General features: G+C 64.7%; 37 protein-coding genes. 18 read left to right on the plus strand and 19 right to left on the minus strand.

The window, feature by feature from the left end; genetic code table 11:
* Positions 1–127: 127 nt before the first annotated feature.
* From ACVOLV_RS11330 to ACVOLV_RS11345, 4 genes are all read right to left on the minus strand, one after another.
* Positions 128–2,248: a putative bifunctional diguanylate cyclase/phosphodiesterase gene (locus ACVOLV_RS11330; RefSeq protein WP_481554497.1), complete on the minus strand. Its 2,121-nt coding sequence runs from the start codon at positions 2,246–2,248 to the stop codon at positions 128–130.
* Between the two features lie 171 nt (positions 2,249–2,419).
* A complete protein-coding gene (gene fliR / locus ACVOLV_RS11335) occupies positions 2,420–3,211 on the minus strand; it encodes a flagellar biosynthetic protein FliR (RefSeq protein WP_481554498.1) in 792 nt (263 codons plus the stop codon).
* A 4-nt stretch (positions 3,212–3,215) separates the two neighbouring features.
* Positions 3,216–3,485, minus strand: a complete 270-nt coding sequence (locus ACVOLV_RS11340; protein ID WP_303749808.1) for a flagellar biosynthetic protein FliQ — start codon at positions 3,483–3,485, stop codon at positions 3,216–3,218.
* A gap of 90 nt (positions 3,486–3,575) precedes the next feature.
* Positions 3,576–4,286 carry a TetR/AcrR family transcriptional regulator gene (locus ACVOLV_RS11345; RefSeq protein WP_481554499.1) on the minus strand — a complete coding sequence of 237 codons (711 nt, stop codon included), beginning with the start codon at positions 4,284–4,286 and terminating at the stop codon, positions 3,576–3,578.
* Between the two features lie 109 nt (positions 4,287–4,395).
* On the opposite strand from ACVOLV_RS11345, the gene ACVOLV_RS11350 reads away from it, so the two are divergent.
* The 6 genes from ACVOLV_RS11350 to ACVOLV_RS11375 all read left to right on the plus strand — a co-directional run bounded on the left by ACVOLV_RS11350 (position 4,396) and on the right by ACVOLV_RS11375 (position 12,646).
* Entirely contained in the window at positions 4,396–5,397 is a 1,002-nt protein-coding gene (locus ACVOLV_RS11350) for an HlyD family secretion protein (protein WP_481554500.1), read from the plus strand.
* A complete protein-coding gene (locus ACVOLV_RS11355) occupies positions 5,397–7,157 on the plus strand; it encodes an ATP-binding cassette domain-containing protein (protein WP_481554501.1) in 1,761 nt (586 codons plus the stop codon). Before ACVOLV_RS11350 ends, ACVOLV_RS11355 begins: the two co-directional genes overlap by 1 nt.
* Positions 7,157–8,278, plus strand: a complete 1,122-nt coding sequence (locus ACVOLV_RS11360; protein ID WP_481554502.1) for an ABC transporter permease — start codon at positions 7,157–7,159, stop codon at positions 8,276–8,278. Before ACVOLV_RS11355 ends, ACVOLV_RS11360 begins: the two co-directional genes overlap by 1 nt.
* Positions 8,279–8,280: 2 nt before the next feature.
* Positions 8,281–9,396: an ABC transporter permease gene (locus ACVOLV_RS11365; protein ID WP_481554503.1), complete on the plus strand. Its 1,116-nt coding sequence runs from the start codon at positions 8,281–8,283 to the stop codon at positions 9,394–9,396.
* Between the two features lie 10 nt (positions 9,397–9,406).
* Positions 9,407–10,903 carry an efflux transporter outer membrane subunit gene (locus tag ACVOLV_RS11370; protein WP_481554504.1) on the plus strand — a complete coding sequence of 499 codons (1,497 nt, stop codon included), beginning with the start codon at positions 9,407–9,409 and terminating at the stop codon, positions 10,901–10,903.
* A gap of 123 nt (positions 10,904–11,026) precedes the next feature.
* Positions 11,027–12,646: a family 43 glycosylhydrolase gene (locus ACVOLV_RS11375; protein ID WP_481554505.1), complete on the plus strand. Its 1,620-nt coding sequence runs from the start codon at positions 11,027–11,029 to the stop codon at positions 12,644–12,646.
* 155 nt (positions 12,647–12,801) lie between these two features.
* On the opposite strand, the gene ACVOLV_RS11380 is transcribed toward ACVOLV_RS11375, so the two are convergent.
* Entirely contained in the window at positions 12,802–14,070 is a 1,269-nt protein-coding gene (locus ACVOLV_RS11380; protein WP_481554506.1) for an amino acid permease, read from the minus strand.
* 219 nt (positions 14,071–14,289) lie between these two features.
* On the opposite strand from ACVOLV_RS11380, the gene ACVOLV_RS11385 reads away from it, so the two are divergent.
* On the plus strand, positions 14,290–16,107 hold the full coding sequence (locus tag ACVOLV_RS11385) for a DUF885 domain-containing protein (RefSeq protein WP_481554507.1): 1,818 nt from the start codon (positions 14,290–14,292) through the stop codon (positions 16,105–16,107).
* Positions 16,108–16,494: 387 nt separating this feature from the next.
* Positions 16,495–17,652, plus strand: coding sequence for a metallophosphoesterase (locus ACVOLV_RS11390; protein WP_481554508.1), 1,158 nt, complete (start codon positions 16,495–16,497; stop codon positions 17,650–17,652).
* A gap of 155 nt (positions 17,653–17,807) precedes the next feature.
* Here ACVOLV_RS11390 and ACVOLV_RS11395 read toward each other — a convergent pair whose 3' ends face one another.
* From ACVOLV_RS11395 to ACVOLV_RS11420, 6 genes are all read right to left on the minus strand, one after another.
* Positions 17,808–18,317, minus strand: a complete 510-nt coding sequence (locus ACVOLV_RS11395; RefSeq protein WP_481554509.1) for an MgtC/SapB family protein — start codon at positions 18,315–18,317, stop codon at positions 17,808–17,810.
* 190 nt (positions 18,318–18,507) lie between these two features.
* Positions 18,508–19,206, minus strand: a complete 699-nt coding sequence (mtnC, locus tag ACVOLV_RS11400; protein ID WP_481554510.1) for an acireductone synthase — start codon at positions 19,204–19,206, stop codon at positions 18,508–18,510.
* Positions 19,207–19,352: 146 nt separating this feature from the next.
* A complete protein-coding gene (locus ACVOLV_RS11405) occupies positions 19,353–19,907 on the minus strand; it encodes a 1,2-dihydroxy-3-keto-5-methylthiopentene dioxygenase (RefSeq protein ID WP_481554511.1) in 555 nt (184 codons plus the stop codon).
* A 28-nt stretch (positions 19,908–19,935) separates the two neighbouring features.
* Positions 19,936–20,583 carry a methylthioribulose 1-phosphate dehydratase gene (locus ACVOLV_RS11410; RefSeq protein WP_481554512.1) on the minus strand — a complete coding sequence of 216 codons (648 nt, stop codon included), beginning with the start codon at positions 20,581–20,583 and terminating at the stop codon, positions 19,936–19,938.
* A gap of 268 nt (positions 20,584–20,851) precedes the next feature.
* Positions 20,852–22,297, minus strand: a complete 1,446-nt coding sequence (locus ACVOLV_RS11415) for an amino acid permease (protein WP_481554513.1) — start codon at positions 22,295–22,297, stop codon at positions 20,852–20,854.
* Between the two features lie 78 nt (positions 22,298–22,375).
* Positions 22,376–23,851 (minus strand): amino acid permease, encoded by a 1,476-nt coding sequence (locus ACVOLV_RS11420; RefSeq protein WP_481554514.1) that lies wholly within the window; start codon positions 23,849–23,851, stop codon positions 22,376–22,378.
* A 189-nt stretch (positions 23,852–24,040) separates the two neighbouring features.
* Between ACVOLV_RS11420 and ACVOLV_RS11425 the strand changes: the two genes are divergently transcribed.
* On the plus strand, positions 24,041–24,586 hold the full coding sequence (locus ACVOLV_RS11425; RefSeq protein WP_481554515.1) for an NUDIX hydrolase: 546 nt from the start codon (positions 24,041–24,043) through the stop codon (positions 24,584–24,586).
* Positions 24,587–25,000: 414 nt separating this feature from the next.
* Here ACVOLV_RS11425 and serA read toward each other — a convergent pair whose 3' ends face one another.
* On the minus strand, positions 25,001–26,242 hold the full coding sequence (gene serA, locus ACVOLV_RS11430; protein ID WP_481554516.1) for a phosphoglycerate dehydrogenase: 1,242 nt from the start codon (positions 26,240–26,242) through the stop codon (positions 25,001–25,003).
* Between the two features lie 203 nt (positions 26,243–26,445).
* On the opposite strand from serA, the gene ACVOLV_RS11435 reads away from it, so the two are divergent.
* Positions 26,446–27,834, plus strand: a complete 1,389-nt coding sequence (locus ACVOLV_RS11435; RefSeq protein WP_481554517.1) for an FAD-binding oxidoreductase — start codon at positions 26,446–26,448, stop codon at positions 27,832–27,834.
* A gap of 37 nt (positions 27,835–27,871) precedes the next feature.
* Here the strand turns inward: ACVOLV_RS11435 and ACVOLV_RS11440 are convergent, their stop codons facing one another.
* Both ACVOLV_RS11440 and ACVOLV_RS11445 read right to left on the minus strand, forming a co-directional pair.
* Positions 27,872–28,942, minus strand: coding sequence for an ATP-binding protein (locus ACVOLV_RS11440; protein ID WP_481554518.1), 1,071 nt, complete (start codon positions 28,940–28,942; stop codon positions 27,872–27,874).
* A complete protein-coding gene (locus ACVOLV_RS11445) occupies positions 28,942–29,688 on the minus strand; it encodes a response regulator (protein ID WP_481554519.1) in 747 nt (248 codons plus the stop codon). Before ACVOLV_RS11445 ends, ACVOLV_RS11440 begins: the two co-directional genes overlap by 1 nt.
* A gap of 176 nt (positions 29,689–29,864) precedes the next feature.
* Here ACVOLV_RS11445 and ACVOLV_RS11450 point away from each other — a divergent pair, with 176 nt between their 5' ends.
* The 5 genes from ACVOLV_RS11450 (at position 29,865) to ACVOLV_RS11470 (ending at position 37,536) form a co-directional block, all read left to right on the plus strand.
* Positions 29,865–30,962: an efflux RND transporter periplasmic adaptor subunit gene (locus ACVOLV_RS11450; RefSeq protein WP_481554520.1), complete on the plus strand. Its 1,098-nt coding sequence runs from the start codon at positions 29,865–29,867 to the stop codon at positions 30,960–30,962.
* A gap of 9 nt (positions 30,963–30,971) precedes the next feature.
* On the plus strand, positions 30,972–34,112 hold the full coding sequence (locus ACVOLV_RS11455; protein WP_481554521.1) for a multidrug efflux RND transporter permease subunit: 3,141 nt from the start codon (positions 30,972–30,974) through the stop codon (positions 34,110–34,112).
* Positions 34,113–34,193: 81 nt separating this feature from the next.
* The gene (locus tag ACVOLV_RS11460) at positions 34,194–34,493 is read left to right on the plus strand and encodes a DUF2388 domain-containing protein (protein WP_481554522.1); all 300 of its coding nucleotides are present in this window, start codon (positions 34,194–34,196) and stop codon (positions 34,491–34,493) included.
* Positions 34,490–36,376, plus strand: coding sequence for a DUF7844 domain-containing protein (locus ACVOLV_RS11465; protein WP_481554523.1), 1,887 nt, complete (start codon positions 34,490–34,492; stop codon positions 36,374–36,376). The genes ACVOLV_RS11460 and ACVOLV_RS11465 overlap by 4 nt, the downstream gene beginning before the upstream one ends.
* Positions 36,373–37,536: a two-component system sensor histidine kinase NtrB gene (locus ACVOLV_RS11470; protein ID WP_481554524.1), complete on the plus strand. Its 1,164-nt coding sequence runs from the start codon at positions 36,373–36,375 to the stop codon at positions 37,534–37,536. Before ACVOLV_RS11465 ends, ACVOLV_RS11470 begins: the two co-directional genes overlap by 4 nt.
* A gap of 129 nt (positions 37,537–37,665) precedes the next feature.
* Here the strand turns inward: ACVOLV_RS11470 and yeiP are convergent, their stop codons facing one another.
* The 5 genes from yeiP to ACVOLV_RS11495 form a co-directional block, all read right to left on the minus strand.
* Complete coding sequence (gene yeiP / locus ACVOLV_RS11475; protein WP_481554525.1) at positions 37,666–38,232, minus strand: elongation factor P-like protein YeiP; 567 nt, start codon at positions 38,230–38,232, stop codon at positions 37,666–37,668.
* A 118-nt stretch (positions 38,233–38,350) separates the two neighbouring features.
* Positions 38,351–39,121 carry an SDR family NAD(P)-dependent oxidoreductase gene (locus ACVOLV_RS11480; protein ID WP_481511248.1) on the minus strand — a complete coding sequence of 257 codons (771 nt, stop codon included), beginning with the start codon at positions 39,119–39,121 and terminating at the stop codon, positions 38,351–38,353.
* 97 nt (positions 39,122–39,218) lie between these two features.
* A complete protein-coding gene (locus ACVOLV_RS11485) occupies positions 39,219–41,771 on the minus strand; it encodes a sensor domain-containing protein (protein ID WP_481554526.1) in 2,553 nt (850 codons plus the stop codon).
* Positions 41,768–42,661, minus strand: coding sequence for a hydroxymethylglutaryl-CoA lyase (locus ACVOLV_RS11490; RefSeq protein ID WP_481554527.1), 894 nt, complete (start codon positions 42,659–42,661; stop codon positions 41,768–41,770). Before ACVOLV_RS11490 ends, ACVOLV_RS11485 begins: the two co-directional genes overlap by 4 nt.
* A gap of 48 nt (positions 42,662–42,709) precedes the next feature.
* Entirely contained in the window at positions 42,710–43,498 is a 789-nt protein-coding gene (locus tag ACVOLV_RS11495) for an enoyl-CoA hydratase-related protein (protein WP_481554528.1), read from the minus strand.
* A 124-nt stretch (positions 43,499–43,622) separates the two neighbouring features.
* Between ACVOLV_RS11495 and ACVOLV_RS11500 the strand changes: the two genes are divergently transcribed.
* From ACVOLV_RS11500 to ACVOLV_RS11510, 3 genes are read left to right on the plus strand one after another with little or no spacing between them, the layout of a single operon-like run.
* The gene (locus tag ACVOLV_RS11500; protein ID WP_282270780.1) at positions 43,623–43,871 is read left to right on the plus strand and encodes a FeoA family protein; all 249 of its coding nucleotides are present in this window, start codon (positions 43,623–43,625) and stop codon (positions 43,869–43,871) included.
* Positions 43,868–45,724, plus strand: coding sequence for a ferrous iron transport protein B (gene feoB / locus ACVOLV_RS11505; protein ID WP_481554529.1), 1,857 nt, complete (start codon positions 43,868–43,870; stop codon positions 45,722–45,724). Before ACVOLV_RS11500 ends, feoB begins: the two co-directional genes overlap by 4 nt.
* Positions 45,724–45,978 (plus strand): DUF6587 family protein, encoded by a 255-nt coding sequence (locus ACVOLV_RS11510; protein WP_303749837.1) that lies wholly within the window; start codon positions 45,724–45,726, stop codon positions 45,976–45,978. Before feoB ends, ACVOLV_RS11510 begins: the two co-directional genes overlap by 1 nt.
* Positions 45,979–46,121 lie beyond the last annotated feature (143 nt).

Genomic DNA, 46,121 nt, shown 5'->3' on the forward strand with positions numbered 1-46,121 from the left:
CCCCCCCCCCCCCCCCCCCCCCCCCCCCCCCCCCCCCCCCCCCCCCCCCCCCCCCCCCCCCCCCCCCCCCCCCCCCCCCCCCCCCCCCCCCCCCCCCCCCCCCCCCCCCACTACAGGTGGGGCTTGCCTATTCCTGGTTGGTGTGGAACGAGGCCAGTCGGGCTTCCATTGCCGCGTGCTGGCTGTCGCCGCCGTGCAGGCGCATGAAGTTCTCGGCGCTGACCGGGCGTCCCAGCAGGTAGCCCTGTAGATGGTCGCAGCCCAGCCGCTCGACATAGGAGCGCTGTCCCTGGGTTTCGATGCCCTCGGCAACCACCTGCAGGTTCAGTGCGTGGCCCAGTGCGACGATGGCCGAGACAATCACCACATCCTCGTCGCTTTCCTCCAGTGCCAGCACGAAGGCGCGGTCGATCTTGATCTCGGTGGCCGGCAGGCGCTTGAGGTGAAGCAGGCTGGAAACGCCGGTACCGAAGTCATCGATCGAGATGCCCACGCCCAGCCCGGCAACGCTGCGCAGGACCGAGATGGCATTGTCGGCATCACGCATCACCGCGGTTTCGCTGACCTCCAGGATCAGCCGTGATGGCTCCAGCTCGCTGTGGTCCAATGCGGCGCGGACATCTTCCAGTAGCTTGGGCGAGCCCAGCTGGCGGCCGGACAGATTGACCGACACCCGCCATTCCCCGTTGCCGGCATCCTGCCAGCTACGCATCTGCCGGCAGGCTTCGTCCAGCACCCAGTTGCCGATGGTGTCCATCAATCCGCTCTGCTCGGTCAGGCGGATAATGCGATCTGCCGGGATGTAGCCGTGTTCGGGGTGGCGCCAGCGGATCAAGGCCTCGGCGCCGCTGATGCGGCCGCTGTCGGCATGTACCCGGGGTTGGTAGTGCAGGGACAGCTGCGCGGTGCCCAGCGCCTTGCGCAGGTCTTCCAGCAAGCGCCGATCCTGCTCGACGTTGTCGTTCATCCAGTCGGCGAACACGGCGTGGCTGTTGCGTGCGGACTGCCGGGAATAGGCCATGGCGGTTTCGGCCATGGCGATCAGCTGTGCGGCGCTGTTGCCGTGCTGTGGATGTTGGGCGATGCCGAGGCTGGCGGTGATGCGCAGGTCGCGCCCGGCAACGCGCACCGAATTGACCGCCAGAATGATGCGCTCGGCCTGGACATCAATGTCCTCGGGGCGCTTCAGCAAGCCTGCGATGACGAACTGGTCACCGCCCAGGCGCCCGACCAGATCCTCGGCCGGCAGCAGTTGCCGCAGGCGCTCGCCGATGTCGACCAATGCTGCATCACCGGTTTGTGAGCCAAAGGTGCCATTGATGTGGCGAAAGCCGTCCAGGTCGATGGAGATCACCGCCAGCGCTTGCCCGCCCTGCAGCATCTGCTCGATGCGCTCGTGCGAGAGCTGGCGGTTGGGCAGGCGGGTCAGGGAGTCGTGCAGGCTGGCATGGAACAGCTCCTTGCGCGCATCGTCCAGCGAGGCCGACAGCATCGAGTTGCGCAGGTGCAGCAGGCGCGCCTGCATCCGTTGTTCGAACAGGGAGATGGTCAGCACCACCGCCATCACGCCGACGGTCAGCAATACCACACAGGCGGCCAGCCACTCGGTCGGCACGCCACCGCTGGTGGCAGCTGCGCACACCGAATTGGCCGGGAAGCGCGCAGCGGCCATGCCGGTGTAATGCATGCCGACAATGGCCAGGCCCATAACGGCGGCGGCAATCAGGCGTAGTGGCATGGACTGTTCGACCGCGCGCAGGCGGAAGGCGATATACAGCGCGCTCCACGACGCGCCTACGGCAATGATGATCGACAGCGCGAACCAGATGCGGTCGTAGTCGATGCCGGGCGTCATCTTCAGCGCCGACATACCGACGTAATGCATCCAGGCGATGCCCAGGCCCATCAGCAGCGCACCCAGCGCCAGGCGCAGGTGCGGCAGGGTTGGTCGCGAGACCAGCCACAGCGCAAAGATCGAGGCGGCCACCGCCACCAGCAGCGACTCCAGGGTCAACCACAGGTCGTAGCCGAGCGGGATTGGCAGGCGGAAGGCCAGCATGCCGACGAAGTGCATCGACCAGATGCCGGCTCCCATCGCCACACCGCCGGCCAACAACCAGCGGGCAGCAACACGTCGTGGTTGCGAGGCAGACACCCGCGAGGCCATGTCCAATGCCGTGAACGAGGCAAGGATCGCCACCAGGATGGACAACACGACAAACAACGGGTTGTAGCTGCCAACGAGCATCAAACCCTCTCCCTAATTGTCGTACCGCGGTTGCGGCAGCCGACGCTGCCGTGTTCGGTGCCGCATTCCCCTGCGGCGCCCGACTGTACCCGGACTATCCACGGGTATAGGGAAAGCAGCAAGAGGGGGTTCAGGCAATAACAAGGCCAGAACGTTGAGCTGAGTAGGGCGTCACATTGTCACCTGCCGCGCCGTATCAAAGGCGGTGTTGAACAGGCGTTGGACTGGTGCGCCCATTTCCCCTGCCAGCAAGGTCAGCAGGGACAGCCCCAGCAGCAGTGCTACCGGCAGGCCGAGCTGCATCGGATTGAGTGCTGGCGCTGCACGGGCAAGCACGCCGAAGGCCAGGTTGATTGCCAGCATCGCCACCACCAGCGGCAGGGCCAGTGACAGCGCACCGCGAAAGATCTGCAGCGCCAGGGTCGGGGCCAGGGCGGCGACCGCATGTGGGTCGGGCAGGGCGGTGCCGATCGGCAAGGCTTTGTAGCTGTCCACCAGTAGCGAGATCAGTGCCAGATGGCCGTTGCTGGTGAAGAACAGCAAGCCGAACATAAGATAGAACCATTGCCCGATCACACCGGAGCTGCCGCCGCGCATCGGGTCGGCCATCTGCGCGAAGGCCAGGCCGGTGCTTTGCGCGATCATTTCACCAGCCATTGCGCCGGCTTCGAAGATCAGCCGCAGCAGAAAGCCGATGCTGACCCCGACTGCGACCTCGCGCAGGACACTGAGTACGGTGGCCGAGTCGAAACCATTGAAGATCGGCACCGGCGGTAAAACCGGCGACAAGGCGACGGACAAGGCAACCGCCAGCATGGCTCGCACCCGCGCCGGCACCGCGCGGGTGCCGAGCATGGGCATGGCCATCAGCATTGCGCCGATGCGCAGCATGATCCACAGGGTGTTGCCGATGATGGCAAACGCCTGTTGGCCGTCGATGACCGTCTGCGTGACCGAATCCATGCCGCTAGCCGATCAGGTGTGGAATGCGTTGGAACAGCAGGATGGTGAACTCGACCAGATGGCCGAGCAGCAGGCTGCCCAGCGCAAACAATGCAGCGGTCAGCGCGGCTGCCTTGGCGACGAAGGCGATGGTGGGTTCATTGAGCTGGGTCGCAGCCTGGACGACGCCGACCACCACGCCGACAACCAGTACGACAAGCAGCAGTGGACCGGCAATCCACAGCGTGGCGACAAGGCCGCCGCGCAGTTCGGTGAGGGCAAGTTCGGGACTCATGGCCAGGGCAGATGCAAGAGCGGTGCCAGAGTCCAGGCGCCGGTTTTTTGGCCCTGCCGGTGTAGAGCCGAGCCGTGCTCGGCTGGGGCGTTACCGGGAAGGCCTCTGCCGAGCATGGCTCGGCACTGCATTCGCCGCCGCCGCGGCGGCACGGTACTCCTTCCCCACTGCCTCCAATCCGGCGATTGCGAAGCTGTGCAGGTGTGCGACCAGCGGTCGCGACGGGCCCCGCATCACCGGCTGCAAAGGTCCAGGCAGGTCATGGCCGATCACGATCAGCATCATGCAGGGAGCTGCAACGCTCAGCAGGCAGCGCAGCAGGGCGGGATCATCGGTCGGAATGCCGGAGATCTCGCTGAGGATCTGCGCAATGGCCACGATCTTCGGCGGGACTGCTTCATCCAGCAGCACCTGCAGGTGCGAAGAGGGTGCCATCAGCTCGCGTGCCAGTACCCGCGGCGCCCAGGCCTCGGGTTGCTGTGCGCGTTCGACCAGCCCCGTCAGCAACGCGTGCAGGCGTTGCTGGGCGTTGCGGCCGCTGGCAGCGATTCGCTGCAGATCCTCCAGATCGAGGATCTGTCGGTGCGCTTCCAGCAGCACGGCCTGATACAGACCGTTACGGCTGCCGAAGTGATAGTTGATGGAAGCCAGATCGGCGCCGGCGCGTTGGGCTATGGCCTTGCCGGTGGTCTCAGCGAAGCCCTGCTGCGAGAAAAGCTGGCCGGCAGCCTGCAGCAGGCGGGCACGGGTCGCTTCGCCGTCGGTACGGGGGCTGCGTGACGATGTTTTCTGTGTGCTCATTGCGTGGCAAGTTTAGCGTGGTCAACGGATTCGTCATGCCCACTTTAAATTAAATTTAATTTGAACTAGGCTGCGAACTGTACCCCTGCCCATCTGCGGATGCGTCCCGATGAAAAAGCCCGTCCTCGTTGTTGTGGCCGCCGCGGTGGTGCTCGCAGCCTTGCTTGCATGGTGGTGGGGCGGGCGCGACAAGCAGGCCGATGGTGTTCTGCACTTGCAGGGCAATGTGGACATCCGCCAGGTATCGTTGGCCTTCGACGGTAGCGGCAGGGTGCAGGACGTGCGGGTTGAGGAGGGTGACAAGGTCAAGGCCGGCGATGTGCTGGCCACGCTCGACACCCGCACCCTGCAGCTGCAGGCCGATCAAGCCAAGGCCCAGATCCAGACCCAGCAACAGACGGTGGCGCGGCTGCACAACGGCGCACGGCCGCAGGAAGTCGTGCAGGCCAGGAGTCAGTTGGTTGCAGCGCAGGCCGATGCAGCGCGCGCAGCGCAGGACCTGCAGCGGCTGCAGGGCGTGGCCAGCGCCACTGATGGGCGCGGTGTAAGTGCACAGGAAATGGACCGTGCACGCAGTGTGGCGAAAGTGGCGGCTGCGACGGTTGAATTGCAGCAACAGGCGCTGGCGTTGGTGCAACAGGGGCCGCGCAAGGAAGACATCGCCGCCGCCGAAGCACAGCTGCAGGCAGCCGATGCGCAGCTCGCGTTGCTGCAGCACCAGATAGCGCAAGGTCAGCTCATCGCACCGGTGGCAGCGGTGGTGCGCTCGCGGCTGGTGGAAGTGGGTGACATGGCCGGTCCGCAACGCGCAGCGTTCGCGCTGGCGTTGACTCAGCCGAAGTGGGTTCGGGTATTTGCCAGCGAGACCGAGCTTGGTCGCATCCGCAGCGGTCAGCCCGCGCAGGTGAGCAGTGACAGCCATCCCGACAAACCGGTGGCGGGCAAGGTCGGCTTCATCTCGTCGGTGGCCGAGTTCACCCCGAAGTCCGTACAGACCGAAGAACTGCGCACCAGCCTGGTCTATGAGGTACGGGTGGTGGTCGAGGATCCGCAGGATCAGCTGCGCCTGGGCCAGCCGGTAAGCGTGCGGCTGCAGGAGGCCGCACGCTGATGGACGCGGCCGCCGCCACGGTTGTCGCGGTCGACCTGCGCAAGTGTTTTCCGGCCGCCGCTGGCGGACAGCTGGAGGCGCTTGCCGGGGTTACCCTGAGCGTGCGCAAGGGCGAGCTGACTGCACTGGTTGGACCGGATGGTGCGGGCAAGACCACCTTTCTGCGCATGGTTGCCGGTTTGCTGCCGGCCGATGGCGGTGAGCTGCAGGTGCTGGGCTATGACGTGGCAAGACGCCCGCAGCAGGTGCAGGACCGTATCAGCTACATGCCGCAGCGCTTCGGCCTGTATGAAGACTTGAGTGTGCAGGAGAACCTGGATCTGTACGCAGACCTGCATGGCGTGCCGCTGACCGAGCGCCATGCGCGCTTTGAACGTCTGTTGCAGATGACCGATCTGGCAGCGTTCAAACAGCGACCGGCCGGAAAACTGTCTGGTGGCATGAAGCAGAAGCTGGGCCTGGCCTGCACTCTTGTGCGTTCACCGGAGCTGTTGCTGCTGGACGAACCCAGCGTCGGTGTGGACCCGCTGTCGCGGCGTGAATTGTGGAAGATCATCCAGCAGCTGGTGCAGGAGGAACAGCTCAGCGTGCTGGTCAGCACCGCCTATATGGACGAGGCCGAACGCTGCGAGCAGATATTCGTGCTGCACCAAGGGCGTTTGCTGGCGCAGGGCAATCCAGCCGCGCTGACCGGCAAGGCGCAGGGCCTGACCTGGACGGTCGCACCAGCGTCGCTGCTGCCGCCGCGCGACCTGCAGGCGCAGCTGATCGACGATACGCGCCACGTGCTGGATGCGGTGCCGCGTGCCGGCTCGGTTCGCTTCATCCTGCAACCGGGCGCAACACCGTCAGATATCGCCGGGTTGCTGCAAGGCCAGCCGCCCAGCCAGCGGCCAGCAGAGCTGGAAGACGCCTTCATGATGCTGCTGCGGGCGCAGGAATCGCCAGCGTCGTTGCCGGTGGCGGACCTCGCACCGATAGCAAACGCGCAGGATGATGCGCCGGTCATCGTGGTGCGCGATCTGGTGCGTCGCTTCGGTGACTTCACCGCGGTGGCGAGCACCAGTTTCGATGTGCATCGTGGCGAGATATTCGGGCTGCTCGGCCCCAATGGCGCGGGCAAGACGACTACCTTCCGCATGCTCTGTGGACTGCTTCCCGCCAGCAGCGGGCATCTGGAAGTAGCCGGTCTGAATCTGCGCAGCGCCCGTGCCCAGGCCCGCGCACGCATTGGCTATGTCTCACAGAAATTCGCCCTCTACGCCAACCTCACAGTACGCGAGAACCTGGAGTTCTTCGGTGGCGCCTATGGCTTGGGCGGCGCGCAGCTACGCCAGCGCATTGCCGAGGCCATCAGCCGTTTCGACCTGCAGGGCGACGCCCGCAGCGGCGAGTTGCCGGCCGGCTTCAAACAGCGTCTGGCGATGGCGGTAGGCTTGCTGCATGCGCCGGAGATCCTGTTTCTGGATGAGCCGACCAGTGGCATCGATCCGCTGGCGCGGCGTGCGTTCTGGCGCACCATCACCGGGCTGGCGCAGCAGGGCGTGACCATCATCGTCACCACTCACTTCATGGAGGAGGCCGAGTACTGCGACCGCATCGCCATCCAGGACGCAGGCGAACTGCTTGCATTGGGAACACCGCAGCAGGTGCGTGAGCAGGCCGGCGCTGATGGTGTCGATATGAATGCTGCCTTCATCGGCATTGTCGAACAGGCCCGCGCCCAGCGCAGCGCCGCTGCCGGCGGCAGGGCGGCGTGATGTCCGGCTTCCTGTCCCGTTTGTGGGCGCTGCTGCGCAAGGAGACCCGGCAAATGCTGCGCGAGCGCAGCAGCCTTGCAGTGGGCCTGTTGTTGCCGGCGGCTTTGATCCTGCTGTTCGGCTACGGGCTGTCGTTCGATGTCAGCAACGCGCCGGTTGCGGTGGTGCTGGACGAGCGCTCGCCGACCACGCAATCGCTGGTCGCAGGGCTGCAGGGCTCGCCGTATCTGGCGCCTGTGCAGGTCCGTGACATGAGCGCTGCAGTGGACTTGATGCGGCAAGGCAAGGTCGGCGGCATCGTGCATGTGCCGGTGGACTTCAGCCGACGCATGGCCGATGGCAATGCGCAGGTGCAGCTGATCCTCAACGGCGTGGATGCCAATACGGCGCGGACCCTGGAAGGCTATGTGGGCGGCGCCTTGGCGACGCAGCTGCAAACCACATTCGATCGGCAAGGCAGCAGCCGTGCGGGCGGCGGCGTCAATGTGATCCAGCGTATGTGGTTCAACGAGGCAAGCACCAGTACCTGGTACCTGGTGCCGGGCTTGATCGTATTGGTGATGACCTTGATCGGCGCCTTCCTGACCTCGCTGCTGGTCGCCCGCGAATGGGAGCGCGGCACCTTGGAAGCACTGTTCGTTACGCCGGTGCGGCCGACCGAGCTGGTGCTGGCCAAGCTGCTGCCCTATCTCGGTATCGGCGCGATCAACCTGGCGATCTGCCTGCTGACTGCGCGCTTTTTGTTCGAGGTGCCGATGCGCGGCTCGCTGTTTGCAATCGTGGTCAGTTCACTGCTGTACCTGACCGTGTCGCTGCTGCTTGGCTTGTTCATATCGGCGGTGACCCGCAATCAGTTCCAGGCCAGTCAGGTTGCACTGCTGACCAGTTTCATGCCGGCGATGATGCTGTCCGGTTTTGTATTCGATCTGCGCAACATGCCAATGGCGGTGCAGGTCATCAGCCAGTTGCTGCCTGCCACCCACTTCATGGGGCTGATCAAGTCGCTGTTCCTGACTGGCGACAACTGGCTGTTGTTCCTGCAGAAATCAGCCATTCTGCTGCTGTATGCGATCCTGCTGTTTGCCGGCACCCGCTACAAACTGCGCAAGCGGCTGGTGTAAGCATGGACGCCATTGCCATCTATATCCGTCGCATTGCCTTCCTGTGCAGGAAGGAGTTGATCACCCTGCTGAAGGAGCCTTCCAGCCGCGCCATGCTGTTCATGCCGGCACTGATGCAGGCGCTGTTGTTTGGCTACGGCGCGACCTTCGATCTGCGCCATGTGCCGTACGTGGTGCTCGACCTCAGTGGCGGACAGGCGTCAAGCGAGCTGCTTTCGCGGGTGGATGGTGCGGGCATGTTCGAGCGCGTCGCCACGCTGGACTCGTCGATGCAGATTGCAGGCGTGATTGACGCCAATGAAGCGCTGCTGGTGATCAGCATCGCGGATGATTTTGAACAACGGCTCGCGTCAGGGCAGAGCGCGCCGCTGCAGTTGATCATGGACGGCCGCAATTCGACCACCGCAGGTGCCGCTGCCGGTTACATCGGTTCCATCGTCGCCGACTTCAACCAGGCGCGCGCTGCCGGTGGGCAGGCGGTGCAGCTGGTCACCCGCAGCTGGTACAACCCCAATCTGGAATCGCGCTGGCAATTGATGCCAGCGCTGATCGCCGCCCTGAGCATGTTGCAGACCTTGCTGATCGCGGCGCTGTCGGTGGCGCGCGAACGCGAGCAGGGCACCTTCGATCAGCTGCTGGTCACCCCGCTGACGCCGATGCAGATCCTGATCGGCAAGGCCTTGCCGTCGATCCTGGTGGGCCTGGTGCAGTCCACCATCATCCTGCTGATCATCCGCTTCTGGTTCCAGATTCCGATGGCCGGGTCGGTGGGCGTGCTGTATCTGGCGCTGGCGGTATTCACCGTGGCGTCGGTTGGTATTGGTCTATCGATCTCCGCGGTGGCCGCCAACATGCAGCAGGCCATGCTCTACACCTTCCTGTTGATCATGCCGTTGATGCTGCTATCGGGCTTGATGACGCCTGTGGCCAACATGCCCAAGGTGCTGCAGTTGGCAACCTATGCCAATCCACTGCGTTTTGGCATCGACCTGGTCCGCCGGGTCTATCTGGAAGGCGCCGGCCTGCAGGAAGTGGGCTTCAACTTCATCCCCATGCTGGCGGTAGCGGCGATTACCTTGCCGTTGGCGGCGTGGCTGTTCCGTAACCGGCTCACCTAGGACGCGATCCATGTTCCCGCACTTACGCTCACTGTTGAACGCGTCACTGCTGCTGTCGCCGCTTGCTGCTGGCCTGATGCTTGGCGGCTGCGCGGTCGGGCCGGACTTCGTGCGTCCGGACGCAGCGGCGCCCACGGACTGGACGCAATGGCGGGGTGGTGACGCGTCACTAAATGCCGAAGCCAATACGCAGGCGCTGCAGCCGGAGTGGTGGAGGCAGCTGTCCGATCCGACCCTGGATGAACTACAACGGCGCGCCTTGCAGGCGAGCCCGGACCTGCGCACGGCAGCCTTGCACTTTGCCCAGGCGCGCGCGCAGCGGCGCACCGTTGCCGCGCAGCGCGGCGTGGATGTGGCTGCCTCGGCCGGCGTCAATCGCCAGCGGCAAAGCGAGAACGGTGCGGGTACGCGCATGCTCGATATCCTCAGCAATGATAGCGACGCGCTGAAACAACTGCTGGCAGAGCCGTTCAACCTGTACCAGGCCGGCTTTGATGCGTCCTGGGAGCTGGATCTATGGGGCAGGGTGCGGCGCTCGATCGAGGCGGCCGATGCCGGGGTGGCGCAGCAGGCGGCCTTGTTGGATCTGGCCAGGCTCAGCGTCAGCAGCGAAGTGGCACGCAGTTATGTGCAGTTGCGTGCCGCACAGCGCCAGATCGAACTGGCTGGCGAGGACATCGCTGCATTGGAAGAGCGCTTGTCGCTGCTGCAGGCGCGGGTGGACGGTGGCCTGCAGGATCATCTGGATCTGGACCGTCAGCGGGCCGATCTGGCTGCGGTACGTGCGCGCTTGCCCGGTCTGCTGGCCGAGCAAGCCAGCAGCAGCAACCAACTTGCGCTATTGCTCGGCGAGCGCCCCGGCGCATTGCACAGCCAGCTTGCAGCGCCGGTGGTTGCCGCCAGCGACGCGCTACCGGATCTATCGCTGGGCCTGCCATCGGAAGTGGCGCAGCGACGCCCGGATATCCGCGCCGCGCAGGCACGCCTGCAACAGGCAACGGCGAGCATTGGTGTTGCCCAGGCCGATCTGTATCCAAGCATCCGGCTCGGTGCCAAATTCGGTTACGAGTCGTATCTGTCCGGCGAGTTCTCGGACTGGGGCAGCCGCACCTGGTCGATCGGCCCGGTGCTGAACCTGCCACTGTTCGATCACGGTCGGCGCAAGAGTGTGCTGCAGCTGCGTGAGCTGGAACAACAGGAAGCTGCGGTGGCCTACCAGAAGACCGTGCTGCAGGCCTGGCAGGAGATCGACAATGCCTTGAACGGTTACGCCGCCGCCCAGCAGCAGCGCACGCAGCTGCGTGTGCGCGAGCAGGCCACGGCCGATGCCTACAAGATCGCCCAGGCCCGGCACGATGCAGGCTTGATCGACTTCCTGGCGGTGCTTGATGCACGCAGAGGCTATCTGCAGACGCGGCGTGACCTGGTTGATAGCGAGGCGCTGCTGCGCAGCCAGTTCATTGCCGTCAACAAAGCCTTGGGCAATGCGCCACCAGTGCACGAGTGACCGATAGCGAGACCTGGGCGGCCGCGGGCGCGATGGGTGAACGCTGCCCATCTGCGGCTACACTCGATCAGTTCCGGCCGCTACGGTGTGCCGACGGCCTTCCGCTGACCCAGAGTGAGTTGCATGCCAGATACCTCCCGCAGGGACCTGTTCAAAGCCATCGCTGCCGGTGCCATGGTAGCGCCGCTGTCACTGCTGGCGGAGACCGCCGCCGCAGGTAGCTGTGTGGGTACAGCGCCGCGTTGGGGGCAGGGGCCGGAAGGCCAGCGCATCGCTGATCTCGGGGATGGCACCTACCTCAATCCAATTGTCGCCGGTGATCATCCGGACCCGACCATCCTCAAGGATGGCGACGATTACTACATGACCTTCTCGTCGTTCTATTCCTACCCGGGGCTGGTCATCTGGCACTCCACCGATCTGGTCAACTGGGCGCCGGTCGGGCCGGCGCTGCACAGGACACTCGGTGATATATGGGCAGTGGACCTGTGCAAGCATGGCGACCGCTACTTCATCTATCTGCCGGCCAATCCGACCGGCGCGGGCTGGTCGATCTTCGTCATATGGGCCGACGACATCGCCGGTCCCTGGAGCGAGCCGATTGACCTGAAGATCGATGGCTGCATCGATCCGGGCCATATCGTCGGTGAGGATGGCAAGCGCTATCTGTTCGTCAACGGCATACGCCGGGTGCGTCTACGCGATGACGGCTTGGCAACCGATGGCGCCCTGGAAGCGGCTTACAGTCCGTGGCGCTATCCGGATGACTGGGTCACCGAGAACTTCGCGCCTGAAGGCCCCAAACTGCTGCGCCATGGCGAATGGTTTTACCTGATCACCGCCGTGGGCGGCACTGCCGGACCGGTGACCGGGCACATGGTGATCGCTGCGCGTTCGCGTTCCATCCATGGCCCGTGGGAGCATTGTCCGCAGAACCCACTGGTGCGCACCCAATCAGAGGCGGAGCCTTGGTGGTCGCGTGGCCATGCAACGCTGGTGGAAGGCCCTGCCGGCGATTGGTGGATGGTCTATCACGCCTACGAGAACGGCTTCCGAACGCTGGGTCGACAGACATTGCTTGAGCCTATCGAGTGGACCGATGACGGCTGGTTCCGGGCGCTGGGTGGGGATCTGTCGCGGCCGCTGCGCAAGCCGGCAGGTGGCAAGGCCAGCGCGGCGGGATTTGCGCTGTCGGACGACTTCTCGGGGGATCGTTTTGGCAGCCAATGGGCGTTCCATAATCCGGGGCCGGACGAGCGCCGACGCGCGCACTATGACAAAGGCGCGCTGCGACTGAAAGCCAGCGGTGCTTCGCCCATCGACAGCTCACCACTGACCTGCGTGGTGCCTGATCGGTCCTATGAGCTTGAAGTCACCTTGTCCCCCGGCGTGGGTGCGGAAGCCGGCCTGCTGCTGTTCTACAACAACAAGGCGTTTGTCGGCGTCGGCTTTGATGGCGACACCATCAAGAACTTCCAGTACGCCGAAGAGCTGGTGTGGGCACGTGCGCCACGCGCCGCTGGCCCGGTGCGGGTGCGACTGAACAACACCAACAACGTGGTGACCTTCCATTACTCGCATGACGGTGGCCGCAGCTGGCAGCTGCACCCGACCCGCATGGAGGTATCCGGCCTGCACCACAATGTGTTCGGTGGCTTCTTGAGCCTGAAGATCGGTATCTATGCTGCTGGAAGCGGCGAAGTGGCGATCAGTGATTTCCGTTATCGGGCGCTTGATGGGTGAACGAGCTACTCAGCAATGCGGTCTATTTGGGCATCGGATTCTTGTGGGAGCGGCGTTAGCCGCGATACAAAGACATCACCAGATCAAGAGGTTTGGGTACTGCAAGCCTTGCGGCTTACACCGCTCCCACAGGCAGGAGGACCGCAAGCCCTTCCCTAGTGACGACGCAACCAGAAGTAGATCGGCAGGCCAGCCACGATCAATGCCACGCCCCACAACAGGGCCTCGCTGCCGATGCCGGCAATCGCATACAGGCTGAAGATCAGTGCGCCAGCAGCAGCGATGCGCGAGGCAAGGCCACTGCCACGCCACAGCCATGCGGCAGCGCCGGCGAGGTAGGGCAGCAGGGTGGCGGCGGTGGACAGCAGCACCGAGAACTTGAACAGGTCCACCAGCGAGCGGTTGTAATTGCAAATCACCAGCACGGTGGCCAGCAGGCAGCTGACGATGACGCCGAACACCGGCGCGCCGCGCTTGTTCTCATAGGCGAAGGCGCGCGGCAACACGCCGTCGCGGGCAGCCGCCATCGGCAGCTGTGCTGCCAGCAGCGTCCAGCCGTTCAGTGCGCCCACGCAGGAGATGGCCATTACCACAGCCAGCAGCATGCCAGCGGTCGGGCCCCACAATGCGGCGGCGGCATCGGCCATCGGCGCGCTGGAGCTGGCCAGCACATCGGCCGGCAGCAGGCCCAGCACCGTGGTGCAGGCCAGAACCGTGGCGATACCGGCAATGGCGGTGCCTGCGACGGTGGCACGGGCGACCGTGCGTGGGGCGTCATCAACCGACTCGGCCGGGACCGTGGCGGCCTCCAGGCCGATCATCGCCCACAGGGTCAACGCCACGGTGGCGGCGGCAACGCTGCCCAGCGATTCGCCGGAAGGGTTGAACGGAACGTAGTGGCTGGTATCCACCAACCACAGCGCGACCAGGCCGAACATCAGCAGCGGTACTACTTTCAGTACGGTGGTTGCCAGCTGCAGGCGTCCAGCTTCGCGCACACCGATCAGGTTAACGCCTGCGCACAGCCACAGCGCGACCAGCCCGCAGGCCGCAGCGCGCACCGGGGTAGCGGTCAGGGCTGGGAAGATGGCGCCGATGCTGCCGGCGAAGGCCACCGCGATCGCGGCAATCGCACACCACATTGAGATCCAGTAGCTCCAGGCAACCAGAAAGCCGGGCAGTTCGCCAAAGGCGTTGCGGGCGAACACGTAAGGGCCGCCGGTCTGCGGCCAGCGCTTGGCCAGCTGGGCAAAGGTGATCGCCAGCAGCAACGCACCGCACAAGGTGATGCCCCAACCAATCAAGGTGGCCGCCCCATAGGGGGCGAGGGTGGCTGGCAACAGGAAGGTGCCCGAGCCGATCATGCTGCCCACAACCAGGGCGGTGGCGGACCAGAAGCCCAGCGGGCGACGCGAAGTAGTCATAAATACAGCAACGGCAAAGGCTCGCGCCGGGTACGGAAGGCCCGGGAGAGCGTGAATACGAGGTGGCAGACGCCGGTGGCGGCCGCAGCAGGGGACGGATTATGACGGTTTGCAGGCCGGACCGCGATCTGAAACCTGCCGGTAATGACCTTTGGCCCTTCCAGCAGGGCACAGTAGCGCTGACGCTGGCGGCCTTGTTCCCTGTGCTGGAAACCCCAGATGACCATCCGACCGCTGGCGCTCGCCGTCTCGTTTTCCCTGGCCACCGTGTTGGCTGCCTGTTCGCCGTCGTCCCAGCCGGCCGCTGGCGACAGCAGCGCGCAGGCACCGCAGGCCGACAAGGCCGCGCAGCTGAACCAGCTGTATGCCGACTATTGGGAAGGCGTGCTCAAGCTGAACCCGCTGCAGGCCACTTTCCAGGGCGACAACCGTTACAACGACCAACTGCCGGACTTCGGCTCGGCCGAGTTCCGCAAGCAGAGCCATGACTTCACCCAGGAATGGCTGGGCAAGGCCGAGAAGATCGGCGACGCCGGCCTGGCCGGACAGGACCTGCTCAGCTACCGCATCTTCGTTGAAGAGCAGAAGCAGTCGCTGGAAGGGGAGAAGTTCCCGACCTGGATGATGCCGGTCAACCAGATGGGCTCCACCGTCAGCTATGCAGTGATGCTGGGCTCGGGCCAGGTCGCGCAGCCGTTCAAGACGGTCAAGGATTACGACAATTGGCTGGCGCGTGCAGCGCGCATACCGGTATTGCTGGAAACCGAAAACGCCAATATGCGCGAAGGCATGAAGGCTGGTGTGGTTCAGCCGCGCGTGCTGATGGAAAAGGTCGTGCCGCAGTTCGACGAGATCATCACTGCCAAGGCCGAGGACAGCCAGTTCTGGGGGCCGATCAAGCAGCTGCCAGCCGATTTCTCGCAGGCCGACAAGGATCGCCTGACCGCAGCCTTCCGCGCCGTGATCAACGACAAGCTGATGCCGGCGATCAAGCAGCAGCGTGATTTCATCGCCAACGACTACCTGCCGGCTACCCGCGATACGGTTGGTCTGGACGCGTTGCCTGATGGCAAGGCGTGGTACGCCTTCAACGCAAAGCAGAGCACCACCACGGCGCAGACTCCGGAGCAGATCCATGAGATCGGCCTGAAGGAAGTAGCGCGCATCCACGCCGAGATCCAGACGGTGATGGCCGAAGTTGGCTTCAAGGGCTCGCTGCAGGAATTCTTCACCTTCATGCAGAAGGACAAGCAGTTCGAGTTCAAGTCCGAGCCGGAACTGCTGGAGCATTACCGTGGGCTTGAGGCCAAGATCAATGCCAACGTACCCAAGCTGTTCTCGCTGACCCCGAAGGCCGGTTTCGAGATCCGTCCGATCGAGGCGTTCCGCGCCAAGTCGGCTGCTGGCGGCGAGTACATGCAGCCCAGCGAAGACGGCAGCCGTCCGGGCATCTTCTATGTGAACACCTATGACTTGCCGACGCGCAAGACCTGGGACGCCGAAGACCTGTTCCTGCATGAGGCTATCCCGGGCCACCACTTCCAGTTGGCGCTGCAGCAGGAACTGACCGGCGTGCCGGCGTTCCGCCGCTTTGGTGGCGAGACCGCCTTCATCGAAGGCTGGGGCCTGTATGCCGAAAGCCTGGGCAAGGACCTGGGCGTCTACACCGATCCGTATAGCTACTTCGGTCGCCTGCAGGGTGAGCTGTGGCGTGCGGTACGCCTGGTGGTGGACACCGGCCTGCACTCCAAGGGCTGGACCCGCCAGCAGGTGCTGGATTACATGTTCGCCAACTCCTCGGTGAGCGAACCGGATGCGGTTGCCGAGGCCGAGCGTTACATCGCATGGCCGGGCCAGGCGCTGGCCTACAAGACCGGTGAGCTGAAGATCCAGGAACTGCGCAAGCGCGCGCAGGACAAGCTGGGTGCCAAGTTCGACATCCGCGAGTTCCATGCCGAAGTGCTGAAGGACGGCTCGGTGCCGCTGGACGTGCTGGACGAGAAGCTCAACGCCTGGATCGCGGAAAAGTCCAAGTAAGCGGCGCAGCCGCTTACATGTAGTGCCGAGCCATGCTCGGCATGGGGCATTACCACAACGAGCAAACCCCTCCCCAACCCTCCCCTTGGCCTGCGGCCAAAGGGAGGGAGCAGGTAATGCCGAGCCATGCTCGGCATGGGCATTACCGGCAATGTGGCAGGCCACATTGCCGGTTTTGTTTTGGTTGGTCTGTAACGCCCCAGCCAAGCATGGCTTGGCTCTACATCAGCCAGTGGCCAACCGTAATTGTTCAACGTTCGGTCGTACGTAGTGTTCCAGCCATAACCGCGCGATCTGCCATGTAGCCATGGCACAGTGCGCGATCCCCCTTCAAACCTGTTGGTGGCGTGATCGCGGGCGTTCTCCGTGTCGCCGCTGTTGTTGCCGATGACTCTATTCGTATCGCTGATCCTGCCCTTGCTGGCCATCTGGTTGTGGTGGCCGGTCGCTCCCTTGTCCAAGCGCCAGCGCCGTTGGCGTATCGGCATTACCGTCGGTCTTGCGCTGGTCGGGCTTGGTTTCGCCACGCTGTGGCGGCTGGATGTTTTCAGCTATTCGGTCGAAGCCTGGATCCAACTGGTGTTCGGCTGGGTGCTGGTGATGTTCGTGTTGCTGCTGGCCTTCCTGCTGCTGCGCGAAGTCGGTTGGCTGTTGTCACGCCTGTTGCCACGCAGTTCGAAGATGGCGGTGCTGTGGCACGGCGCCGGCTTCAACCAGGGCGCGGCAACGGTGATCGTGTTGCTCGCCACGCTTGGTATTTACAACGGGCTCAAGCCGCCGCAGGTACATGAGCGCGACCTGCTCGTGCCGAACCTGCCCAAGGAAATGGACGGCGTACGCATGGCGGTTTTGGCCGACCTGCATATCAGCCCGGTCAAGCGCAGCTGGCGCACGCAGCGCATCGTCGATGCGACCTTGGCGGCGAAGCCTGATCTGATCGTTCTGCCCGGGGACATGGCCGACGGTGGTCTGGAAGACAGTGGCCGGTTTGCGGAGCCTTTGGCCCAGTTGAAGGCGCCTTACGGGGTTTGGCTGGCGCCGGGCAATCACGAGTACTACTACGACTACGCCGCCTGGATGTCACATTTCCGGCAGATGGGGCTGGGCGTGCTGGAGAACCAGACTGCGAAGCTGTCGATCAACGGACGCACGCTGGCGATGTCGGGCATTGGTGATCTGGCCGCCTTGAAACAGGCCCCGTACATGCACGGCGGGTTGCCGCCGGACATGCCAGCGGTGGTGAACGGCGGCAAGGGCAGTGATGTACACATCCTGCTCGCCCACCAGCCGAAGCAGGCGCGCGCCGCTGCGGCGACGGGTGCGATCGACCTGCAGGTATCCGGCCATACCCACGGCGGCCACATGCTGGGCTTCGATCGCTGGGTGGTCGCTCCGTTCAACCACGGCTATGTGCGCGGCGAGTACCGGGTGCAGGACATGACCTTGTTCGTCAGCAGCGGTGTCGGCCAGTGGGATGGTTTCAGCGCACGCCTGGGTGTGCGCTCCAGCATCGATGTGCTGGTGCTGCGCAGCCCGGCCAAGTAACCGCTAGGCTTGTAGGAGCGGCGTGATCCGCGAAGCTGGTGATGCTCAAGCTATTGGCAACGTTGCGATCTGATGATTCGCTTGCTTCGCGGCTGACGCCGCTCCTACAAGAGGAGGCGATGCGCGTGCTTTGGCATCGCGGTCGCGCCGACAGATCAGGTATCTAGGTCTGCTTCGCTGCCTTCAGTGTTCCTGCGCTTATCCGGCATCAGCTTCGGTAGCGTGCTCACGACCGCCAATGCGGCGATGGTGGTGATGAAGGCCACCATCTCCATGCCCATGCCAGCGGCCATGCCGATGGCAGCCGTCATCCAGATGCCGGCAGCGGTGGTCAGGCCCTGGATGCGCTCTTCGTTGTCGAGCTTGAGGATGGCGCCGGCACCAAGGAAGCCGATGCCGGAAACGATGCCCTGCATCACGCGGGTGACATCGGCGCCTGAAATGCCCATCTGCAACGGCGCCAACACGAACAGGGCCGAGCCCACCGAGACCAGGATATGGGTCTTCAGGCCGGCGGCGCGCCCTTTGCGTTCGCGTTCCAGGCCAAGCAGTCCGCCGAGGACGATGGCGGTGGCAAGCCGCGAGACGATGATAGTCAGGGTGCCGACATCGGGAATGGCGAACTCGGCGGCCAGCGCCTGGCCGATTTCTTCGCTGATGCTCATGCGTGGGCGTCCTTGGTTGCGGTCGAAGGGCCGGCGATGATGCTGATCCTGCGCAAGCTTTGCTTTACCGGTGGTGATGCCGATGTGCTGCTGGCGTGAAACCGGCGCTGCCCGGATCCACGTATCGCGGTGGGTTCCGAATACAAAAACGGCCCCTCGAGGGGCCGTTTTCTGTCCATCGATCAGGCGATCAAAGCGCGATCTGGTCGAAGCGTTCGACCCGGGTGTGACCGTGGGTGGCCTCGCCGGTGCGCGGCTGCGGGTAATCGCTGAGGCGGTCGACCAGCACCGTCTGCAGGCCCGCTTCGCGCGCGGCGTCCAATTCCTCGACCACATCGGACAGGAACAGGATCTCGGCAGGAGCGATGTTGATGGCCTTGGCGATGTGCGCATAGCTGGGCGCCTCGCGCTTGCCGCCGACTTCGGTGTCGAAGTTGCCGGAAAACAGGTCGTTCAAGTCGCCGGCGTCGCTGAAGCCGAAGAACAGCTTCTGCGCCGGCACCGAACCGGAGGAATACACGTATAGCGGCAGACCGCTGGCGTGCCAGCCACGCAGCACGTCGGCCACTTCCGGGTACAGGTGGGCGGTGTAGTCGCCGTTGCGGTAGCCCACGTCCCAGAGCATGCCCTGCAGCGCCTTGAGCGCGGTGTGCTTGCGGTCCTGGTCGATCCAGCCCTGCAGGGTTTCGACGATGACCTCGTCCTGGCAGGCGCTGGCGGAGATTTCGGTGGCGACCGCATCCAGCCACTGGCGGACCTGCGGTTCGTTGCCGTGCGCCTGCACGAAGCCGGGCAGGGCATTGCGGGCATACGGGAACAGCACTTCCTTGACGAAGGAGATGCTGGAGGTGGTGCCCTCGATGTCGGTGAGGATGGCTTTGATGGTCATGCTTTCGGGTCCTGCGCGGCATTTTTGCTCGCGCGTTGTGCGGTTGGTTTGAGGCTTGAACAGCGTAGAGCTGCCCTAACCCCAACCCCTCTCCCGCTGGCGGGAGAGGGGCTCAAACAGAGCAGGGGCTCAAGCAAAGCGGCGGCTTATGCCGCGCTGGGCTGGTAGCGTGGGAAGCGCTGGGCGATGTCGGTGCCGGTGAAGTGGCCGACCCAGCCGTCCGGCTCGGTGAAGAAGCGGATGGCGGCGAAGCTGGGTTCTTCGCCCATGTCGAACCAGTGGTTGACGCTGTCGGGCACGGCGATCAGGTCGTCCTTTACGCATTCCACCTCGTAGACCTTGTCGCCCACGTGCAGGGTGAACAGGCCCGAGCCGGCGACGAAGAAACGGACTTCGTCTTCCTTGTGGTAATGCTCGTCGAGGAACTTCTTGCGGATCTCGGCGCGTGCCGGGTTGTCCGGTGCGATCGAGGCCACGTCCACGCTCTTGAAACCGTGCTCGGCGACCAGGCGGTCGATGTCCTCGCGGTAGGCGGCGAACACCTCTTCCTGGCTTGCCCCCGGAGTAACCGGGTGCTTGGCCTGCCAGCGTTCGAAGGTGACGCCGATCTTGTTCAATTCGGTGGCGATGACCTCACCGTCGCGGCTGTCGAACAGCGGCGCGTCCGGGGCGGTTTCATTGAAAATGCGCAGTCGGCTCATGGGGGACTCGACGTAGTAGGAAGAAGGGTCAGGCGTGGCTGCGCAGGCGGCGCAGCTCCAGCTCGCAATGCAGCAGGAACTCGAAGGCTTCCAGGTGGCGACGGGCTTCGGCCATGTCGCGGCCCCAGGCATACAGGCCGTGGCCATCGATCAGGTAGCCCCACATCGGGCCCTTGTCGAGTTCTGCCTCGACCTGGGCGGCCAGCACGTCCATGTCCTGGGTGTTGGGGAACACCTTCAGGTCAACGGCGGTTTCGTGGGTGGCGTTGCCGTGCAGGGCCTTGAGCAGCTCGTAGCCTTCCAGGCGGATATGGCCGTCGCTGCCGTACAGGCGCGAGGCGATGGTCTGCACCGGTGAATGGGTGTGCAGCACGCAGCCGACTTCCGGGAAGCGGGCGTAGAGCTGGGTGTGCAGCAGGGTCTCAGCAGACGGGCGCAGCGGACGGCCCACGGCCTTGCCGTCGAAATCCACCACCATGATGTCGCTTTCGATCAGCCGACCCTTGTCCTTGCCGGACACGGTGATGGCCGCATGCCGGTCATCCAGCCGGTGCGAGAAGTTGCTGCTGGTGGCAGGTGTCCAGCCGGCGTGGGCCAGCTCACGGATGTTGTCGATCAGCAGCTGGGCAAGTTCGCTCAGTCGCTGGGCGTCGTAGGGGACGGTAGGCGCGTTCATGGGACCCATTCTACTAAGAACGCCCGCAGGTTCATGCATGTATCCGGATGGAGCTGATGCCGGCATGGAATTTGGGAGGCATCGGGTGCCGCGGATGATCCTGTAGCCCGGGTAAGCGACAGCGCACCCGGGGGACCTGGAATCAAGATGCCCACGAACGGCCCCGGGTGCGCTACTGCTTACCCGGGCTACGGGCGCTCCAGCTTGTTCAGGCAACGAAAAAGCCCGGGATTGCTCCCGGGCTTCAGGTTGGTCATCGGCCGGAAATTCAGCCGTTCCTGGCCTTGTTGGCTGCATTGAGCTTGCTGTGGCGCACGCCGTACAGGAAGTAGATGACGAAGCCGGTGAGGGTCCAGATACCCATCAGCATCCAGTTATGCAGGGTCATCGCGGTCAGCAGGGCAATGCAGCTGAGCACGCCAAGGCTGCAGACCAACCAGGCCATCGGGATGCGGAACGGACGCGGCAGGTCCGGCTGGGTACGGCGCAGGACCAGCACGCCGGCGCAGACCGCGGCGAAGGCGATCAACGTACCCATCGAGGTCAGCTCGCCGAGGATGTCCAACGGGAACAATGCCGCCAGCAGGGCGATGCCGATACCGGTGATGATCGTATTGATGTGCGGGGTGCGGTACTTGGGGTGGATCTTGGTGAATACCGGCGGCAGCAGGCCGTCGCGGCCCATGATCATGAAGATGCGCGGTTGGCCGATCACCATCACCAGCACCACCGACGCCAGGCCGATCAGCGCGCCGACTTCGACAATGATGCGCAGCCAATCCAGCTGCGGGTGCGCGGCAACGGCGGTGACCACCGGCTCGGCCGTGCCCAGCAGCTGGTACGGCACCAGGCCGGTCATGACCGCGGCCATGGCGATGTACAGCACGGTGCAGATCACCAGCGACAACAGCATGCCGATCGGCAGGTCGCGCTGCGGGCGGTGCGATTCCTGCGCTGCCACCGACACCGCTTCAAAGCCGATATAGGCGAAGAACACCATCGCCGCGCCGCGTAGCACGCCTTCGAAGCCGTACTTGCCGGGGCCTTCGTTGGCCGGGATGAACGGGGTCCAATTGCTGGTGTCCACGTACTTCCAGCCAGCAACGATCACCAGGATGATCAGGCCGGTCTTGAGCACCACCATGGCCATGTTCATTGCCGAGGACTTGCTGATGCCGACGTAGCACAGCCAGGTCAGCAGCAGCACCAGGATCGCCGCCGGGATGTTGGCAATGGCGCCGGTCGGCTTGAGCTGGGCATCCAAGGGCGCACTGACCAGTGCAGCAGGCAGGTGGATGTCGAAGTGATTGAGGAAGCTGAGGAAGTAACCGGTCCAGCTCACGGCCACCGCGGAGGCGGAGACGCCGTACTCCAGCACCAGCATCCAGCCGATGAACCAGGCCGAGAGCTCGCCGAAGGTGGCGTAGGTATAGGTATAGGCGCTGCCGGAGACCGGCACCATCGAGGCGAACTCGGCATAGGCCAGCGCACAGAAGGCGCAGCAGATGGCCGCCAGCACGAACGACAGCATGATCGCCGGGCCAGCGTGGTTGGCCGCGGCCTGGCCGGTGATGACGAAGATGCCGCCGCCGATGACGGCGCCAATGCCCAGCGCGGTCAGCCCCCAGGGGCCGAGGGTGCGGCGCAGGCTCAGGCCATTGGCTTCCTCATGTGCGGCGTGCGGATGTTTGGTGGCCCAGAGTTGCTTGAACATGTTTCGGGTCTTCGCTCATCGGTGCGCGGTGGGCGCGCAAAAGAAAACCGGCGCGCTGGGCGCCGGTTAGGGTGTGGATCAGGCTTGCTTGTTCAGCTTGCTGTTGCGGATGCCGTAGCCGAAATAGATGCACAGGCCCAGCAGCGTCCAGCCAACGAACAGGTGCCAATGCACCACGAAGGCCTGCATGAACAAGGCCAGGCAGGCCAGCGCGCCCAGCGGGCAGATCAGCCATGCCGCCGGCACCTTGAACGGGCGCACGATGTCCGGCTTGGTACGGCGCAGCACCAGCACGCCGATGCAGACCGTGGCGAAGGCCAGCAGGGTGCCCATCGATACCAGCTCGCCCAGCACGTTCAGCGGCACCAGGCCGGCCAGCAGGGCGGCCAGCACACCGACAACCACGGTGCTGACATACGGGGTGCGAAAGCGCGGATGGACCTTGCCGAACATCTTCGGCAGCAGGCCGTCGCGGGAGATGGTGTAGGCGATGCGCGACTGACCCATCATCATCACCAGCACCACCGAGGACAGGCCGGCGATGGCGCCGATCTCGACTGCGGTCTTCAGCCAGGACAGGCTCGGATAGGCTTCCAGCGCGGTGGCCACCGGCTTGTCGGTGCCCAGCAGGTTGTACGGCAGCATGCCGGTCAGCACGGCGCAGACGACGATGTAGACGATGGTGCAGATAGCCAGGGAGCCAAGCAGGCCGATTGGCATGTTCTTCTGCGGGTCCTTGGTTTCGCCGGCGGCGGTGGAGACCGCATCGAAGCCGATATAGGCGAAGAACACGATGGTGGCGGCACGGAACACGCCGCTCCAGCCGAATTCACCGAAGGTGCCGGTGTTTTCCGGGATGAACGGCTGCCAGTTTGCCGGGTCGATGTACTGGATGCCGAAGCCGACAAACAGGCAGATCACGATGACCTTGATCGCCACGATGATGGCATTGACCAGGGTGGACTGGGTGACGCCGACATAGAGCAGGCCGGTGATGGCCGCAACGATCAACACCGCGGGCAGGTTGAACAGCTTGCCTGAGTTGACGAATTCGCTACCGGTCCAGGCCAGCGGCGCCGCCGACAAGGCATCGGGGAACGGCACATGCAGCGTGGTGGTGATGAAGCTGATCAGGTAAGCCGACCAACCCACCGCCACCGAGGCCGAGGCGAACAGGTACTCCAGTACCAGACACCAGCCGATGAACCAGGCCATGCCTTCGCCCAGAGTGGCGTAGGAATAGGAGTAGGCGCTGCCGGAGACCGGCATCATCGCGGCGAACTCGGCGTAGCACAGGCCGGCCAGTGCGCAGGCGATGCCGGCGAATACGAAGGACAGCATCACTGCCGGCCCGGCGTGGTTGGCAGCGGCCTGGCCGGTCAGCACGAAGATGCCCGCACCGATCACCGCGCCAATGCCCAACAGGATCAGGTGCTTGGCGGTGAGGGTGCGCTTGAGTGTGGCTTCGCCTTGCAGGCTGCCCTCGATGGGCTCACCGGCATCAACATGTGCGGCCGGTTCGACCGGCTTGACCCTCAACAGTGCTTTAAGCATTCCGCAAATTCCCAGAGCTGTGTATTGGCCCGAACGCGCTGGGGCGACGGGGCCGGTTGTATGGCGACGCAAGCTGAACGGTCGGCAACCACGCTACCTTGCCAAACGTAGCGAAACTCGACAAGCGCAACTGCAACATCGACAGCGATAATGACTGCCGGATCGAAATGGTGGGATGTGCTTACAGTCATGCTTGGAGAGGATCTGCAGTTGAGTCGCGCATTTGGGGACTATTCCCAGCGGCACCCGGAGCATGGGGCGCTGGCGCGGGAATTCCTGACCCTGCTTGAGGAGGATGGGGTAGATCCTTTCACCCGCGAGCGGCTGGCCGGTCATTTCACCGGTAGCGCCTGGTTGGTCAGTGCCGATGGCCAGCGCGCACTGCTCACCCACCATCGCAAGCTGCAGCGCTGGCTACAGCTGGGCGGGCATGCCGATGGCGACCACGATCTGGCGGCGGTGGCCTTGCGCGAGGCCGAGGAGGAGTCGGGATTGTTGAGCCTGAGCTTGGCCTCGAGCGCTATCTTCGACTTGGACCGGCATTGGATCCCCGAGCGGAAAGAGGTGCCGGGGCATTGGCACTACGACGTGCGCTATGTGGTTGTCGCAGGGGGCAACGAGCAGTTTGTCGTCAGCGAAGAATCGCTGGAGCTGGCCTGGCGGCCGGTAGCTGAGATCGCCAGCGATGAAGATGAATCCATGCGGCGGATGGCAAACCGGTGGTTGCAGAGATAGATGGGGCATGTGGGAGCGGCGTCAGCCGCGAGGCAGGCGATGCCTGATCGCTGGTCGTGCTGGCAATCTGGTCAACCATCAGCTTCGCGGCTGACGCCGCTCCTACAAAATCATCAGTCGCTATGGGGAAAGCCTCTGCCGAGCATGGCTCGGCACTACAGCTCCCTCTCTTTCGCGTAGCGAAGGGGAGGGTTGGGGAGGGGTTGGCTTTTGCAGCTGTAACGCCGCCGGGAAAGCCCCTGCCGAGCATGGCTCGGCACTACGTAGCGCTGCAGCGCGCAGCCGATCCAGCCCCTCTTCCGCATGCGGGGTGAGAGGGGCAGCTTGCGAACCATTGGTTCGCTGCCCATCGAACGCCGTTGCGCCAGCGCCAGCGCCGGGGCGCGGAGCGGGGGTTGGGGTGAGGGCAGCTTGTCAGTACAGGATGCGGGTGCGCAGGGTGCCCTGGATCGTGGCCAGCTCTTCGCGGATCGCAGCTGCCTGTTCTTCGCTGGCGGTGATGTCGATCACCACGTAACCAACCTTGGGGTCGGTGCGCAGGAACTGGCCGTCGATGTTGAGGTTGTGACGCGAGAAGATCTCGTTGATCTTGGACAGCACACCCGGCACGTTGCGGTGGATATGCAGCAGGCGCAGGCTCTGTTCGTGCTCCGGCAGGGTCACTTCCGGGAAGTTGACCGCAGACAGGGTCGAGCCGTTGTCGCTGTAACGCACCAGCTTGGCCGCCACTTCCACACCGATGTTCTCCTGCGCTTCCAGCGTGGAGCCGCCGACGTGCGGGGTCAGGATCACGTTGTCGTGCGCGGTCAACGGGGACTCGAACAGGTCGCCATTGCCCTTGGGCTCGACCGGGAACACGTCCACGGCGGCGCCGCCAAGATGGCCCGAGCTCAATGCCGCATCCAGCGCGGCGATATCAACCACGGTGCCGCGCGCTGCATTGATCAGGTGCGCGCCCTTCTTCATCTTGCCCAGCTGCTCGGCACCGATCATCCATTGTGTGGAGCCGTTTTCCGGTACGTGCAGGGTGACCACGTCCGAGCGCTTCAGCAGGTCGTCCAGGCTGATGGCCGGATGCGCGTTGCCCAGCGACAACTTGGTTTCGATGTCGTGGAAGATCACGTGCATGCCCAGCGCCTCGGCCAGCACGCCAACCTGGGTGCCGATATGGCCGTAGCCGATGATGCCCAGGGTCTTGCCGCGCACTTCGTGGCTGCCGGCAGCCGACTTGGACCAACCGCCGCGGTGGCATTCGGCGTTCTTCTGCGGGATGCCGCGGGTCAACATGATCGCCTCGGCGATCACCAGTTCGGCAACCGAGCGGGTATTGGAATACGGCGCGTTGAATACCGGGATGCCAGCCAGCTCGGCCGCTTCCAGGTCAACCTGGTTGGTGCCGATGCAGAAGCAGCCGACCGCGATCAGGCGCTTGGCGTGGGCCAGTACTTCGTCGCTGAGGTGGGTGCGCGAGCGGATGCCGACGATGTGGGCTTCGGCGATGCGCGCCTTCAGTTCTTCCTCGGGCAGCGACTTGCTGTGCAACTCGATCTGCGAGTAACCGGCCGCCTTGAAGACGTCCACGGCGGTCTGGCTGACCCCCTCTAGCAACAAAACGCGGATGTCCTGCTTCGGGAACGAGGTCTTCTTGGGCGACATGTCGTGTACGGCGGCGGAGGCGGGTAGGTCGCCAACTATGCCAGAACCTTGCCCGCTTTTGTGCGCTGCGCAATGCAGCAAGGCCTTGATGGCAAAAGGTTTCAGATGAAATCCAGGGGTGGCACGAGCACTTGTCGTGGTGACTGGACGGCGCACGGCATGGCTGTCACGCTTACCGGCTTTCACGCCGCCGAAACACCGCCATGACCGATCCGCGCCTGGAATCCCTGTTGCAGTCCTGTCCCGAGCTTCGCCTGAAGACCGAGCCGGGCGACCTGGAGCACTACGGGCGCGACTGGACCAGGCGCTGGACGCCGACCCCGTTGGCCATCGCCCTGCCGGGCAGTGTCGAGGAAGTGCAGGCGGTAGTGCGCTGGGCCAATGAGCATCAGGTAGCCGTGGTGCCTTCGGGTGGCCGCACCGGCCTGTCCGGCGGCGCGGTTGCCGCCAACGGCGAACTGGTGCTGAGCCTGGAGCGCATGAACAAGCCGCTGGGCTTTGATGCGGTGGACCGCACCCTGGTGGTGCAGGCCGGCATGCCGCTGGAAGCAGTGCACAACACCGCCAAGGAACATGGATTGATCTATCCGGTGGATTTCGCCGCGCGCGGCTCTTGTTCGATTGGCGGCAATATCGCCACCAATGCTGGTGGTATCCGCGTGATCCGTTACGGCAATACCCGCGAGTGGATCGCTGGGCTGAAGGTGGTTGCCGGTAATGGCGAGCTGCTGGAGCTCAACAAGGGCTTGATCAAGAATTCCAGCGGCTACGACTTCCGCCAGTTGATGATCGGTTCGGAAGGCACACTCGGCATCGTGGTCGAAGCAACCTTGAAGCTGACCGATCCGCCGCCGACCACCAATGTGATGGTGCTGGCGCTGCCGTCGTTCGAAGTACTGATGCAGGTGTTCTCAGCGTTCCGCGAGCGGCTGCAGTTGGAGGCCTTCGAGTTCTTCACCGACCTTGCGGTCAAACACGTCACCGCGCACGGCGCGCAGTATCCGTTCGAAGAGATTCATCCGTACTACGTGGTGACCGAATACGCCTCGGCTGACGAGGCCGGCGAAGCCGCCGCACTGGCGGCGTTCGAGCATTGCATGGAGCAGGGCTGGGTGCTGGATGGTGTGATCAGCACCAGCGAGGCGCAGGCGCAGCAGCTGTGGCGTCTGCGCGAAGGCATCACCGAATCGGTGGCGCGCTACAAGCCGTACAAGAACGACGTGTCGGTGCGGATATCGGCGATGCCGGCCTTCCTGGCTGAGACCCAGGCGTTGATCAATGGCGCCTATCCGCATTTCGAGGTGGTCTGGTTCGGCCATATCGGCGACGGTAACCTGCACATCAACGTGCTCAAGCCCGACGATACCAGCGACGCCGAGTTCCTCAGCCAGTGCGAGCATGTAACCAAGCTGCTGGCGCAGGTCCTGCTGCGGTTTGATGGCAGCATTTCGGCCGAACACGGCATTGGCCTGGTCAAGAAGGCCTATCTCTCCAGCACCCGTAGCGAGGCCGAAGTCGCCTTGATGCGCGGGGTCAAGCGCGCCTTCGATCCGAACTGGTTGTTGAACCCGGGCAAGCTGTTCGACCAGTAATTGCACAACTGGCCGCGCGAACTCCCGGAAGGGACAGCTACTCGCGCGGCAGTTCCAGCACGAAGCGGCTGCCGCCGTCGGCGCCGCTGCTGCAGGAAACATGGCCGCCGTGCGCATCGGCAATCGCCTTGACCACGGCCAGGCCGAGTCCGCTGCCGCCACCTTGGCGCGAGCGCGAGCCATCGCCGCGCATGAACGGATCGAAGACATGTGGTTGCAGGTTGGCCTCGATACCCGGGCCGTTGTCCTCGATGGCCAGCCGCACATGTTCCTTGCCGTCCTGGATCGAGATACGCACCCGCCCCGGGCTGGCATAGCGGCGCGCGTTCTCCAGCAGCGCGAGCAGGGCCTGACGCAGCCGGGTCGGGTCGCAATACGCCAGGTGTTCGTTGCGGTGGGTCTCCAGCTCCAACACGGAACCGGCGCTGCGGAATGCGGGATCGACCATGGTCATCACCGAATGCACTTCCTGTACCACGTCGGTTGGCGCACGCCGTACGTCGAGCCGGCCATTGCCGGCCAGCCCGAGCACGCGCAGGTCTTCGATCAATCGCGACAGGCCCTCCACCTGCGCCAGCAGGCTGCGAAACTGCGCTTCGTCCGGCTGAAACACGCCATCGGCCAAACCCTGCAGGCGACCGCGCAGAATGGTCAGCGGCGTGCGCAGTTCATGTGCGATAGCTGCGTGCCAGAGCGTGCGTTCGCGGTCCATGTGCTGCAGGCGTGCGGCCATGGTGTTGAAGTCCTCGACCAGCAGGGCGACCTCATCCAGCGCGTCGTCGCTGGCGCTGGCACGCACACCCAGGTCGCCATCGGCGAGCGCGCGTACCGATTCCATCAACGTGTTGAGTGGGGACACGATACGGCGGGTGAGGCGGATCGATGTGGCCAATGCCAAGGCCAAACCGACCACGGTGACACTTGCCATCCAGGCCAGCTCAGGACCTGTCGGTAGCCAGCCTTCAGGCTGTTCCACTGCGCTGGCTGGAAAGAACTCGACCAGAATCGCCCACAGCATGCAGGAGGACAGGATCGTGATCACGATGACACTGACCACCATCAGCGACATCGACACCGTGATGTGTCGATTGAGACCGAGGCGGCGCATCAGCGATCCGCCGCCAGGCGGTAGCCGACACCGCGCACACTGGCCGGCATGTTGGCCACGCCAACATCATCGAGCTTGCGCCGCAGTTTGCTGACATGGCTGTCGACCGTGCGTTCCAGTGCCTCGCTCTCAGGCAGGCACTGGTGCATGAGCTCACTGCGGCTGAAGATGCGGGTAGGCGCCAGTGCCATGCAATGCAGCAACTTGAACTCGGTGAGGGTAAGCAACAGCTCGTGGCTGTAGCCTTCGCCCTCGACGTGCACGGAATGGGTTTGCGAATCGATCAGCAGCGGCCCTGCGCGTAGCGAGGCGGCGGCCTGCCGGGGCGCTGCACGCAAGGTGCGGCGCAGTACCGCACGCACCCGTGCGGCGACTTCGGCCGGGTTGAACGGTTTGACTACGTAATCGTCTGCGCCCATTCGCAGTGCGGTCAGCTTGTCCAGATCCTGGTCCAGCGCGGTGAGCATGATGATCGGCGTATCGCTGCTCTGGCGCAGCTGCGAAAGCACACCCCAGCCATCGATACCGGGTAGCTGCACGTCAAGCAGCACCAGATCGGGGCGCGCACTGCGGTGCAGCTCCAGAGCGGTGCGGCCGTCGGCGGCGCGCACGACGCGCAGCTTCTCCCGCTCCAGGTAGGCAGCGATGATGTCGGCGATCTCGGTTTCGTCCTCGACGATCAGGACGAGTGCATCATGGGAGCGGTCCCATTGCGCCATCGCGGCGGCGGGTAGGTGTGCAGTCATTGCCGGGTGGGACCGAAAGGTTCTGGCCTCCATGCTATCTCCACATTCCCTCCATCGAAACCCCATCATCGCCCGCCACACTGCGCACCTGCGTTCCTGCAGGCTTTCCAGTACCACGTGTAGCGATGACCATTCGATGGATTACGGCCGCCCTGTGTGCGGCCCTGGTTATGGCCATGACGGCCTGTTCTTCGCCCGAACCCGCCGTGGAAGCGGCGCCCAAGGTCAGTGTGCTGACCGTGACCGCACAGCGTGTGCAGCGCGACGACGAGTTGCAGGGGCGGGTGTCGGCATTGCGTACCGCGCAGATCCGCGCGCAGGTCGGTGGCATCGTGCGCAAGCGTTTGTTCGAGCAGGGCGCGGAAGTCGCTGCCGGGCAGGCGCTGTTCCAGATAGATCCGGCGGCGTTCCGCGCCGATGTCGACTCGGCGCTGGCGGCCTTGCAGCGCAGTGAGGCGGCGCTGTCGCGTAGCCGCGTGCAGGCCCAGCGTCTGCAGGCGCTGGCCGATGCGCAGGCGGTCAGCCAGCAGCATCGCGATGATGCGACCTTCGAGTACGAGCAGGCACGTGCAGCGGTGGCTGAAGCCAGGGCAATCCTGGCCCGGCGCCAGCTGGACCTGCGTTACGCCACGGTCAGCGCGCCCATTGCCGGCCGCATCGACCAGGCAATGGTGACCGAGGGCGCGCTGGTGAACGCCACCGACGCCGAGCCAATGGCGCTGGTGCAGCAGATCGACCAGGTCTACGTCGATGTACGCCAACCAGCCTCACAGCTGCCGGCGATGCGCCAGGATGTGGTCGATGGCAATGGGGTGTCCGTGTCCATCATTGGCGCCAACGGCCAGGTCCATCAGGAAGCAGGCCAGCTGTTGTTCTCGGGCATCAATGTGGACGCGCGCACCGGCGATGTGGTGTTGCGGGTGCTGGTGAACAATCCGCGCCGGGAGCTGCTGCCGGGCATGTTCGTGCGTGCGCGGGTGCCGCGTGGCGCGGCCAGCCAGCTACCGCTGCTGCCGCAACAGGCGGTGCTGCGCAGTGCCGGTGGTCAGGCCTATGCCTGGGTGATCGGTGGTGACGGCAAGGCCGTCATCCGGACCATTGAGATCGATGGCAGCGTGGACCGGCAATGGATCGTGCGCAGCGGCCTGAAGGTCGGTGAGCGGGTGGTGGTGGAAGGGCAGGAGCGTCTGCAGGAAGGGCGCCTGGTCGAAACCTCGCCATGGCAGCCAGTGTCCGTGCAGGGCAAGGCCGCTATCGCGTCCAGCAACAACTGAAGGTAAGACATGGCTCGTTTCTTCATTGATCGCCCGGTATTCGCCTGGGTGCTGGCGATCTTCATCGTGCTGGCCGGCATAATGGCTATTCCGCAGCTTGCGGTGGAACGCTATCCGTCGGTGGCGCCGACCAGTGTCAGCATCTATGCCAGCTACCCCGGCGCCAGCCCGCAGACTTTGGATGACTCGGTGGTCGGGCTGATCGAGCGCGAACTGTCCAGCGTCAAGCACCTGCTGTACTTCGAATCATCGGTGGACACCTCCGGTGAAGCCTCGATCACCGCTACCTTTGCGCCCGGGACCAATCCGGAGATGGCACAGGTGGACGTGCAGAACCGGATCAAGGCGATCGAGCCGCGGTTGCCGGCCAGTGTCCGCCAGAGCGGATTGTTCGTGGAGGCGGCCGATTCCGGTTTCCTGATGCTGGTGGGCTTGAGGTCGCCTGATGGCAGCGTGGATGAGGCGCAGCTGGGCGACTTCATGGCCCGCAACATCATTGAGGAGCTGCGCCGTATCGATGGTGTTGGTCGGGTGCAGCTGTTCGGTGCCGAGCAGGCCATGCGGGTCTGGTTGGATCCATCGGCATTGGCTGGCTATGAGCTCACCGTGGGCGACGTGGTCGCCGCCATCGAACAGCAGAACCAGAACATCGCGCCGGGCCGCATCGGTGACTCGCCGAGCGTGGCCGGGCAGCGCATTACCGTGCCTCTGGTTGCCGATGGCCAGCTGACCACCGCCGCACAGTTCGCGGCCATCGTGCTGCGTGCGCATGCCGACGGCTCGCGGGTACTGCTGGGTGACGTGGCCCGGGTGGAACTGGGGGCGCAGAGTTACGCGTGGGGCACCCGCGAGGACGGCCAGGTCGCCACTGCGGCCGGCATCCAGCTGCGTCCGGGGGCGAACGCGGTGAGCACGTCCTCGGCGGTTCGCGCCCGTATGGCCGAGCTGCAGTCGCTGCTGCCCGCCGGCGTGGAAGCCAGCATTCCGTTCGATACCGCGCCGTTCGTGAAAATTTCCATCCAGAAGGTAGTGCAGACCTTGCTGGAGGCGATGCTGCTGGTGTTCGCGGTGATGTTCCTGTTCCTGCAGGACTGGCGCTACACCCTGGTGCCGGCGCTGGTGGCACCGATTGCACTGCTGGGCACGTTTGCGGTGATGCTGGCGCTGGGCTTCTCGATCAATGTATTGACCATGTTCGGCATGGTGCTGGCGATCGGCATCATCGTCGACGACGCCATCGTGGTGGTCGAAGGTGTTGAGCGGATCATGGCCGAGGAAGGATTGGCGCCGCGCGAGGCAACGATCAAGGCCATGCGCGAACTGACCAGCGCCGTGGTCGGCATCACTCTGGTGTTGACGGCGGTGTTCATTCCGATGGCGTTTGCCAGTGGCTCTGTGGGGGCGATCTACCGGCAGTTCACCGTGTCGATGGCGGTGGCGATCCTGATCTCGGCGGTGCTGGCGCTGAGCCTGACCCCGGCACTGTGCGCAACCCTGCTACGGCCGGTCGCGCACGGGCGGCCACGCGGGCGCTTCTTCAACGCATTCAATCGGGGGTTCGCGCGCATGAGCGGGCGTTACCACCGGACCGTGGCCATCGTGCTGCGCCGCTGTGGGCGGGTCATGGGCGTATTCGCCGGCTTGGTGCTGGTGTTGTTGCTGGGGCTGCACTGGTTGCCGGGGGCTTTCCTGCCGGAAGAGGATCAAGGCTATTTCATGACCTCGATCCAGTTGCCGGCCGAGGCAACTGCCGAGCGAACCCTGGCCGTGGTCCAGGCCTACGAAGCACATATCGCCTCGCGGCCAGGCATCGCCGCAAACCAGGTCATCACCGGCTACAGCTTTGCCGGTTCCGGGCCCAGTGCAGCCATGGCTTACACCATGCTCAAGGACTGGGGCGAGCGTGGCGGCGCGACCGCTGCCGATGAGGTGGCCGCTACCCTCAAGGCGATGGCAGCTACAAGCGAGGGCGAGGTGATCAGTGTGATGCCGCCGGCCATCGACAGCCTCGGCAATTCCTCGGGCTTCAGTTTGGCGTTGCAGGCGCGCAGTGGACAGACGCAGTTGCAGCTACGCGCCGCGCAGAAGCAGTTGCTGACGCTGGCGCAGGCCAGCCCCCTATTGGGCGAGGTACACGCTGATGGTCTGCCGTCGGGCAACAGCGTGCGGCTGCAGATAGACCGGGCCAAGGCCGAGGCGATGGGCGTTGGCTTCAGCGATATCAGCAACACCTTGTCGGTGGCGATGGGCTCGCAGTACGTCAATGACTTTCCAAACGCGGGGCGCCTGCAGCAGGTGATCCTGCAGGCGGATGCGCCGTTCAGGATGGAGGTCGAGGACGTGCTCCAGCTGTACGTGCGGAATGCGCAAGGTGGCATGGTCGCGCTGGCGGAGCTGGTAACGCCACACTGGGAGGAGTCACCATTGCAGTTGCAGCGTTATCTCGGGTTCCCCGCGTTGAATGTCTCCGGCGCACCGGCTGACGGTGTTTCAACTGGTCAGGCCATGGCCGAGATGGAACGCCTTGCCGGTCAGCTGCCACCCGGTTTTGCGCTGCAATGGACCAGCCAGTCGCTGCAGGAGAAGACCTCGGGCTCACAGGCCCCTTGGTTGCTGCTGTTGTCGATGCTGGTGGTGTTCCTGGTGTTGGCCGCCTTGTACGAGAGCTGGTCGATTCCGATGGCGGTGATGCTGGTGGTGCCGCTTGGCCTGCTTGGCGCAGTGGCGGCGGTATTGCTGCGTGGCATGCCCAATGACGTCTTCTTCAAGGTCGGCATGATCACGGTGATTGGGCTTTCGGCGAAGAACGCGATCCTGATCGTCGAGTTCGCGCGGCAGCTGCAGCAGCAGGGGATGACGGCTGCGCAGGCGGCTTTGCGTGCGGCGCGGATGCGTCTGCGGCCCATCCTGATGACGTCCATGGCGTTCGCGCTCGGTGTGCTGCCGCTGATGCTGGCGCAGGGCGCATCGCGGGAAACCCAGCAGGCCATCGGTACCGGCGTATTTGGAGGAATGGTCACGGCGACCGTGTTGGCGGTGTTCTTCGTGCCGGTGTTCTATTTGGTTGTGGATTCGGCTTGGCGGCGGTTGCGTCAACGGCTGCACGGCAGGCGTGGAGATGCCGCTGGCGCGGATCATGAACGGATCTGATGGGCGGTGCCGTCGCAGGTTCCCAGCGGCGGCGACGCTCGGTACTCTTGGCGTCCTTGCTCATCCGACGTTGACACGCCAATGATCCGCTCGATCCTGCTCTGCGCCTTGATTGCCCTGCCGATGTCGGCATTCGCCTCCAGCTTCGCAGGTACGTCGGCAGGTTCCGCTTCGGGTGCATCGTCCAATTCCTCCGGCAGCTCCTCCGGCGACGACAAGGTGCTGCTGGATGCGCGCGAAGACGCAGCGGGTTTTGTTGCCAGCAATGGCGAGATCCGCGGTGCGTGGCTGGAAGTCGCCTTGATCCAGCTGCGCGAGCGCGACGCTGCAGCGCGCGACGCCAGCGACATGGCGTTGGCCCGGAAGATCCTGGCCCTGTGACGAATCGCCGCCAGCTGCCGCCCGCGCGGTGGCTGCTGGTGTTGCTGCTGCTCTGCGTCGCCGCGCCATTGCAGGCAGCACTGCGCATCGAGCTGCAGGCCGCCGTCCCGGCATTGGATCCGGCGCAGGAGCTGGCCAGCCAGCAATTGATTGATGACGTACTGGCGCGCATCCCCGCCGGCGTCCAGGCTGAAAACTCACTGACACTGAAGCTGCGTTGGCGTGACGATCTGCCCGAGCATGTGCAGGGCAGGGCACGCGGACACCAGCTTGGGCTGGATGCAGGGCTGTTACCGCCCCTGTTGCAGCGTAATCCTGCTTCCTCCGGCGGTTCTGCACAGGGCTGGCAGCGCGCGCGAGCTGCCCTGATCCATGAACTGGCCCACGCCCTGGACCGTTCCGCCCAAGGTGGCTGGTCAGCGCAACCGCGGTTTCTGGACCTGGCCGGCTGGCAGCAGCGGCCACTGTGGCCGGGGCGTGGCCGCAACCATTTCAGTCTGCGCAGCCCGGATCGTTACGAGCTCGACAGCCCGGTCGAGTTCTTTGCGGTAAACCTCGAGCATTACCTGTTGGATCCGGACTACGTCTGCCGGCGCCCGCTGCTACACGCCTGGTTTGCCGAGAACCTGGGCGCACCGCGACAGGTGAGCCCGGTCCACTGTCCGCAGACGTTGCCGTTCATGCAGGCCGGTGAGCAGGAAGGCCTTGCCGAGCTGCTCGATCTGGACCCGGCGCGGGTCTATGAAATCGACTATCTGCTGGCCGAGGGCAACGAGAAGCTCATGAGCCGCTGGGGCCACAGCATGCTGCGGCTGGTGGTGTGCGCGCCCGGGCGTGTGCCAGGTCCTGGCTGCCGAATGGACCTGCAGTACCACCTGGTGCTGTCGTTCCGCGCCTTCGTCGGTGATGTGCAGATATCCAGCTGGCGCGGCCTGACCGGTGCCTATCCATCACGCCTGTTCGTGCTGCCACTGAGCCGGGTGATCGAGGAGTACACCAAGGTTGAGCTGCGTGGCGTCTCGTCCACGCCACTGCGGCTGCAGCGCGAGGAAATAGGCGCACTGCTGCAGCAGGCTGCGCGGCTGCATTGGGACTACGACGGCCGCTACTACTTCATCAGTAACAACTGCGCGGTGGAAACCGGCAAGCTGCTTGGTGATGGCGCGCCGCGTCTGGCCTCGGCCAAGCTGCTGTCGATCACGCCGACCGGCCTGCTGCAGGGGCTGCGCGCTGAGGCCTTGGCTGATCCGCCACGTGACCGCGCGCAGGCGCTGCGCGGTGGATACTACTTCGAGTCGGCGGCCGCCCATTACGCGCTGGTGTTCGAGGTGGCGCGCAAGGCCTTGCCGCTGCCGGCCAAGGATGTCGAGGCCTGGTTGGCGCTGGCGCCATCGCAGCGGCTGTTGTGGATGCAGCAGGCCGATGAGCAGGTGCTGGCGGCGATGCTGCTGCTGGAGCAGGCGGCGTGGCGGCGCGGCGAACTGGCCGCTGCCGATGTGCTCAAGCGCAGCCTGCTTGCGCGCGGCAAGCAGCTGCCGGAGATGGTGGCCTTCCAGGCGCTGATGGAGCGCAGCGCGCTGTTGCTGGCACCGGGCAGCCTGCTGGAGGCAGGAAACGGCTATGGCATCCCCAACGAGGATGAACGAGAACGATTGAGGTCGGCGACCGTGGCTGGCGCTGGACCAGCCCGGCAGCAATGGCAGGCCTTGCGTGGGGCTGCGCTGGCGGCCTTGCCGGGAGCGCAGCGGCAGCGGATGGCGCAGATCGAGGCGAACCTGGCGTATCTGCGACAGCGGCTGCGTTTAGGGTACGGTACGCAGACAGGGGAGGCGGCAGCGCTGGAGTATCAGCGGCCGGGTCAGTTTTCAGGAGAGCGCGGTTGAGTAGTACCGAACAGCAACAGGCCAGCAAGGCCATGGGGATGGCCGACGATGTCGTGCAACTGCGCTCCTGCGCCATTCTCCAGTTGGCCGCCGATGGTCGCGTGCTCAGCGGCAATGCCGGCGTGGCAACCGTGCTCGGCTATGCGGACGATGAGATCTGCGGGCAGCCGTTCTCGATGTTGTTCAGTGCTGCCGATACGCAGCACAAGGTGGCCGAGCAGACGGTCGCGCGTACCCTGGCACAGGGCACCGACCAGCTCGGCCTGGCGATGGTCCGCCGTGATGGCAGTAGGTTTCGTGCCTCGATGATACTGGAGCGGATAGTTGATGCGCAGGGCGCGCGGGTGCTGGTGTTGATCCGCGATATCACCGAGGTCTTCCAGACCCAGAAGCGGGTGCGCGAGGCGCAGGAAGTGGCGTTGCGCGCGCAGCGCCTGGATGCGGTCGGCAAGCTGACGCTTGGCTTGTCGCATGACTTCAACAACCTGCTGTCGGTGATTGGCAACAGCCTGGATATGTTGTCGCTGCGGCGCTCCGGCGATGACAGCGTGCGGCGCATTCTGGATGTCGCGCACCGGGCGGTGGAGCGGGGCACCCAGTTGACCCGGCAGATGCTGGCGTTCGGGCGCGGGCAGACACTGGTGCCGCAGCTGAGCCAGGCCGATGAGCTGGTCAATGCGTCGCTGGAGCTGTACCGCCGCGTCTGTGGCGAAACCATCCAGTTGGATGTGGAAGTGGATGCACAGCTGCCGCCGATCTCGGTCGACGCCGGTCAGTTGGAGGCCGCACTGCTGAATCTATTGAGCAACAGCCGTGACGCGATGCACGGGGTGGGGCGGGTGCAGTTGTCTGCACGGCTTGAGGACATGCTGTTGCCATCTGGCGGCGAGAGCGGGCAGTTCGTCTGCATCTGCGTGGGTGACAGCGGGCCGGGTATCCAGGCCGAGATCCAGGAGAGCGTGTTCGAGCCGTTCTTCACCACCAAGAGCGTGGGCGATGGCAGTGGTCTGGGTTTGAGCCAGGTCTATGGGTTTGCAGCGCAGTCAGGAGGCACGGCCACCATTGGCACGTCCAAACTGGGCGGGGCGGCGGTGTCGTTGTATTTTCCGGTGGCAACAGAAGTTGTGGGAGCCGCGTCAGCCGCGAAACTGGCTATCTGACAGGGCGCCGGTTCTCCGTGGATTCCGGGACCTGAAGTTCTGTCGGCTTCGCGGCTGACGCCGCTCCCACAAGATCGTTCATGCAATGCAACGGGCAGCCCCCGCCCTTGGGCAGGAGGCTGCGGTCAATCAATCGGCGCGGCCGCCGAACTCACCGGTGGTGGTGTTCACCAGGATGCGTTCGCCGTTGACGATGTACTCCGGCACCATGATTTCCAGACCGGTGCTGAGCTTGGCCGGCTTCGGGCGCTTGGTCGCGGTGCCGCCCTTCAGTTCCGGCGGGGTTTCCACCACTTCCAGGGTGACGTGCTGCGGCAGCTGGATCGCGACTGGCTGGTCGTCGATCACCTGCACGAAGATGCCGTTCAGACCCTCGGTGATGTAACCGGCGTCGTCGCCGATCACGTCCGCATCCAGCGTATACGGGGTGTAGTCCTCATCGTCCATGAACACGAAGGCATCGCCGTCCATGTAGGAGAAGGTGGACTGGCGACGCAGCAGCTCGACTTCCGGCAGGTTGTCATCGGCATCGAAGCTGGCGTCGAGCTTGTTGCCGCCCGGCACGCTGTACATGATGAAACGGAAGCGGACGTTGCCGCCGCGGCCCTGCGGCGAGCTGCGCTCGATGTCGCGGATCTGGTAGACGCCGTTGTTGTACTCGACGACGTTGCCTTTCTTGATGTCGTTGGCTTTCATGGATTGAGCGCTGGTATCAGGGAATCGGGATGGGAGACTCGATAAACCAGAAGCGGGTCCCGGGGCTGATCGGGCGGCACGCTAGCGCCGTTCCGAATCCCCAAGCCCCGCTCCGGAGTCACTTCGGCGCCAAACGTACGGCGCCGTCGAGGCGAATAGTCTCACCGTTGAGGTAGGTATTGCCAATGATGTGGCCGACCAGGCTGGCGAAATCGGCCGGCTGGCCCAGCCGCGAAGGGAACGGAATGGAGGCGGCCAGCGATTCCTGCACGTTCGCCGGCATGCCGTCGACCATCGGCGTCCAGAACACGCCCGGGGCGATGGTCAGCACGCGGATACCGAAGCGCGACAGTTCGCGGGCCATCGGCAAGGTCATGCCGACCACGCCGCCCTTGGAGGCGGAATAGGCGGCCTGGCCGATCTGGCCTTCATAAGCTGCCACCGAGGCGGTGTTGATGATCACGCCGCGCTCGCCGTCGGCGTTGGCTTCGTTGTGCTGCATCAGCTCGGCCGCGGCCTTGGCCACGTTGAAGCTGCCGACCAGGTTGACCATCACCGTGGTCTGGAAGTTGGCCAGTGGCATCGCTGCCTCGCGGCCAAGCACGCGGCCGGCACCGAGGATGCCGGCGCAGTTCATCACCACGTTCAAGCCGCCCAGGAACTCGCGGGCGGCGGCCAGATTGGCAGCGACACCGGCTTCGTCGGTGACATTGGTGGTGAAGTAGCGGGCGTTGTCGGCGCCCAGTTCGGCGACCGCTGCGGCGCCTTTCTCATCATTGAGGTCAAACAGGGCGACCTTGCCGCCATTGGCAACCAGGAATTGGGCGACACCGAGGCCAAGCCCGGAAACACCGCCGGTGATGACGGCACGAACGGAAGACAGCTGCATTGGAACAATCCTGCTGAGTGATCCTCCGATTCTAGCTGATGCCGATCCGCGCCCAGTTGGCACGATCAGACCTGTGGCACCTATGCCGATGAGCAACTCAGGCCATCTGCCGGCTGAAGTCGGGGGGCGACAGGCCGGGCGCGAACAGGAAGCCCTGGCCGACAGGAACGCCGAGCCCAAGCAGGAACTGGCGTTGCGCCTCCGACTCGATGCCCTCGGCAACCAGGCCCAGCCCCAGGCTGCGGGCGATGCCGCAGACCGCTTCGCAGACGGCGACATCGGAGGGGTTGTCAGGCACGCCGCTGATGAACAACTGGCTGAGCTTGAGGCCGTGGATGGGCAGGGTGCGCAGGTAGTTCAGCGCGCTATAGCCTTCGCCGAAGTCGTCGATGGTCAGTATCACGCCCATGGCGCGCAGCTCGGCAAAGGTGCGCAGGGTGGCGGGGGCGTCCTCGATCAGGACCCGTTCGGTGAACTCCAGCTCCAGCGCGCTGCCGGGCAGGTTGTAATGATCCAATACCTCGCGCACCTGGCGTGCAAGGCGGTCACCACTGAACTGGCGGTAGGAGACATTGATCGCCACCCGCATCATGCCCAGGCCTTCGTTATGCCATTCGCGGATCTGCCGGCAGGCCTGGTGCAGCACCCATTCGCCGATGCGGACGATGTCGCCGGTGTTCTCGGCGTGGCTGATGAAGATATCCGGGCGCAGCTCGCCGAGCTGGCGGTTGCGCCAACGAATCAAGGCCTCGCAGGCAATGGTCTGGCCGCTGCGCAGGTCCACCTGCGGCTGGTAGACCAGGCGGAATTCGTCACGGTCCAGTGCCTTGCGCAGGCGCCGCTCGATCTGCAAACGGTCGCGCTGGCGCCGCGCCAGTTCCGGCGAGAACAGCTGCCAGCCATTGCGGTCGCGGCGCTTGCACTCGTACATGGCCAGGTCGGCGTTCTGGATCAGCTGCTGAGGACGCAAGCCGTCCTGCGGCGCCCGCGCTATACCAATACTGGTGGTGACCGGGAACTCGTCCTTGCCGAACTGGAACGGTGGAATGAAGGCGCGGGTGATGGCTTCGGCCAGCTTCTCGGGCCGTCCCGGCAGGTCGCGGGCATCACAGGTGACCACGAATTCATCGCCACCAAAGCGGGCCAGCAGGCCCTCGGTGCCGATGGCATCGGCGATGCGGCGGGTGGCTTCGATCAACAGCAGGTCGCCGGCATTGTGGCCGAGCACGTCGTTGACGGTCTTGAACCGGTCCAGATCGATGTAGAGCACTGCAACCCCTGCATGTGAGGGGTTGCTCAGGCGCGCTTCCAGATCGGTGAGCGCAGCGTCGCGGTTCATGATGCCGGTCAGCGGATCGGTGCGGGCCTGGTTCTTCAGGGTCTGCTCGGCGTGTTTGGGCTCGGTGATGTCCTGCAAGGTGCCGGCGATACGGGTGGAGGCCAGGTCGCCGAGCTCCACCTCACCGATCATCCGGATCCAGAAGCTGTGGCCACTGGCACGTTGGCCCTGCAGTTCCAGTTCGAAGCCGGTGCGCTGTTCGACGACGCCGTCCATGGCCTCGCGCAGTTGCTGGCGCGATTGGCTGTTCAGGCAGGCCAGCAGTTGTTCCAGATCGGTGGGGGGCGATTGCTGGCCGAGGATGCGCTGCGCCTCGCCGGTGAGGTAAAGGTGTTGCTGACCACGATCCCATTCCCAGCCGCCGATATGCGCCAGCGACTGGGCGCGGTCGAACAGGGCGTGGTCGCGCTTGAGCTCGGTGATATCGCTGAACAGCGAGAACACGTGGTCCGGAAGATCACAGCCGGCCGAGAACACCGGTACGGTGGTGATCGAGATCCAGATCATCCGCCCGTTGGGGCGGTAGTACAGGCCGATGATGGTGCTGCGGATGATCTTGCCTTCGGCAAACGCGCGGGTCACCGGCCATTGTTCGGGGCGCAGCCGGCGACCGTGTTCGTCAACGCTGATCCACTCGTCGCTGGCCAGTGGCACCTTGGCCGGGACCGCGCTGCTCAGGTTGAAGATGCGGTGGGCAGCCGGGTTGGCGGAGATGATGCCGAGGTGGCGATCGAACAGCATCACCCCCTTGTCGATGGACTCCAGCAGCAGGCGGTAACGGGTCTCGGCCTGCCAGCGCCGGCTCAGGTCACGGGCAACGGCCACGATGCAGTGTTCGCCATCATGCTCGATGGTGGCCGAGTGCACCTCCACCGGGAAGCGGCTGCCGTCGCCGCGCATGTTGGTGACTTCCACCACATAGGTTTCGCCACGGTTGAGGGTTTCCCAGACTGGCTCCAGATGGTCGGCGGGCAGGTCGGGATTGAGCAGCTCGATGGGTTGGCCGACGATTTCTTCGCGGGTGCGGCCATAGGCGCGGACGCCGGCGCTGTTGACATCCAGCACCACGCCGGTGGCGCTGAGGATGCTGACCGGGTCGGGCACCGCGTCGAACAGGGCGGCATAGCGGCGTTGTGCCACCCGCCGCTCGGCCATGGCCTCGGTCAAGGCCGAGCGTGCAGCCAGCAAGGCCTGTTGCAGGCCAAGTGGCAGTGGTTGCTGTAATGCTCGTTCCAGTCCAGCCAGCGCGTCGACATGCGCGGCGCGGTGATCGCCGTCGTCAGGTACACCAAGCTGGCCGGTTCCGGTCATGACACTGTCAATGCCCTTCCTGTCTTGCTGCCTGTCTGCCGGCCCAGTCGTTCTGCGAGCCAGTTCCCCGTTGCGGCCAACGCCGGCAGATCCACGCCGGTACGCATCCCCATGCCGTGCAGCATGTAAATAACATCTTCGCTGGCGACATTACCACTAGCACCGCGCGCATAGGGGCAGCCGCCGGTGCCGGCAACGGCCGAATCCACCACCCGCACGCCTTCCTCCAGGCAGCTGGCGATATTGGCCAGTGCCTGCCCGTAGGTGTCGTGGAAGTGCACGGCAAGGGCAGCAACCGGCACTTCCGCGGCGACGGCCTGCAGCATTGCGCGGGCCTTGTGGGGAGTGCCGACACCGATGGTGTCGCCCAGTGATATCTCGTAGCAGCCCATGACATGCAGGCGGCGGGCGACGCGCACCACATCGGCCAGCGGCACCTCGCCTTGATACGGGCAGCCCAGCACAGTGGATACATAGCCGCGCACCTGCACCCCATCGGCCTTGGCCCGGGCCAGGATCGGCTCGAAGCGCTGCAACGATTCGTCGATGCCGGCATTGGTATTGGTGCGGTTGAACTGCTCGGACGCCGCAGTGAACACGGCAACTTCGCTGACGCCCACCGCCAGCGCGCGTTCGTAACCCTGTTCGTTGGGTACCAACACCGGGTAGCTCACACCGGCCCTGCGCTGTATGCCGGTAAACACCTCGGCGGCATCGGCCAGCTGTGGCACCCACTTGGGGCTGACGAAACTGGTGGCTTCGATGCTGCGCAGGCCGGTTGCCGAGAGCCGGTTGATCAGCTCGATCTTGTCGGCGGTTGCAACCTGCTGTTTCTCATTCTGCAGGCCGTCACGCGGGCCTACTTCGACGATACGGACGAAATCATTCATAGAGCGGTCTTTGACTGGAGGCGGGCGCGGGCGGTTCGTGGGCAGGGCTTACTGTGCGGCCCAGCGAGGAGGGCGCTTCTCAAGGAAGGCGCTCAAGCCTTCGCGGCCTTCCTCGGAAGCGCGCAGGGCGGCGATCAGGCCGGCATTGGCGCGGTCCAGTCCATCGCGGTCGCCGATGGCGGCATGTACCTCTCGGACCAGTACCTTGGCCGAGGCGGCCGCAACGGGGCCGGCCTTGCTGAGCAGGCTGAGCTGGGTCTGCACGGCGGAGTCCAATGCATCGGCGGCGACCACCTGGTGGACCAGGCCGATCTGCTGCGCGGTAGTGGCATCGAAGTGCTCGCCGGTAGCAAACCAGCGCCGTGCCTGACGTGGGCCGATCGCGGCAATGACATAGGGGGAGATCACCGCCGGCAACAGGCCAAGGCGGCTCTCGGTCAGGCCGAAGCGGGCACCTTCGGCGGCAATGGCGATATCGCAGCAGGCAACCAGACCGACGCCGCCGCCGAAGGCTGCGCCCTGAATGCGGGCGATGGTCGGCTTGGGCAGTTCATCCAGGGTGCGCATCAGGCCTGCCAGTGCCAGCGAGTCGATGCGGTTCTCCTCCTGGCTGGCGCTGGCCATGGCCCGCATCCACTGCAGGTCGGCGCCGGCCGAGAAGGACGGCCCGGTGCTGGCCAATACCACGGCCCGTACGGCCGGGTCGGCACCCAGGCTGGACAGGGTTTCGGTCAGGGAGCGGATCAGCGCCGCGTCGAAGGCGTTATGCAGGTCCGGCCGGTTCATCGAAAGGGTCGCCACCGCGCCCTGGTGCTGCACGAGCAGTGCATCGCTCATCGGTAATGCCTGTTTGAACGGAAATCCCGCGAATCATAGCGGTGCAGGGGTGGGACGCCATGACGCAGCGCGGCGATGCTAGAATTGATAACCATTCTTATCACCACTCCATAGGCGCTATTCAGTGACGTTGTCAGATTTGCCGCTGCATGCTTCAGCGCGCGTAGAAAGCGTTCAGGACCTGCATGCAAACGATGCAATCGCGCGCCGTCTGCGCGAGCTGGGTTTTGTGAACGGAGAGGAAGTCCGCTTGGTTGCACGAGGTCCGGTCGGCGGTGAGCCGCTGCTGTTCCAGGTGGGTTTTACCCGTTTTGCGCTGCGTCGTAGCGAGGCCGCGCGCGTCCAGATCAGCGCCGAAGGAGCACAGGCATGAGTACCGCTATTGCCCGCTTGGCGTTGGTTGGCAACCCGAACAGCGGCAAGACCGCCCTGTTCAACCAGTTGACCGGCAGCCGCCAGAAGGTGGCCAATTACACCGGTGTCACCGTCGAGCGCAAGGAAGGCCGCATGCGTGGGCCGTCCGGGCAGGAGTACGCGGTGCTGGACCTGCCGGGCGCCTACAGCCTGCATCCGGCCAGCCTGGATGAAGCAATCACCCGTGACCTGTGCCGGGGTTTCTACCCGGGCGAGGCTGCCCCGGATGCGCTGATCTGTGTGATTGATGCCACCAACCTGCGCCTGCACCTGCGCTTTGCGCTGGAAGTGCGCGAGCTTGGCAAGCCGATGGTGGTGGCCCTGAACATGGTCGATGCAGCCCGCAAGCGCGGCATCGAGATCGACGTGCCGGCGCTGGAGAAGGCACTGGGCGTGCCGGTCGTGGAAACCGTCGCGGTGCGTCACAACGGCGCGCGCGCGCTGGTCGAGCGCATCGATACGCTGATGCCAAAGCTGGACGCCATGCCGGTGCATGCGGCCGAGCCCGGTGCTGATTACCACGCACAGGTGCGCGATATCCTGGCTTCGGCCGTGCGCATGCCTGCGCCCACCGCCAAGGTGGACGACGCGCTGGATCGTTGGTTGCTGCACCCGGTTTTCGGTCTGCTGACCCTGGCCGTGGTCATGTTCCTGATCTTCCAGGCGGTGTATGCCTGGGCCACGCCATTGATGGATGGCATCGAGGCGGCGTTTGGCTGGCTGGGGCCGGTGGTGGCCGAGAAACTGCCGGAAGGGCCGCTGAGCAGCCTGCTGGTGGACGGCATCATTGCCGGTGTCGGCGGCGTGCTGGTGTTCCTGCCGCAGATCCTGATCCTGTTCGCCTTCATCCTGGCGCTGGAGGAATCCGGTTACCTGCCGCGCGCTGCCTTCCTGCTGGACCGGATGATGGCTTCGGCTGGCCTGTCAGGGCGTTCGTTCATCCCGCTGCTGTCCAGTTTCGCCTGTGCAGTGCCGGGCATCATGTCGACCCGTTCCATCCAGGACCCGCGTGATCGTCTGGCGACCATCCTGGTGGCGCCGCTGATGACCTGCTCGGCACGCTTGCCGGTGTATGCCTTGCTGATCGGCGCCTTCATCCCGGCCAAGACCGTGTGGGGCGTGTTCAATCAGCAGGGTTTGGTGCTGTTCGCCCTGTATCTGGCCGGCATCCTCAGTGCGCTGGTGATGTCCTGGACGATGAAGAAGTTCCGTCGCGACAAGAGCGAGCATCCCTTGATGCTGGAGCTGCCGTCGTACCGCCTGCCCAATCCGCGCGACCTGCTGGTCGGCTTGTACGAGCGCGCGATGATCTTCCTCAAGCGCGTGGGCGGCATCATCCTTTCGCTGACCATCCTGCTGTGGTTCCTGCTGTCGTATCCGGGCGCGCCCGAGAACGCGACCATGCCGGCCATCGATTACAGCTTCGCCGGCCAGATTGGTCACGCGATGGCGGTGATCTTCGCGCCGCTGGGCTTCAACTGGCAGATCTGCATCGCCTTGATTCCGGGCATGGGTGCGCGTGAAGTCGCCGTCTCTTCGCTGGCAACGATCTACGCACTGTCGGCAGCCGACGACGATGCCGCGATCCAGGCGCTGACGCCGGTAATCAGTGACGGCTGGACCCTGGCGACCGGCTTGTCGCTGATGGTGTGGTTCATCTACGCGCCGATGTGCATCTCCACCCTGGCCACCATCAAGCGCGAGACCAACTCGTGGAAGCAGATGGCCTTCGCCACGGTGTACCTGTTCGGTGCGGCCTATCTGGCAGCGTTCGTCACCTACCAGGTGGCGGTGGCGCTGGGAGCGGGTTGATGGACAAGGGGCTGCTGCTGCAATACCTGATCATCGCCCTGGCGGTGCTGGTCAGTGCCTGGGTGGTGCTGAAGAAGCAGTTCCCGGGCGTATTGCGCAAGCTGCGAGGCCTGTTGGCGCTGTGGCTGGTGAAGCCGCAGCGTTCGCCCCGGCTGCAGGCCTGGGGGCGCCGCCTGGCGCCGCCAGCGGCCAGTGCTGCCGGTGCGTGTGGCGGCTGCAACAGCTGCGGGCCGAGCGAGCCCAAGCAGCATTGAGGGGCACACGGCATTTGAGTGGGACAGGGACCGATGTCAGATATCTGGCATCGGTTTTTTTGTGGGAGCGGTGTAAGCCGCGAAGCTCGAACACCATCAGATTGCAGGGATGTTTTGGGCCCCCGGCAATGTCTGCTTCGCGG

It is taken from the genome of Stenotrophomonas sp. STEN023, assembly GCF_056760135.1.

Bases quoted from the DNA above. Each gene is read 5' to 3' on its own strand.
- ACVOLV_RS11425 (WP_481554515.1), top strand. From the start codon at position 24,041: ATGCTTGGAGAGGATCTGCAGTTGAGTCGCGCATTTGGGGACTATTCC.
- ACVOLV_RS11460 (WP_481554522.1), top strand. From the start codon at position 34,194: ATGATCCGCTCGATCCTGCTCTGCGCCTTGATTGCCCTGCCGATGTCG.
- ACVOLV_RS11375 (WP_481554505.1), top strand. From the start codon at position 11,027: ATGCCAGATACCTCCCGCAGGGACCTGTTCAAAGCCATCGCTGCCGGT.
- mtnC (WP_481554510.1), bottom strand. From the start codon at position 19,206: ATGACCATCAAAGCCATCCTCACCGACATCGAGGGCACCACCTCCAGC.
- ACVOLV_RS11440 (WP_481554518.1), bottom strand. From the start codon at position 28,942: ATGCGCCGCCTCGGTCTCAATCGACACATCACGGTGTCGATGTCGCTG.
- ACVOLV_RS11455 (WP_481554521.1), top strand. From the start codon at position 30,972: ATGGCTCGTTTCTTCATTGATCGCCCGGTATTCGCCTGGGTGCTGGCG.
- ACVOLV_RS11480 (WP_481511248.1), bottom strand. From the start codon at position 39,121: ATGCAGCTGTCTTCCGTTCGTGCCGTCATCACCGGCGGTGTTTCCGGG.
- serA (WP_481554516.1), bottom strand. From the start codon at position 26,242: ATGTCGCCCAAGAAGACCTCGTTCCCGAAGCAGGACATCCGCGTTTTG.
- ACVOLV_RS11330 (WP_481554497.1), bottom strand. From the start codon at position 2,248: ATGCTCGTTGGCAGCTACAACCCGTTGTTTGTCGTGTTGTCCATCCTG.
- ACVOLV_RS11370 (WP_481554504.1), top strand. From the start codon at position 9,407: ATGTTCCCGCACTTACGCTCACTGTTGAACGCGTCACTGCTGCTGTCG.
- ACVOLV_RS11410 (WP_481554512.1), bottom strand. From the start codon at position 20,583: ATGAACGCGCCTACCGTCCCCTACGACGCCCAGCGACTGAGCGAACTT.
- ACVOLV_RS11405 (WP_481554511.1), bottom strand. From the start codon at position 19,907: ATGAGCCGACTGCGCATTTTCAATGAAACCGCCCCGGACGCGCCGCTG.
- ACVOLV_RS11445 (WP_481554519.1), bottom strand. From the start codon at position 29,688: ATGACTGCACACCTACCCGCCGCCGCGATGGCGCAATGGGACCGCTCC.
- ACVOLV_RS11495 (WP_481554528.1), bottom strand. From the start codon at position 43,498: ATGAGCGATGCACTGCTCGTGCAGCACCAGGGCGCGGTGGCGACCCTT.
- ACVOLV_RS11490 (WP_481554527.1), bottom strand. From the start codon at position 42,661: ATGAATGATTTCGTCCGTATCGTCGAAGTAGGCCCGCGTGACGGCCTG.
- ACVOLV_RS11450 (WP_481554520.1), top strand. From the start codon at position 29,865: ATGACGGCCTGTTCTTCGCCCGAACCCGCCGTGGAAGCGGCGCCCAAG.
- ACVOLV_RS11435 (WP_481554517.1), top strand. From the start codon at position 26,446: ATGACCGATCCGCGCCTGGAATCCCTGTTGCAGTCCTGTCCCGAGCTT.
- ACVOLV_RS11355 (WP_481554501.1), top strand. From the start codon at position 5,397: ATGGACGCGGCCGCCGCCACGGTTGTCGCGGTCGACCTGCGCAAGTGT.
- yeiP (WP_481554525.1), bottom strand. From the start codon at position 38,232: ATGAAAGCCAACGACATCAAGAAAGGCAACGTCGTCGAGTACAACAAC.
- ACVOLV_RS11360 (WP_481554502.1), top strand. From the start codon at position 7,157: ATGTCCGGCTTCCTGTCCCGTTTGTGGGCGCTGCTGCGCAAGGAGACC.
- ACVOLV_RS11345 (WP_481554499.1), bottom strand. From the start codon at position 4,286: ATGAGCACACAGAAAACATCGTCACGCAGCCCCCGTACCGACGGCGAA.
- ACVOLV_RS11485 (WP_481554526.1), bottom strand. From the start codon at position 41,771: ATGACCGGAACCGGCCAGCTTGGTGTACCTGACGACGGCGATCACCGC.
- ACVOLV_RS11385 (WP_481554507.1), top strand. From the start codon at position 14,290: ATGACCATCCGACCGCTGGCGCTCGCCGTCTCGTTTTCCCTGGCCACC.
- ACVOLV_RS11390 (WP_481554508.1), top strand. From the start codon at position 16,495: ATGACTCTATTCGTATCGCTGATCCTGCCCTTGCTGGCCATCTGGTTG.
- fliR (WP_481554498.1), bottom strand. From the start codon at position 3,211: ATGGATTCGGTCACGCAGACGGTCATCGACGGCCAACAGGCGTTTGCC.
- ACVOLV_RS11510 (WP_303749837.1), top strand. From the start codon at position 45,724: ATGGACAAGGGGCTGCTGCTGCAATACCTGATCATCGCCCTGGCGGTG.
- ACVOLV_RS11350 (WP_481554500.1), top strand. From the start codon at position 4,396: ATGAAAAAGCCCGTCCTCGTTGTTGTGGCCGCCGCGGTGGTGCTCGCA.
- ACVOLV_RS11380 (WP_481554506.1), bottom strand. From the start codon at position 14,070: ATGACTACTTCGCGTCGCCCGCTGGGCTTCTGGTCCGCCACCGCCCTG.
- ACVOLV_RS11415 (WP_481554513.1), bottom strand. From the start codon at position 22,297: ATGTTCAAGCAACTCTGGGCCACCAAACATCCGCACGCCGCACATGAG.
- feoB (WP_481554529.1), top strand. From the start codon at position 43,868: ATGAGTACCGCTATTGCCCGCTTGGCGTTGGTTGGCAACCCGAACAGC.
- ACVOLV_RS11420 (WP_481554514.1), bottom strand. From the start codon at position 23,851: ATGCTTAAAGCACTGTTGAGGGTCAAGCCGGTCGAACCGGCCGCACAT.
- ACVOLV_RS11395 (WP_481554509.1), bottom strand. From the start codon at position 18,317: ATGAGCATCAGCGAAGAAATCGGCCAGGCGCTGGCCGCCGAGTTCGCC.
- ACVOLV_RS11340 (WP_303749808.1), bottom strand. From the start codon at position 3,485: ATGAGTCCCGAACTTGCCCTCACCGAACTGCGCGGCGGCCTTGTCGCC.
- ACVOLV_RS11365 (WP_481554503.1), top strand. From the start codon at position 8,281: ATGGACGCCATTGCCATCTATATCCGTCGCATTGCCTTCCTGTGCAGG.